The organism is Micromonospora sp. NPDC048905, assembly GCF_040649655.1.
Taxonomy (GTDB): domain Bacteria; phylum Actinomycetota; class Actinomycetes; order Mycobacteriales; family Micromonosporaceae; genus Micromonospora.
The window spans coordinates 151012-208682 of the sequence record NZ_JBEZFV010000009.1 but is presented as its reverse complement, the minus strand read 5'-3'; the positions used below and the strand labels follow the sequence as shown (position 1 = coordinate 208682).

Genomic DNA, 57671 nt, shown 5'->3' with positions numbered 1-57671 from the left:
GACGACTGCGCGTACGCGCCCGTCAGCTCCAGGAAGACGCTCTCCAGATCCGGCCGAAGCGGCGTCAGCTCGCCCACCCACAGCCCCTGCTCGCCGAGCACCCGACTGATCACCGTTCCGTCACTCACACCGCTCACCACCAGCGCCTCGCCGTCGACGACCGCCGTCAGCTCGGCCGCGTGCAGCAACTCCACGGCGCGCTCGGGCTCGGCCACCCGCACCACGAACTCGTGTCGGTCGTGGCCGGCCAGCACCTCGTCCACCCGGCCGGCCGCCACCCGCTTCCCCCGCGAAATGATCGTCACGTGGTCGCAGATCAACTGGATCTCACCCAGGATGTGACTGGACACCAGCACGGTCACCCCGTTGGCCGCCAGCGACCGCATCAGGTCCCGCATCTCCCGGATGCCCGCCGGGTCCAGTCCGTTCGCCGGCTCGTCCAGGATCAGCAACCGCGGCTCCTTCAACAGCGCGGACGCCACCGCGAGGCGCTGCTTCATGCCCAGCGAGTAGCCCTTCACCCGCTCGTCGCCCCGGTCGCGCAGACCCACCGTCTCCAGCGCCTCGTCGACCCGCGAGACCGGCACCCCACCGGCGCGAGCCAACAGGCGCAGCGTGCGGTACGCGGTGAAGTTGCCGAAGAACTGGGGGCTCTCGACGATCGCGCCGACCTGTCCCGCCACCCGGGGCAGCAGCTCCGGCGACGGTTGGCCGAGCACGGTCATCCGTCCACCGTCGGCGCGTACCAAGCCGAGCAGGGCCCGCAGGGTGGTGGTCTTGCCGGAGCCGTTGGGCCCCAGGAAGCCGTGGACCTGGCCCGCCTCGACCAACAGGTCGAACCCGTCCACTGCCACCCGCCGGCCGTTGCGCAGGCTGCGGAAGGTCTTGCGCAGACCCTCGATCTCGATGACCGCGCTCATCCGCGCGGCTCCGAATCTTGACGGAACATCAGCCGTCCTCCGGGTTTGGTGATCAACGACACGGCGCTTCACCCTATGGCCGAGGTGCCGCCCGTGGGGGGCACCACGGCGCTGCGTGGTTGGATGGTGCGGTGACTGGTGACCTGATCCTTGGCGCTGCCGGCGCCCCGCCTGTGGACCCGGATCTGGTGGTCAGCCTGGCCGGCGTCGGTGTACGCCGGTCCGGCACCGCCCTCCTGCAGGACCTGACCTGGCGCGTCGAGTTGGACGAGCGGTGGGTGGTGCTCGGCTCCAACGGCGCTGGCAAGACCACCCTGCTCAACCTCGCCTCGGGCCGGCTGCACCCGACCACCGGTGTCGCGCACGTGCTCGGCGAACGGATCGGCCGCACCGACGTCAACGAGCTGCGTACCCGGATCGGGCTCACCACCGCCGCGCTCGCCGAGCGGCTGCCCGCCGACGAGCGGGTCACCGACGTGGTGGTGACCGCCGCCTGGTCGGTGGTCGGTCGCTGGCGGGAGAACTACGACCCGGCCGACGAGGCGCGGGCGCGGGCACTGCTGAGCCAGCTCGGCGTCGGTGGCCTCGCCGAACGCCGCTACGGCACGCTCTCCTCGGGTGAGCGCAAGCGGGTGCAGATCGCCCGGGCCCTGATGACCGACCCGGAGCTGCTGCTGCTCGACGAGCCGGCCGCCGGGCTCGACCTGGGTGGACGCGAGGACCTGGTCGCCCGACTGGCCGAGCTGGCGTACGACCCGGACGCCCCGGCGATGGTGCTCGTCACCCACCACGTGGAGGAGATCCCGCCGGGGTTCACCCACGCGCTGCTGCTGCGCGAGGGTGGGGTGGTCGCCCAGGGTCTGCTCGCCCAGACGTTGACCGGCGACAACCTCTCCAAGACCTTCGGCCTGCCGCTGGTCGTCGAACGGTCGGGCGACCGTTACACCGCGCGGGCCGCCTGAGCGTCAGGACAGGGCGGAGATGACAGTGCCACAGACCCGGGTCGCCGTGGTGGGCAGCGCCAACATGGACCTGGTCGCGATGGCACCCGCGCTGCCCCGGGTGGGTGAGACCACCCTCGGCACCGACTTCGTGATGGTGCCCGGCGGCAAGGGCGCCAACCAGGCCATCGCCGCCGTCCGGGCCGGCGCCTCCTGCGCGTTCCTCGGCGCGATCGGCTCGGACGCCTTCGGCGTCACCCTGAAGGCCCGCATCACTGCCGCCGGCGTGGACACCAGCCAGCTGCGCGTGGTCTACGGCACCTCCGGCGTCGCGCTGGTCATGGTCAACGCCCAGGGTGAGAACGCCATCATGGTGACCCCCGGCGCCAACGACGCCCTGGTCGACCTCACCGAGGAGGACCTGGCCACGGTGCGCGCGGCGGACGTGCTGGTCGCCCAACTGGAGATCCCGGTGCGGACCGTGACGGCCGCCGCGGTTGCCGCCCGCGCCGCCGGCACCCGGGTCATCCTCAACGCCGCCCCGGCCCGGGACCTACCGCCCGAGCTGCTCGCCGCCGTGGACGTGCTCGTCGTCAACGAGGGCGAGGCGCAGGCGCTCACCGGCCGTGGCCGGGAGGACCCCCGGGCGCTGCTCGACCTGACCCCCCGGGCCGTGCTCACACTCGGCGGCGAGGGTGCCCGGTACGTCGACCGCGACGGCACCGACGTGCACGTGCCGGCGGTACGGGTCGACGTGGTCGACTCCACCGCCGCCGGTGACGCGTTCACCGCCGCGCTGGCCGTCGGCTGGGGCGAGGGACGCGACCTGGTCGACGCGGTGCGCTGGGCGTCGGCGGCCGGCGCGGCCTGCGTCCGCAAGCTCGGCGCCTCGGTGGCGCTGCCGCAACGCGCCGAGATCGACGAGCTGTACGCGCCAGCCTGAGCGGGTCCGCGCTACGTCGGCCTGAGCGCGTCCGCGCTACGCCGGCTGGCCCGCGCCGGTTCGGAAGGCCCGGCGGTACGCCGACGGCGAGGTCAGCATGACCCGGCCGAAGTGGTGGCGGTAGGTGACCGGCGTGTCGAAGCCCACGGTCCGGGCGACCTGCTCGACCGGGGCGTCCGTCTCCTCCAGCAGGGTGAGGCTGGCGCGTACCCGCTGGTCGATCAGCCAACGGATCGGGCTGGTCCCGGTGGCCCGGGCGAAGTGCCGCAGGTAGGTGCGGGACGACATGTGCGCCCGCCCGGCGAGCTGGGCCACGCTCAGCGGTTCGGCGAGATGGGCGAGGGCCCAGTCGATGCTGCCCGCGATCCGGTCGTCGTCCGGGTCGGCGGGCACCGGTGCCTCGACGAACTGGGCCTGCCCGCCGTCGCGGTGCGGGGGGATCACCAGCCGTCGGGCGACCGCGTTGGCGATCGCCGCGCCGTGGTCACGCCGGATGACGTGCACGCAGAGGTCCAGCCCAGCGGCGCTGCCGGCGCTGGTGAGCAGGTCACCGTCGTCGAGGTAGAGCACGTCCGGGTCCACCTCGACCCGCGGGTAACGACGCGCCAGCAGCTCCGCGTACCGCCAGTGGGTGGTGGCCCGCCGACCGTCCAGCAGCCCCGCCCCGGCCAGCGCGAACGCGCCGGAGCAGATCGACATGATGCGGGTACCGCGTTGGTGCGCACGGCGCAGCGCGGTCACCAGCTCGGGCGACGGGTCACCGGTCACGTCCGGCACGCCGGGCACGATCACCGTCCGCGCCTCCGCAAGCTCGGCCAGGCCGTACGGGGTGTGCAGGCTCGCCCCACCGACCACCGGCACCGGCCCCGCCCGCTCGGCGCAGACCACCAGGTCGTACCAGTCGACGTCGAACTCGGGTCGGGGCAGCCCGAACACCTCGGTGACGATGCCGGTCTCGAACACCGACATCCCCGGGTACGCGAGCACGGCGACGCGGTGCCCGCCCGCCGGCCGTCGGGGCGTCGACAGCGGGCGCGAGCCGGTGGTGTTGGCCCGGGTCGGCATGGCGAGATGTTAGCGCAGGACGTCGTTCGCGCCGCTCGTCCCGAGGTGGCGTGCCGGCGAGGATCGGTGCATGACCTTCACGTTCGCCGTTCCGCCGGCCGATCCGGCCACCGCCGCCGCCCACTTCCACAATCGGCTCAGCGTCGAGACCGACGTCAGTGACGTGCACGCCGACCTGTCGGCCCGTGCCCCGGGCCTGGTGGTCGTCGACTCCCGGGGCGCGGCCGCCTGGGCGCAGGGGCACCTTCCCGGCGCGGTACACCTGCCCACCGCCGAGATCGCGAGCCGGGCAGCGGACCTGGTCCCGCCAGGCTCGGCGGTGGTGACCTACTGCTGGGGTCCGGGCTGCAACGGCGCGACCCGCGCGGCGCTGGAGTTCGCCCGGCTCGGCTACCCGGTGAAGGAGATGCTCGGCGGGTTCGAGTACTGGGTGCGGGAGGGGCTGCCGGTGGTGACGGAGACCGGGTTGACCCGGCGCCCCGTCGACGACCTGACCGCGCCAACCGCGACGATCACCTGCGCATGCTGATCCCCCACGCCCGCGGGGGAGGGTTCAGCCGACGGGTTCGTCGCTGAGCTTTTCGCCGCGTCGACGCAGCATGCCCAGCCCGGGGATGCCGGCCACGGCGAGCTTGAGGTCGCGGGTCACGTCCAGCAGGTCGTGCAGGTCCGGCCCGACCCGGTCCAGGGTGGCGAGGATCGGCAGGATGTCGGCCGTCAGGTGCTCCCTGAGCTTGGGCAACTCGTCGATCAGGTGGATCGCCGCGCTGATCTCCTCGTGGCTCAGTTCCTCGACGAACGTCCGCGCCATCGGCGCGGCCCGGCGCAACGCGGGCTCGTACGCCGCCAGCAACTCGGCGGCGGTGGCCGCGGCCTCCGTCGCGGTGCCCACGGTGGCGGCGGCCCGGCCGGCCACCCTGTCGGCCTCGGCGACCACCGAGCCGGCCGACCGGGACACCCGGTCGGCTTCGGCGACCACCACGGCGGCGGCCGTCGCCACCTCGGTGGCCGTGTCGATGGCGGTGGTCGCGGCGGCGCTGATGACGGCCACCTCGCGGACCGCCGCCTCGGCGTCGGTGAGCACCTGGTCGGTCCGGTCCAGGGTCGTCTCGATCCGGTCCACCACGCCGTTGATCCGGGCCAGCAACGCCTCCACCCCGTCCAGCACCGCGAACGCGCGGGCGGGCACGGCGGCCATCGAGGCGGCCGAGCCGAGCGCCTGGTCGAGAGCGAAGCGGGTCAGACCGACAACGGCGGTCGGGGTGGGGAGGGGAATCGCCATGGGACCAAGTGTGCGTCGGCCGCGCCGCAACCGCCTGACGGAGCCGGTCAGCGTGAAGGTCGGCCGGCGGTGTCGGCGCGGGCCACCCGCAGCGCCCACCAGACCAGCGGCGCCTGCAACGGCACGCGGCCGTACGCGATGGCCCGCTCCGTCGGGCGTCGGTGCCGCCAGTCCACGGCCATCTTCACGTTCGCCGGCAGGACGGCGACGAAGAGCGCGGCGGCGGCCCGACCGCCGGCCCGCCGGGTCCCCGGGTTCGCGACCGCCGCCGCCACCGCGAGTTCGGCCACCCCGCTGGCGTACGTCCAGAAGCGGGCCGGACCGGGCAACGCGCCCGGCACGATCGGGTCGTAGAAGCCGGGGCGTACCAGGTGGGTGACGCCGGCCGCGGCGAGCAGGCCGGCCAGGGCGACGGCCTCGCCGCGGCGGGTGGTCATCGATGGTCTCCCTGCTGTTCGACGGCGCGCTGCACGGCCCGGTAGATCTGCCCGAACCGTAGCGCGTCCGGGGTGCGCACCAGCAGGTCCTCCCGGCCGTGGTGCTGCACCCACAGCTCGTGCACGTGGCTGCCGCGCTCGTAGGAGCGGTCCAGCCAGCCGAGGGGGATCTCCAGGAACGGCAGGGCCACCACCGCCCCGACGGCGCAGGCGGCGAGGATGATCAGCGCCAGCTTCCAGTTGCCCCGGTCCTGCGCGGACCACGCGAGTGAGAGCACGCAGACCACGGCGACCAACGGCGGCAGCGAGAGCAGCAGCACCAGGACGCCACGCCCCAGCACGCGACCGCGGACGGCGAGAGTCTTCTGCCCCCGGGAGTGCCAGACGAACGTCACGTCGGACAGGGCGATCACGTGACCACCCGCCCGGATCGACTCGGAGGTCACCTGCACCGCGTCGTCCCGGTAATAGAGGGTCATCACTAAGCCTAACCACCGGCAGGCAACCCGCGCCTCGGCAAACGTGGACGGTTCTCCGTCAGCGGCTGACGGAGACTGTCCACGATTGGCAGACCGCTAGCGACGGGTGCCGGGGCGGGCCGGTTGGCTGTGCTCGACCGCGCGCTGCACCGCCCGGTAGATCTGCCCGAAACGCAACGCGTCGCCGGTGCGCAGCAGCCGCACCGGCTGGCCGCGCCAGCGGGCCCAGATCTCCAGTTGGCGGCTGCCCCGGGCGTACGAGCGGTCCAGGTGCTCGAAGAGGAAGTCGGCGACCGGCCCGACGGCAAGCCCGACCAGCACCGACGCGCCGACGATCGCGATCGTCACGGTGGGTGAGCGGTGCAGCCAGATGGCCACGCCGATGCCGAGGACCGCCGCGACCAGCGGACCGGCGAGGGCGGCGCCGATCGCGCCACGCCCCACCAGGACGCGCCAGGAACGGCTGCCGCGGCGGTGCCAGATCATGGTGATGTCGGTGAGCGCGTAGCTGCGGCCGTCGGCTCGGAAGGTGGTGGAGGTGACCTGCACCGACCTGTCGTCGTAATACGTGACCATGTCTGGACTCCCGCCCACGGGGCTGACACCACACTACTTACCCAAACGAGCCGGGTCGTAAGGTTGGCACGCGACTTCGACGAGGAAGTGAGGGCAGTGTGGGCGAGTTCGTTCGGCTGGAGACCACTGACGGCATCGGCACGATCCGGCTGGAGCGGCCGCCGATGAACGCGCTCAACACCCAGGTGCAGGAGGAGTTGCGCGCCGCCGCCGCGGCGGCCACCGCCGACCCCGAGGTCCGCGCCGTCATCGTGTACGGCGGGGAGAAGGTCTTCGCCGCCGGTGCGGACATCAAGCAGATGGCCGAGATGTCCTATGTCGACATGGCCGATCGGGCCGTGAACCTGTCCAGCGCTCTGGGTGCGATCGCCCGGATCCCGAAGCCGGTGGTCGCCGCGATCACCGGGTACGCCCTCGGTGGCGGCTGCGAACTGGCGTTGGCCTGCGACTGGCGGGTGGTCGCCGAGGACGCCAAGCTCGGCCAACCGGAGATCAAGCTGGGCATCATCCCCGGCGCGGGCGGCACCCAGCGGCTGGCCCGCCTGATCGGCCCGGCCCGCGCCAAGGACCTGATCATGTCGGGGCGGATGGTGGACGCGCAGGAGGCGCTGCGGATCGGCCTCGCCGATCGGGTCGCCCCGGCCGCCGAGGTGTACGACACGGCTGTCGCGCTGGTCACCCCGTACCTGAACGGGCCGGCGCAGGCGCTGCGCGCGGCGAAGCTGGCGGTCGACGGCGGCCTGGACATGGACCTGAACTCCGGCCTGGCCTGGGAGAGTCAGCTCTTCGCGGCGCTGTTCGCCACCGACGACCGGCGCGAGGGCATGGCGGCCTTCGTCGAGAAGCGCAAGCCGGACTTCACCGGCCGCTGACCCGTCGGTCCACCCTCCAACCGCCCCCTGACCTCGGTAGCGTCCACCGGCCGGGACCACTGTCGGACGGCCAAGTGACTGGCCGGTAACCTGTGATCCCGGCCACGGACGATGGGAGCGACATGACGGAGCGGATCGAGGGTCACGGCGGCGAGCTGGCGCTCGCGGCCCTACGCGCGCACGGCGTACGGGAGATGTTCACACTCTCCGGCGGGCACGTCTTCCCGCTCTACGATGCCGCGTACAAGACCGACTTCCCGATCTACGACGTCCGGCACGAGCAGTCCGCCGTGTTCGCCGCCGAGGCGGTCGCCAAGTTGCAGCGCCGGCCCGGCCTCGCGGTGCTCACCGCCGGACCCGGTGTCACCAACGGCATCTCCGGCATGACCAGCGCGTTCTTCAACGCCTCCCCGGTGCTGGTGCTCGGCGGCCGCGCGCCCGCGTTCCGCTGGGGCTCCGGCAGCCTCCAGGAGATGGACCACCTGCCGCTGGTCACCCCGGTCACCAAGCACGCCGAGACGGTGTTCAGCACCGACGACATCCCGCGTGCGGTGGGTGCCGCGCTCACCGCCGCGCTCACCCCGCACCGTGGTCCGGCCTTCCTCGACTTCCCGCTGGAGACGATCTTCTCGGTCGCCGAGGTCGACCAGCCCACCGCCTCCGGCGTCGACCCGGTCGTGCCGGACCCGGAGGAGGTCGGCCGCGCCGCGATGCTCATCGCCGGGGCACAGCGACCGGTCATCATCGCCGGCTCCGACGTGTACGCGGGCGACGCGATCGCCGCACTACGCGAGGCGGCCGAGGCGTTGCAGGTGCCGGTCTTCACCAACGGCATGGGCCGCGGCTCACTCCCGCCCACGCACCCGCTCGCGTTCGCCAAGGCCCGTCGGGCAGCGCTCTCCGGCGCCGACGTGGTGGTGGTGGTCGGCACCCCCCTGGACTTCCGGCTCAGCTTCGGGGACTTCGGCGACGCCAAGGTGGTGCACATCGTCGACGCGCCCAGCCAGCGGGCCTCGCACGTGCAGCCGGCCGCCGCCCCCGCCGGCGACCTGCGCCTGATCCTCTCCGCGCTGGCCGACCACTCCGGGGACCGGGCCGACCACACCGACTGGATCGCCGACCTGCGCGTGGCCGAGGACGCGGCCAAGGCCCGGGACGCCGCCGAGATGGCCGCCGAGACCGACCCGATCCGCCCCGCCCGGATCTACGGCGAGCTGCGTCGGGTGCTGGACCCGGACGCCATCACCATCGGCGACGGCGGCGACTTCGTGTCGTACGCCGGGCGGTACCTCGAGCCGGCCCAGCCCGGCACCTGGCTGGACCCGGGCCCGTACGGCTGCCTGGGCACCGGCATGGGCTACGCGATGGGCGCCCGGGTCAGTCACCCGGACCGGCAGATCTGCGTGCTGATGGGAGACGGCGCCGCCGGCTTCTCGCTGATGGACGTCGAGTCGCTGGTCCGCCAGAAGTTGCCGGTGGTGATCGTCGTCGGCAACAACGGCATCTGGGGGCTGGAGAAGCACCCGATGCGGGCCATGTACGGCTACGACGTGGCCGCCGACCTCCAACCGGAGTTGCGCTACGACACGGTGGTCAGCGCGCTCGGTGGGGCGGGGGAGACGGTCGCCAAGGCGGCCGACCTGGGTCCGGCCCTCCAGCGGGCGTTCGACGCCGGAGTGCCGTACCTGGTCAACGTGCTCACCGACCCGACCGACGCGTACCCCCGGTCGTCGAACCTGGCCTGAGGCGCACCCGCCGCCGCCGTCGTCCCTCGCGGGCGGCGGCGGCGCGGCGTCTTCCCGCAGCTAAATACACGGAAAGTTAGCTCCGGTCGTCGTAACGTCAGCGCGGGAACGGCGGGACGTCAACCTGTCGCCCGACGACAGGAGTTGCGATGGACCACGCGATCCGCGCCGAGGGCCTGGTGCGGCGTTTCGGCGCCACCACCGCCCTCGCCGGAGTTGATCTGGAGGTTCCGACCGGGACCGTCTTCGGTCTGCTCGGGCCGAACGGCGCCGGCAAGACCACCGCCGTGCGGGTGCTCGCCACCCTGCTGCGGGCCGACGAGGGGCACGCCATGGTGGGTGGCTTCGACGTCGTGCGCGACGCGCACCAGGTGCGTCAGCTGATCGGTCTGACCGGCCAGTACGCCTCGGTCGACGAGACCCTGACCGGCGTGGAGAACCTGCTGCTGATCGGTCGGCTGCTCGGCCTGAGCAGGTCCGACGCCCGACAGCGCGCCCGCCGACTCCTCGCCGACTTCGACCTCAGCGACGCCGCCGACCGGGCCGCCAAGACCTTCTCCGGTGGGATGCGACGCCGGTTGGACCTCGCCGCCAGTCTGGTCGGCCGGCCGCAGGTGCTCTTCCTGGACGAGCCGACCACCGGCCTGGACCCGCGCAGCCGCAACGACCTGTGGGACATCGTCCGCACTCTGGTCTCCGACGGCGTGACGGTGCTGCTCACCACCCAGTATCTGGAGGAGGCCGACCAGCTCGCCGGCGAGATCGCCGTCGTCGACCACGGCCGGGTGATCGCCCAGGGCACGCCGGAGGAGCTGAAGTCCAAGACCGGTGGTCAGACCCTCACCGTGCGGCCGGCGGACGGCAGCGACCTGGGCATCGTGACCGCCATCGTCGGCGAGGTGTCCGGTGCGATCCCCGAGGTGGCCCAGAGCGCCGTCACCGTCGCCGTGAACGATCCCGGCGTCCTGCCCGCAGTGGTCAGACGCCTCGACGCCGCCGAGATCGCGGTCGCCGAGCTGGCACTGCGCGGCGCCAGCCTGGACGAGGTCTTCCTCTCGCTCACCGGCCACCGGGCCGAGGACTCGCCGGCCGCCACCGATCTGGAAAGGACCCCGGCATGACCGCCGCCACCATCCCCGCTCCGCTGGCGCCGACTCGCCGGGTCAGCCCGGTCGCGGGCGTCCGGCACACCGTCACGCTGGCCTGGCGCAGCCTGGTACAGATCAAGCACAACCCGATGGAACTGCTCGACCTGAGCATCCAACCGGTCATGTTCGTGCTGCTGTTCACCTATGTGTTCGGCACCGCCATCGCCGGGTCGTCGGGTGAGTATCTCACCTTCATGCTGCCCGGCATCATGGTGCAGAACGCGCTGTTCGCCACGATGACGACCGGGTTCGGGTTGAACAACGACCTGACGAAGGGCGTGTTCGACCGTCTGCGGGCGCTGCCCATCGCCCGGTGGGCGCCGTTGGCCGGCCGGATCCTCGCCGACACCGTCAAGCAGGCCTGGTCGATCGCGCTGCTGCTGGGTGTGGGGTCGATTCTCGGTTTCCGGGTCGGCAACGGGCTGCTCGGGGTGGTCGGGGCGTTCGCGCTGCTGCTGGCGTTCACGTTGGCCGCGTCGTGGATCTCGGTGCTGGTCGGCGTGCTGGTCAGCGAACCGGACAAGGTGCAGATCTTCGGCTTCACGGTGATCTTCCCGCTGACGTTCACCAGCAACATCTTCGTACCCACCGACCAGATGCCGAGCTGGTTGCAGAGGTGGGTGGAGCTCAACCCGGTGACCGTGGTGGCCGACGCGCTGCGCGGGCTCCTGGTCAGTGGGCCGGTGGCCGGTCCGGTCCTCCAGACGCTGCTCTGGGGCTTCGGCATCGCGGTGATCTTCGCGCCGTTGGCGGTGCGCGCGCTCAGGCGTCGAGTCTGAGCCTCACACCTCCGGCCGGTCCCCCTCGCGGGGCGGCTCACCGTCGTGCCGCCGCAGGTCGTCCTCGCGTCGGCGCAGGTCCTCCTCCCAGCGGCGGAACAGCTCCTGGTCCTGCTGCTGGGCGCGATCCTGCACGGAGCGGAGGAACTCCGGATCGTCGTCGGGGGCGACCGGCCGGGGGCGCTGCCGCTGGGGCGAACCGGCACCGCCGGGCCAGCTCTTGCGGGCGCCGGGGCTGGGCTCCCGGCCCGCGACGAACCAGGCGATCGAGCCGACCAGCGGGAAGAACAGGATGATCAGCACCCAGGCGATCCGGGGGAGGGCGCGGATCTGACCCTCCTCGGCGGAGAGGCAACTGATCAGCGCGCAGACGGCGAGGACAATCTGCGCCAGGAAGAGGAGAACGTACAGCCGGGCCATCCACCCATCATGGCGCACCGAGGCTCGTCACCACAGTCCGCGAAGCACCAGCAGCACTCCCAGTAGCGCGAGCCCCACGGTGCCCACCGCGACCAGCGGCAGTGTCCGACCGCCGGTGCGGGCCGGGCCGGTGCCGGTGCCGCGCGGCCAGCAGAGCACCAGCAGGGTGCCCCAGACCAGCACGGCGACGCCGGCGATCAGCGCCCCGGCCGGGCCGCCCGCCGACGCCAACCGGACGGCGAGCGCGGTCACCACAGTCAGCGTGAGCAGGGTGCGTCGCCAGGCCAGACGGGTGCGCTCGGGTTGCAGCCCGGCGTCGCGTCCGGTGCTCACCGCCCGCCGACAGCCCGGACCAGGACGGCGATCACCAGCAGCACCGCCCCGGCGCCCACGGCCAGGGCCAGGATGGCGGGAAACCGGGACGCGGGCAGCTCCTGACCGAGCCGGATGGCCCGCTCGGTACGCGCCCAGTGGTCCACGGCGCGGATCGCGACCGCCCCGCCGAGCAGCAGCAGCGCCACCGCGATCACCTCCCGCAGGTGGCTCATCGGCAGCGGCGGCAGGAACTGCGCGGCGGCCAACCCGCCGCCGACCAGCGCCAACCCGGTGCGCAGCCAGGCGAGGAAGGTCCGTTCGTTGGCCAGCGAGAAGCGGTAGTCCGGCGGTTCACCGACCGTGCCCAGCTCTGCCGGGTCGAACCATCGCCTGATCGCCGCCCACACGGGGGGAGAATATCCGCTTCCCATCCCGCTTAGCCTGACTCGGTGACTGATCTCGACGTGTCGACCCTGCGTGCCGCCTACGACAACCAGCTCCGCCCGGAGATCCCCGACCCGGTTCCGGCCGGGGTGACGGTGGAGCGGGACGGTCCGTTGGTCCGCATCGTCGGGCTCGACGCCGGCGGCTTCCTCACCTACCGCGACCTGGGCGGACTCACCGGGGGCGCGCTGGACGAGCTGATCGCCCGGCAGGTCGCCCTGTTCCGCGAGCGCGGCCAGTCGGTCGAGTGGAAGCTCAACGAGCACGACGAACCGGCGGACCTGGCGGACCGGCTGCGCGCGGCCGGCTTCGTGCCGGAGGACCGGGAGACCGTCGTGGTCGGGCCGGTCGCCCCGCTGGCCGCCGCGCTGCCGGTCACCCCCGAGGGGGTACGCCTGCGTGAGGTGTCCTCCCGCGCCGACCTGGAGCGGATCGCCGCCATGGAGGAGGAGGTCTGGCAGGAGGACCGTTCGCACCTCGTCACGGGTCTGGGCAAGGAGATCGACGCCGACCCGAACTCGATCACCGTCGTGGTGGCCGAGGCGGACGACACGGTGGTGAGCGCCGGTTGGGTGCGCTTCCCGGCGAACACCGGCTTCGCCACCCTGTGGGGCGGCTCGACCCTGCCGCAGTGGCGGCGCAGGGGCATCTACCGGGCGTTGGTCAACTACCGGGCGCGACTGGCCGAGCAGCGAGGTCGGACGCTCATGCAGGTCGACTGCTCCGAGGACAGTCGGCCGATCCTCCAGCGGCTCGGCCTCGTCGCGGTCACCACCACCACCCCGTACGTCTACACTCCGTGATCATGGAGCAGCGGTTGACGGACGAGGAGCGTTCGATCCTCAAGACCGGCGCCTTCGGTGCCGTCTTCCTGGTGTCCAACGCCGACCCGGGGGTGCTGGGGGTGATCCGGGAGAGCGTCGCCGCGTCCAGCGCACTCGCCAACGCCAGCGGGACGGTCAAGGAGGCGCTCACCACCGGTCCGCTGCCGCGGATTCCCCGGGACTCGCAGTTGGAGATCGAGTCGGTGGTGCTGCCGGCGCTGCGGCACGCGGTGCGGATCCTGCGGGACAAGTCACCGCAGGACGTGGAGGCGTACCGCTCGGTGGTGTTGGGTGCGGCGGACCGGGTGGCCCGGGCGCACGCCGGGGTGGCGCCCGCCGAGGCGGCGGCCATCGACCAGATCCGGGGCGCGTTGGCCGACCCGGCCTGACCGTCCGCCCCGCGGTGAGCTGTGTCACTCCGAGTGCCCCGGGGAGCGCAAGCTACCGACAGGTAACATTGCGTCGTGGGCAACTGCACAGCAGCCCGCGGTTGACCTGGCGTCGACCGACGCGCGACGCTGCGCCCCAGACCGGGCGAGCGAATCGCATCACCACACAGGAGGGTCGTCGAAGCGCGATGAATATCGTCGTACTCGTCAAGCAGGTGCCTGATTCGGGCGCGGACCGCAACCTGCGCAATGACGACAACACCGTCGACCGCGGTTCGGCGAACAACGTGATCAACGAGATGGACGAGTACGCCATCGAGGAGGCGCTGAAGATCAAGGAGGCGCACGGCGGCGAGGTCACCATCCTGACCATGGGTCCGGACCGGGCGACCGAGTCGATCCGCAAGGCGCTCTCCATGGGTCCGGACAAGGCCGTGCACGTGCTGGACGACGCCCTGCACGGTTCCTGCGCCGTCGCCACCTCGAAGGTGCTCGCCGCCGCTCTCGGTCAATTGAACGCCGACCTGGTGATCTGCGGCGCCGAGTCCACCGACGGTCGGGTCCAGGTCATGCCGCACATGATCGCCGAGCGGCTGGGCGTCGCGGCGCTCACCGGCGCCCGCAAGCTCACCGTCGACGGCGGCACGTTGACCGTGGAGCGGCAGACCGAGGAGGGCTACGAGGTGGTCACCGCCGCCACTCCGGCCGTGGTCTCCGTCTGGGACACGATCAACGAGCCGCGCTACCCCTCCTTCAAGGGCATCATGGCCGCCAAGAAGAAGCCGGTGCAGACGTTCTCCCTGGCCGACCTGGGTGTCGCGCCCACCGAGGTGGGCTTCGACGGGGCCACCAGCGCCGTCGTCGAGCACACCAAGCGCCCCCCGCGCTCCGGTGGCGCCAAGATCACCGATGAGGGCGAGGGCGGCGTCAAGCTGGTCGAGTTCCTCGCCACCGAGAAGTTCGTGTGAGAGGGGGTTCCGACATGTCTGAGGTTCTCGTCGTCGTCGAAGCCACGAAGGAATTCGGCGTCAAGAAGGTCACCCTGGAAATGCTCACCATCGCCCGTGAGCTGGGCACCCCGAGCGCGGTGGTGCTCGGCGGCGCCGGCGCCGCCGAGGCGCTGAGCGGCAAACTGGGCGAGTACGGCGCGGAGAAGATCTACGCCGCCGAGGGTGACGAGATCGACGGCTACCTGGTGGCCCCCAAGGCCAGCGTGCTGGCCGAGCTGGTCCAGCGGGTGCAGCCGGTCGCCGTGCTGTTGGCCTCCGCCCAGGAGGGCAAGGAGATCGCCGCCCGGCTCGCCGTCAAGCTGGACAACGGCATCCTGACCGACGTGGTCGGCCTCGACGCCGACGGCACCGCGACCCAGATCGCATTCGCCGGCTCCACCATCGTCAAGTCCAAGGTCACCAAGGGCCTGCCGCTGGTCACCGTCCGGCCCAACTCGGTCACCCCCGCCCCGGCGGCGGCCACCCCGACGATCGAGCAGCTCACCGTGTCGGTCACCGACACCGACAAGCTGGCCAGGGTCGTCGAGCGGGTCGCCGAGCAGAAGGGCTCCCGGCCCGAGCTGACCGAGGCCGGCGTGGTGGTCTCCGGTGGTCGCGGTGTCGGCAACGCCGACAACTTCAAGCTGGTCGAGGAGTTGGCCGACCTGCTCGGCGGCGCCGTCGGCGCGTCCCGCGCGGCCGTCGACTCCGGCTTCTACCCGCACCAGTTCCAGGTGGGTCAGACCGGCAAGACGGTCTCCCCGCAGCTCTACGTCGCGCTCGGCATCTCCGGTGCCATCCAGCACCGGGCCGGCATGCAGACCTCGAAGACCATCGTCGCGGTCAACAAGGACGGCGAGGCGCCGATCTTCGAGCTGGCCGACTTCGGCGTGGTGGGCGACCTGTTCAAGATCGTCCCGCAGGCCGCCGAGGAGATCCGCAAGCGCAAGTGACCCCGCGCTGAGACCGGTGGCCGCCCCCGACGGGGGCGGCCACTGTCTCTCGATGGGAGCTGATCGGCGGGCCGGGGAGCTGAACCGGCCCGCCGATCAGCCCGTCAGGGTGCCCCTCAGCAGGCTGTCGCCGGAATGGGCGGTGTTGTTGTCGTACTGCTCGGCGGAGACGTCGACCACCGAATAGCTCTTGAGGTCGACATTCGGGGGCAGGGGTAGCAGAGCATCCGCGCCTCCACCCAGGGTGCCGACCGAAAACATCTTCATCGTCGTCGGGTTGATGAGCCAGACCTCGTAGTACCCCGGGACGCGCGGGAGATTCGCCACATGCAGATGTAGTTGGCCGTCCCGCAGAACCCGGGCGTCACCCTTGGCCGCCGGGGGCGTCGATCCGTACGCCGCCAGCGGCGCGCTCGCCACCACCACAGGCGTCGGAGTGGGCGCCGGGTCGTCCGGCCGCAGCACCGAGACCGTGCCCAGCACACCCACCGCCGCAGCGGCTGCCGCGGTGACGGCGGTGGCCGCCCAGCGCGACCAGCCGGCCCCCCGGCGAGATCGCCGCGCCGGATCCAGCCGGATGACTGTCGGCTCGCCGGTCGTGCCGGTGGACGGTGCGGCCGTGCCGGTGGGGCGCTCACCCGTCGTGTCGGTGGACGGTGCGGCCGTTTCGGTGGCCTGCCCGATCGGCGTGTGGTTGATCGGCTCGGCCCGGGTGCCGACGGCTTGCCCGGGGAGCTGCCGCGGACGTGCCTCGATCGGTGACGGCTCGGCCTCCGCCGCCCTGACCTGGGCGGCGATGCCCTGCCAGACGTGCTCCGGCGGGTCGGGCAGGTCGGCCAGACCCTGCGTCTCGGTGCCGAGGCCGGCCACCTGCTGGAGGGTCGACACCTCCGCCCGGCAGAGCGCGCAGGTGCCGAGGTGGGTGCTCTCCCCGTTGTCCGCCTCGCTCTCACCGAGCGCCAGAAAGACCAGCCGCTCGTGGCCCAGGTGCTGCACCGTCCACCTCCCATCTGCGTTTCAAGCTCGCCATGCCGCGCCGGATGTGGCTCTTCACGGTGCCCAACGGCACTCCGGTCACCGTGGCTATCTGCTGGTGTGTCAGATCGTCGTAGAAGGCCAACTCCAGCATCCGCCGCTGGTCGTCCGGGAGACGAGCCATCTCGTCGGCGATCACCAACCGGTCCACCACGCGGTCCGGGTCCGGGTCGGCCGCTGTCGGCTCCGGCAGTTGCCGGACCGTCTCCACCACCCGGGTCTCCCGGGCGGAGGCGCGCATCCGGTCGATCACCTTGCGCCGGCCGATGCCGAGCAGCCAGCCGATCAGCGATCCCTTGGCCGGATCGAAGGTGTCCCGACCCAGCCACGCGGCGACGAACGTCGCCTGGGTGACGTCCTCGGCGTCGGCGCGGTTGGCCAGCATCGAGGTGGCCAGGTGGAACACGGCCCGACCGTACCGGTCGTACGCCTCGCGCAGCGCCACGTCGTCGCCCGCGCGGAAGCGGAGGTCGAGGTCGTCCACCGGGGGGTCCGGTTCCTCGTGCGGGGCCGTCATCGGGCGGCTCGCCTTCGATGGGGCATGCCCGACTGTAGCTGCCACAGTCTCCGCCCCACTCTCCCGGTCGATGTCATCTCAGCAGCTATTCGTCTCGCGACCCCGGTTCGGATGCAGTCGGGGCGGAAGAAGAAAAGTCCCTCCGATCCGCATCCGCCCGTCCGGACGGCGGCGTAACCAGTTCTGCAAGCCAGGCCTGACGAATCAGCACCAATCACCAGGAGGCAGACATGCAGCTCTCGTACTTCCGTCGGGTCGCGGCGGGCGGCGCGGTCGCCGCGTTGGCCTTCGCCGGAGTCGGCGCACTCAGCGCCACCCCCGCGTACGCCGCAACGTCGAAGGTCTCCGTCGTGCACGGCATCCCGGACACCCCGGTCGACGTCTACGTCAACGGTAAGAAGACGCTCGACAACTTCAAGCCCGGTGACGTGGCCGGCCCGCTGAACCTGGAGGAGGGCGACTACGACATCGCGCTCACCAAGCCGGGCGAGCCGATCGGCAGCGCGATCCTCAAGGTCGACAACGCGGCCGTCCCGGGCGGCGCGAACATCAGCATCGCGGCCCACCTCGACGCCGCCGGCCAGCCGAAGATCACCCCGTTCGTGAACGACGTCTCGAAGGTCGCCGCCGGCAAGGCCCGGCTCATCGTCCGGCACACCGCCGCCGCCCCCGAGGTGGACGTACGCGCCGGTGGCACCCCGGTCTTCGAGGGCCTCACCAACCCGAACGAGGCCAAGGGCGACGTCGCCGCGGGCAGCGTCAAGGCGGACGTGGTGCTCGCCGGCACCGACACCGTGGCCATCGGCCCGGCGGACCTCAACCTCAAGGAGGGCACCGCGACGATCGTCTACGCGATCGGCTCCGCCGAGGGCAAGACGCTCGGCGTGGTGGCGCAGACCATCACCGGCCTGCACTCCGCCCCGGGCGGCGTGCCCAGCGGTGACGGCGGTCAGGCCGGCACCGGCGTGGACACCTGGTGGTACGTGCTCACCGGTGCCGGCGTACTCCTGCTGTTGGTCGGTGGTGTGCGGATGGCGACCGCACGGACCGGTCGCAGGTGACGGTGCGCAACCGCGGCGCGCTGGCGGCCCTGGCCGCCGGCGTTGCCGCGCTCACCGTCGCCGCCGTGGTGGCGTGCGGTGCCCAACCGGCGGGGAACGTGGGTGCCGAGGAGGCGAGCACGCTGGCCAGCACCCCAGCGGCCACCGCCAGCGCCCCCTCGGTGCCGGTCACCGCCGGTGAGCTTCCGGCCGACGCGGCGATCATCCCGCCGGTACGGCTGGTGATCCCGGGGATCGACGTCACCGCCACCGTCAACGCGGTCGGCATCAACGAGCGGACGAACGAGTTCGAGGTGCCGCCGAGCGTCGACCAGATCGGGTGGTACCGCTACGGACCCGGCCTGGAGGCAACCGCTGGCTCGGTGGTCGTCGCCGGTCACGTGGACAGCGCCAAGCAGGGCAGGGGCGCGTTCTTCCGACTCCGTGAACTCGACCAGAACGACACCCTGACCGTGACCGGCAGCGACGGCACGGCCCGGCGGTACCGGGTGGTCGCCCGGGAGGAGTACGCGAAGACCAAGATTCCGTTGGACCGGTACTTCGCCCGGGACGGCAAGCCCCGGCTGACTCTGATCACCTGTGGCGGACCGTTCGACGCCAAGGCGCGCAAGTACCGCGACAACATCGTCGTCACCGCGGTGCCCGCCTGAGCGGGGCCGCAGCCGGGGCCGGGGTGGAATTTCCCACCCCGGCTCCGGCACTGGGTCCCTCCGCCATCCGGGCGCCGCGGTGTCGGCCGTAGGCTGGTCGGTGATGGCTTACCTGGATCACGCGGCGACGACTCCGATGCTCGATGAGGCACTGGAGGCGTACGTCGCTACCGCCCGCGAGGTCGGCAACGCGTCCTCCCTGCATGCGGCGGGTCGTCGTGCCCGCCGCCGGGTCGAAGAGTCCCGCGAGAAGGTGGCCGCGGTGCTGGGCGCCCGGCCGTCCGAGGTGATCTTCACGGGTGGGGGCACGGAGAGCGACAACCTCGCGGTCAAGGGCATCTTCTGGGCCCGCCGGGGAGCCGCCCCGGGCCGCCGTCGGGTGGTCTCCAGCTCCGTCGAGCACCACGCGGTGCTGGACGCGGTCGACTGGCTCGTCGAGCACGAGGGGGCCGAGGTCGGTTGGCTGCCGGTGGACGCCGCCGGTCGGCTCGACCCGGAGGACCTGCGCGCCGAGCTGGCCGCGCACACCGACCGGGTGGCCGTCGTTACCGCGATGTGGGCCAACAACGAGGTGGGCACCATCCAGCCGGTCGCCGAGCTGGCCGCTGTCGCCGCCGAGCACGGGGTGCCGTTCCACACCGACGCCATCCAGGCGGTCGGTCAGGTGCCCGTCGACTTCGGCGCCAGCGGCGTCGCCGCGCTGACCGTGACCGGGCACAAGCTGGGTGGCCCGACCGGAGTGGGCGCGTTGCTGCTCGCCCGGCACGTGCCGGCCACGCCCCTGCTGCACGGCGGTGGCCAGGAACGTGACATCCGTTCCGGCACCCTGGACACGGCCGGCATCGTGGCCTTCGCGGTCGCCGTCGAGACGGCGGTGAAGGGCCAACAGGAGTACGCGGCCCGGGTGGCCGCACTCCGCGACGACCTGGTCGAGCGGGTTCGTCGGGCGGTGCCCGAGGTGATCTACAACGGTGAGCCGACCGACCGTTTGCCGGGCAACGCGCACTTCTCCTTCCCGGGCTGCGAGGGCGACGCCCTGCTGCTGTTGCTCGACGCCCAGGGCATCGCCTGCTCGACGGGGTCGGCCTGCTCCGCAGGGGTGGCCCAGCCCTCCCACGTCCTGCTGGCGATGGGCGCCGACGACGACCGCGCCCGCTCCTCGCTGCGCTTCACCCTCGGTCACACGAGCACTCAGGCCGACGTCGACGCCCTCATCGCGGCCCTCCCGGCAGCGGTGGACCGAGCCCGCCGGGCCGCCGCCCTCCGCACCCCCCGCTAACCGCCCCCGCCCCCGCCCGCGCCCCCGCCCCCGCCCGCGCCCCCGCCCGCGCCCCCGCCCCCCGCCCTTGTCGATCAAGGAGTTGTGGTGGGTGACAAAGGCCGCCGTCCACCTCATTCCAGGCACCACAACTCCTTGATCGACGGTGGGGGTGACGGGCGTTGGTGTGTGGGCGTGGGGTGGGGTTGGGGTGGTGGATAGGGTTGTGGCGGGGACGGGGAAGGGAGTTCGCTGGTGAAGGTTCTGGCGGCTATGTCGGGCGGGGTCGACTCGGCCGTGGCGGCGGCGCGGGCGGTGGCGGCCGGGCACGACGTGACAGGCGTACACCTGGCGCTGGCCCGTAACCCACAGACCTATCGGACCGGGGCGCGCGGCTGCTGCACCCTGGAGGATTCCCGGGACGCGCGGCGGGCCGCCGACGTGATCGGCATCCCGTTCTACGTGTGGGACATGGCCGACCGTTTCCACGAGGACGTGGTGGACGACTTCGTCGCCGAGTACGCCGCCGGGCGCACGCCGAACCCCTGCCTGCGCTGCAACGAGAAGATCAAGTTCGCGGCGGTGCTGGACCGGGCCGTGGCCCTGGGCTTCGACGCGGTGGTCACCGGGCACCACGCCCGACTCGGCCCGGACGGGCTGCTGCGACGCAGCGTCGACATCGCCAAGGACCAGTCGTACGTGCTGGCCGTGCTCACCCGCGAGCAACTGGACCGGTCGATCTTCCCGTTGGGCGACTCGACAAAGGCGCAGGTGCGCGCGGAGGCCGCCGAGCGTGGTCTGGCGGTGGCCGACAAGCCGGACTCACACGACATCTGCTTCATCGCCGACGGTGACACCCGTGGCTTCCTCGCCGGCCGGCTCGGCGAGGCGCCCGGCGACGTCGTGGACGCCAGCACCGGCGCGGTGGTCGGCAGTCACAGCGGCGCGTACGCGTACACCGTGGGGCAGCGGCGCGGCCTGCACCTGGACCGGCCGGCCGCCGACGGACGGCCGCGTTATGTGCTCTCCATCACGCCGAAGACCAACACCGTGACCGTCGGCCCCGCCGAGGCGCTCGAGGTGTCCGAGGTCCGGGCCGTTCGTCCGGTCTGGACCGGCGGTGCGCGCCCGGACGCGCCGGTGGAGTGCGAGGTGCAACTGCGTGCCCACGGCGACGTGGTGCCGGCGACCGTCGCGCTCGACGGTGACCTGCTGCACGCCGAGCTGCGCCGGCCGGTGCGCGGCGTCGCCGCCGGTCAGGCCGTGGTCGCGTACCGGTCGGACCCGGCCGGCGACGTGGTCCTCGGCTCCGCGACCATCACCGGCTGACCGCACGGCCCCGGTGTTCGCGGGATAGCCTTCGCCCGTGACAGATCAGGCGTGGCCCTGGCCGACCGGCGCGGCAACCGGAATTGGTTCGCTGCCCGGCACCGACATCGGCGAGGCACAGCGGGTGGTCCTCGGTGAGCTTCCCGAGCTGCCCCACCTGCCCGAGCTGCCGGCCCGTGGTCCCGGCGCGGACCTGATCGGCCGGTCCGCCGGGCTGCTGGTCGAGCTGCCCGTCGAGGTGTACGCCGGACGCTGGCGGGTCGCCCCACGCCCCGGCCGCGACCTGCGCCGGGCCGCTGACCTGATGGAACGTGACCTGGACCAGCTCGCCGAACAGGCCGAGGAGTACACCGGGCCGATCAAGGTGCAGGCCGCCGGCCCACTCACGCTGGCCGCGTCCCTGGAGTTGCCGATCGGCGGCCGAATGCTGCGCGACCCCGGCGCGGTCCGCGATCTGACCGGCTCCCTCGCCGAGGGGCTGCGCGCGCACGTCGCGGCGGTGACCCGGCGACTGCCCCGGGCGTCGGTGCTGCTCCAACTGGACGAGCCGTCGTTGCCGACCGTGTTGGCCGGGCGGGTGCCGACCGAGAGCGGGCTGGGCGCGTACCGGCCGGTCGACGGGGCGGACGCCGCCGCGCTGCTGCGCACGGTCGTCGACGCGGTCGGCGTACCGACGCTCGTGCACTGCTGCGCCCCGGACGTGCCGCTGGAGCTGATCCGCTCCACCGGCGCCGTCGCGGTCGCCCTCGACCTGGATCTGGTCACCAAGCTGGACCCGCTCGGCGAGGCGCTCGACGCCGGCCTCGGACTGCTGGCCGGGGCCGCGCCCACCCGACCGCCGTCGGCCGGTGGCGCGCCGACGTCCGCGCAGATCGCCGACCGGGTACGCCAGGTCTGGGACCGCCTCGGCTTTCCCCGTCGGCAACTCGCCGAGCAGGTGGTGGTCACCCCGGCCTGCGGTCTCGCCGGTGCCACCCCGGAGTACGCGCGGGCGGTGCTCGCCGCGTGCCGGGACGCCGGCCGGCGGCTCGCCGAGGTGTGAGGTTTCCTGTCGTATCCGGTGGGCAGGATGACGCTCATGATTGGACAGCTGCGTTCAGTGGTGATCGACTGCCCGGACCCGCGGGCGCTGGCGATGTTCTACGCCGAGCTGCTCGGCGTGCCTCTCGCCGAGGGTGAGATGGAGGACGACTGGGTGGTGTTGGGCGGCCCGCCCGGTCACCAGCCGCGGCTCGCCTTCCAGCAGGCGCTCAACCTCCGGGCACCGGCCTGGCCGGATCCGGAGCGCCCTCAGCAGTTCCACCTGGATGTGACGGTGGACGACATCGAGAGCGCGGAGAAGGCGGCACTCGCGCTCGGGGCTCGGCGACTGCCGGGCGAGGGCGAGGGTTTCCGGGTCTACGCCGACCCGGCCGGCCACCCGTTCTGCCTCTGCTGGGACTGAGCCCGACGGGGTTGCGGCGGCCGGGCATCATGGCCGCCGTGACTCCCACCTCTTCGCTGCGCGCCTCCGGTTCACTCTTCGGCCTCGCCTACGGTGACGCGCTCGGCAAGCCGACCGAGTTCCTGACCGTCGCCGAGATCGAGCACCGGTACGGCCCGACCGGCCCACGTGAGCTGTCCGGCGAGCCGGCACTGGTCACCGACGACACCCAGATGGCGCTCGCGGTGGGCTGGGCGCTGTACGAGGCACCGACGCTCACCCCGGAGGCGGTGGAGCCGCTGCTGCGGCAGCGCTTTCTGGCCTGGGCGGTCAGCCCGGACAACAACCGCGCCCCGGGGATGACCTGCCTACGTGCCTGCGCGGAGTTGAGCCGTGGGCTGCGCTGGCAGGAGGCGACCGTGGCCGGGTCGAAGGGGTGCGGGGCCAACATGCGCGTCACCCCGGTTGGCTTGCTGAAGGTGGACCTGGACACGATGGCCGGGTTGGCCCAGTTGCAGGCCGGGTTGACCCATGGGCACCCGACCGGGCTGGCCGCCAGCGAGCTGACCGCGTACGCCGTCTTCGCGCTGCGCGCGGGCGCCACGTTGCCCGAGCTACCCGCGATCCTCGCCGAGCGGGCGCGGTCCCAGCGCCTGGTCTACCGGGAGCAGTGGCTGGGTGATCTCTGGCAGCGCCCGGGGGTCGGGACGCCGGAGGAGTTCATCGCCCGGGGCTGGGACGAGTGCCTGGCGGTGCTGGACCGACTGACGGACGCTCTGCGCGAGCCGGACGACGGCGGCGACCCGTGCCGGGCCACCGGGGAGGGCTGGGTTGCCGAGGAGGCGCTGGCCACCGCGCTGCTCTGCGCCGTACGGCACGTCGACGACCCCGTCGCGGCACTGACCCGAGGCGCGACCACCGCCGGCGATTCCGACTCGATCGCCGCCCTGGCCGGCGCGTTCGTGGGCGCGGCCGCCGGCATGGCCGCCTGGCCGACCGGCTGGGTCGACCGCATCGAGTACGCGAACCAACTCGCCACCCTGGGCGCCGCCTGGGACTGACCGACCCGCCTGGCCCACGCGGCCTGGCCCTGCTCGCCCTGGCCCGCCCTGGTCTGCCCAGCTCTGGTCTGCCCGGCGCTGGCCCGCGGGCGTGATCCACTCGGGTTCCTGGAAGTCGGGGTGTCCCGTGGTGTCGGATGCCGCGGTGTGCAGGAAACCGAGTCGATCACGCCGTCTTTGGTCGGGCGGCGGTGCGGCGGTGCGGCGGTGCGGCGGTGCCGCGGTGCCGCGGTGCCGCGGTGCGGTGGTCAGGGAGTGGGCAGGTGGCGCAGGTTGCGGACCTTCTTCCACAGGTCGGCGTCGCAGCGCCCGGCGTGGTCGGCGAAGGCGGCCGAGCTGAGTCGGACCGGCTCGGTCAGGCTGAGGTAGCTGTCGTGCTCCGCGCCGGGGTCCCAGTCCCGGGTGGGGATTCGCACGTGGTCGTCGCGGTCGCTCTTGTCCTGGCTGGTGATCTTGAGGACGTCGGCGCCCCGGGAGTCGGCGCGCAGCACCAGACAGGGGCGGACCTTCGAGCCAGTGCCGTCGGCGTACGGCACGTCGGCCCACCAGATCTCGCCCGGCGCCGGGGCATCCCGCCGCTCGGTGTCGCGTGAGCGGGGCTTTGCGCCCGGCCGGTCGGTGCCGCGCGGTCGAGGTGGGGTGGGCCGACGACCGCCGGTGCCGGCCGTGGCACGGCGATCCGGTCGGGCGCCCGACGGTCGGGTGGAAACCCGGTGCCGCCAGCTGTTCCAGGCCCAACCCGCACCCACGGCCAGCAGGATCGCCACCGCCCAGAGCAGTGCCTCGCGCATCGCACAACCTCCTGCCCACCGACGGACGAATCCCCGCCGCTCTGCCCACCGGCGGGTACCCCGCCTCGTGCGTACCGGCGGATGTGCCTCCGCCTCGTGCGTGACGGCGGATGTGTCGCCGCCTCGTGCCTGACGGCGGGCGTACCCCCGCCTCGTGGCGGCTCGCGGGCCGCACCGTCCGGCGATCCTCGCACGCCGTCGCCCGTGCCGCCCGCCAACCACACCGCGGCTGCCCCGACGCCCCGCGGCACCCTGGGGACACCCCCTTGATCACTTGAGGGTGAGCAGCCGGATCGGGCGTCGACGACTACCGAGCATCGAGTGACCACGGAACGCGGCGGAGAGGAACGTCGCTGCGAGTGCGGGCGGGCAACGGATTGTCTCACCGGCCCGATACCGTGCCGGAGTAGCGTGATCAGGGAGGTCGCAGGCGTGTCCGAAGGTGGCGGTGTGTCCGAGGAGCAGATCGGTCAGCAGGTCAGCCCGGCGCAGGAGGCGGCCGCCGGGGCCGAGCCGACGCCGCAGGCCCGGGAGCGGCATGCCACGCTCAGTCAGGAGCTGACCGAGCATCAGTACCGCTACTACGTGCTGGACTCGCCGACCATTCCCGACGCCGAGTTCGACAAGCAGCTGCGTGAGCTGGAGGCGTTGGAGGCGGAGTTCCCCGCCCTGCGGACACCCGACTCGCCGACCCAACGCGTCGGCGGCACGTTCTCCACCGACTTCACCCCGGTTACCCACGCCGAACGGATGATGTCGCTCGACAACGCCTTCGCCGACGAGGAGTTGGCGGCCTGGGCCGAGCGGGTCGAGCGCGACGCGGGCGGCCCGGCGCCCTACCTGTGCGAGCTGAAGGTCGACGGGCTGGCCATCAACCTGACCTACGAGAAGGGCAGGCTGGTCCGGGCCGCCACCCGGGGCGACGGCCGCACCGGTGAGGACGTCACCGCCAACGTGCGCAGCATCCGGGACGTGCCCGGTCAGCTGACCCCGTCCGCCGAATTCCCGGACATTCCCGAGCTGGTGGAGGTTCGGGGCGAGATCTACTTCCCGGTCGCCGCGTTCGCCGATCTCAACGCCGGGCTGGTGGAGCAGGGCCGGGCGCCCTTCGCCAACCCCCGTAACGCCGCGGCGGGCAGCCTTCGGCAGAAGGATCCGCGGGTCACCGCCTCCCGGCCGCTGCGCCTGGTGGTGCACGGCATCGGCGCGCGTCGCGGGTTCCAGCCCACCGCGCAGTCCGAGTCGTACGCGGCGCTCAAGTCGTGGGGGTTGCCGACAAGCGACCGTTGGCGGGTCGTCCCCGACCTGGCCGGCGTCGCCGAATACATCGCCTACTACGCCGAGCACCGGCACGACGTCGAGCACGAGATCGACGGGGTGGTGGTCAAGGTCGACCCGGTCTCCATCCAGGGCCGGCTGGGCTCGACCAGCCGCGCGCCCCGGTGGGCGATCGCCTTCAAGTACCCGCCGGAGGAGGTCACCACCAAGCTGCTCGACATCGACGTCAACGTGGGGCGCACCGGCCGGGTCACCCCGTTCGCCGTGTTGGAGCCGGTGCGGGTCGCCGGCTCGACCGTCGCGCTCGCGACCCTGCACAACGCCCGTGAGGTCGAGCGCAAGGGCGTGCTCATCGGTGACACGGTGGTGCTGCGCAAGGCCGGCGACGTGATTCCCGAGGTCCTCGGCCCGGTGGTCGACCTGCGTCCCGCCGACGCCCGGCCGTTCGTCATGCCGACCACCTGCCCGGCCTGCGGCACCCCGCTCGCGCCGTCGAAGGAGGGCGACGTCGACATCCGTTGCCCCAACACCCGCAGCTGCCCGGCCCAGTTGCGCGAGCGGGTGTTCCACCTTGCCGGTCGCGGTGCCTTCGACATCGAGGCGCTCGGCTACAAGGGCGCGGCGGCCCTGCTGGACGCGGAGGTCATCGCGGACGAGGGCGACCTCTTCCAGCTCGACGCCGAGCAGCTGTCCCGATCCCCGTTCTTCGTCAACAAGGACGGCAGCCTGGGCAGCAACGCCAGCAAGTTGCTGGACAATCTGGCCGTCGCCCGGGAACGGGACCTGTGGCGGGTGCTGGTGGCGCTCTCCATCCGGCACGTCGGCCCGACCGCCGCCCAGGCGCTCGCCCGGCACTTCCGCTCGATGGACGCCATCGACGCGGCCACCGAGGAGGAGCTGTCCTCGGTCGACGGGGTCGGGCCGACGATCGCGGCGAGCCTCCGCGAGTGGTTCGCGGTGGACTGGCATCGCGAGGTCGTCCGCAAGTGGGCCGAGGCCGGCGTACGGATGGTGGAGGAGGCGGGTGACGAGGGGCCGCGCCCGCTGGAGGGGTTGACCGTCGTGGTGACCGGCACGCTCGCCGGTTTCTCCCGGGATCAGGCCGCCGAGGCCATCCAGAGCCGGGGCGGCAAGGTCAGCGGGTCGGTCTCCAAGAAGACGAGCTTCGTCGTGGTGGGGGACAACCCGGGGTCCAAGGCCGACAAGGCGGCCAGCCTGAAGGTGCCGGTGCTCGACGAGGCCGGGTTCCAGCTCCTGCTGGATGCCGGCCCGGACGCCGCACGGGAGGTCGCTCAACCGGGCGGCTGACCGCGCGGGCGGCGATGCGCGGCGACTGGTCGCGTATACCAACTTAATTACGACTACGACCGATTCGTGACTGTCATACCGGGAAACCGGGGGCCGAGGGCGTTTCATTGGGTCACGGCGTGCGCACCCGCACGCCGACCGTCGGTCGGGAGGTGTCGTGGAGGTCGCCGACCCACGCAACTCGCTGCCCCCGGGACGGGTGGCGCCGTTCGCCACCTTCGTCGTCGGCATCCTGGTGGTGGCCGCGGTGACCGCCGCCGTTCCACTCGCGACCCTTCCCGACGAGGTGTCCCGGCTGCCGGTGGCGTTCTGGACGATGGCCGCGCTCGCCGTGGTCTGCGACGCCCGCCCGTTCGTCCCGCCGGGGCGCCGGCAGACCTCGGCGGTGTTCCCCTCCACCTGCTTCACCTTCGCGATCCTGCTCGGCTGGGGCCTCGGTCCGGCGGTGCTGGTGCAGGCGGTGGGGGTGGTCGTGTCGGGCTGGCGGATGCGGCACGCGGCGTGGCGGACGGCGTTCAACGTCGGGCAGTACGCGTGTGCCCTCGCCGCCGCGTACGGCGTGATCCTGCTCGGGCCGGGTGCCATCTTCTCCGGCGGGCGGTTGCACTGGACCGACGTGGCAGCCGTCGGCGGGGCGACGCTGGCGTGGTTCGTCGTCAACTACGGGCTGGTCAGCTGGGCGGTACGGCTGCGCTTCGGAGACCGGTGGTGGCCCACCCTGCGGCAGGGGCTCGGCTTCGAGTTGCTCTCCACCGGCTCCCTGCTGCTGCTCGCCCCGGTACTCGTCGCGGCGGCGCGGGTCAGCGCGGCGCTGATCCCGCTGGTGCTGGTGCCGCTGTTCGCCGTCTACCGGATGGCGCGGCTGACCGTCGAACAGCAGCACCTCGCCGCCGCTGACCCGCTCACCGGTCTGCCCAACCGCAAGGCGCTGTTGACCGAGGTGGCCGAGCAGGTGCACGTGCATGCCGAGCGGACGGCCCGCGGCGAACCCGACGGTCAGTTGGCACTGCTGTTGATCGACCTGGACCGCTTCAAGAACGTGAACGACGCCCTCGGGCATGCCGTGGGCGACCGACTGCTGGTCGAGGTGAGCGCGCGGCTCACCGACGTGCGGCCTCGACCCCAGATGATCGCCCGGCTCGGCGGCGACGAGTTCGCCATCGTGATGACCGGGCTGACCGACGTCGGTCAGGCGCGGGAGTTGGCCGACGAGGTGGTCGAGGCGCTGGCCGAGCCCGTACCACTCGACGGGCTTCCGTTGGACGTGGGCGGGTCGATCGGGATCGCCCTCTTCCCCGAGCATGGCGAGGACTTCGCCACTCTGATGCGCCACGCCGACGTGGCGATGTACGACGCCAAGCACCGCAACGACACGGTGGCCGTCTACGCCCCCGAGTCCGACCACAACTCCGCCGAGCGTCTCGGCCTCCTCGCCGACCTGCGCCGCGTACTGGAGTCCGGGCCGCCGGTCGACGGGCCGTTCGACGCCGATCCGGCCGGCCACAGTCGCCTCGGAGGAGCGCCGGATCAGGCCGGGCGCGGCCGGAACGGCGTGCCGGGTGAGGTGGTCGGCGTACCCCTCGATGTGACGGCCGAGGTGCGCGGCGGCGACGGGGCGGCGCTGCCCACCGGGACGCCGGCCGAGGCCGCGCCGCACACGGACCCGGCGCCGGCGACCGCGACGGCACCCCCGTCCGGTGGCCGGTGGTGGGGACGCCGGCGGCGCGACGACGCCGACCTGGTGCACGCCGACGAGCTGATCAACCAGATCGCGACAGGTGCCGACCCGATCCGGGGCCGCAACACCCGCGGCGCGGTCGGCGGCAACCGGCCGGGTCGAGGTCGGGAGCGGCGCGCCGGGCTCGGACACGGCAGGCGGTCGCCGAACGGGAGCGCGGTCGCCGCGCTGGGCGCCGGCGGGCTCGGGCCACGGCGGGACGTCGGACCGGACGCACCGGGGCGACCGCTCGAACCGACGGGGTGGGCGCACGCGGACGACGGACCGGCCGACGACGCCGGGGAGATCACGATGTACTACCAGCCGCAGATCGCCATCGCGACGGGCGAGGTGGTCGGTGTCGAGGCCCTGCTGCGGTGGCGACACCCACGGCGGGGCATGGTCGACCCGGAGGAGCTCATCCGGGTCGCCGAGCAGAGCGCCGTGATGCGGCTGCTCACCCGGCGGGTGGTCGACGACGTGGTGGAGCAACTCGCCACGTGGTCGGCGGCCGGTATCGGCCTGCGCGCGGCGCTGAACGTCAGCGTGCGCGACCTGCACACCGGCGAGATCGCCGACCAGATCGCCGACCGGCTGGCCCGCTACGGGGTGCCCGCCGAGCGGCTTCAGGTGGAGATCACCGAGGGTGCGTTGATGGCCGACCCGCGCCGGGTGCTGGCGACCATCTCCCAGTTGCACCGGATCGGGGTGGGCATCGCGCTCGACGACTTCGGCACCGGCTACTCGTCATTGCAGCACCTGCGTCGGCTGCCGCTGTCCGAGGTGAAGGTGGACCGGTCGTTCGTCCTCGGCATGGCCGACGACGCCGACGACGCGGCGATCGTCCGGTCGATGATCGAGTTGGCCGGCGCGCTGGGGTTGCGGGTGGTGGCCGAGGGCGTCGAGGACGAGCGGACCTGGCGGATGCTGCACGCCGCCGGTTGCGACGCGGCGCAGGGCTGGTTCTACGCCCGACCCATGCCCGCCGCGGAGCTGGTCACCTGGCTGGCCCGGTATCGGCCGGTGCGCCCCACGGGCGGGCACCCGCAGGCCGACGTCACGCGCCGCCCCACCCGCTGACCCGGCACGGGGGCCGTCGGAGGGGGAGTCCGGGGACGCGGCACCGGAGCGGAACAATAGACTCGCTCCGGTCACCGCGCGTCACGCTTCCGTCGTCGTGCGGCCGGCACACCGCCCGACCAGCAGGACATCAGAAGGGGGCACGGATGGCCGCCATCTCCCGCGAGGAGGTCGCGCACCTGGCGCGCCTGTCGCGGCTCGCCGTCACCGAGGAGGAGCTGGACACGTTCGCCGGCCAGCTCGACGTGATCCTCCAGGCGGTCGCCCAGGTCGGCGAGGTCGCCGCCGCGGACATTCCGCCGACCTCGCACTCGGTGCCGTTGACCAACATCTTCCGCGAGGACGTCGTCACGCCGTGCCTGACCCCGCAGGAGGCGCTGTCGGGCGCGCCCGACGCCGAGGACCAGCGGTTCCGCGTGCCGCGGATCCTGACCGAGGATGTGGCTTCATGACCGATCTGACGCGAATGACCGCGACGGAGATCGCGAGCCTGGTCGCCGGCGGCGAGACCTCCGCCGTCGAGGTGACCCAGGCGCACCTGGACCGGATCGCCGCGGTCGACGACCGGGTGCACGCCTTCCTGCACGTCGACAGCGACGGCGCGCTCGCCGCGGCTCGCGCGGTGGACGAGCGCCGGGCCGCCGGTGAGGAGTTGGGTCCCCTCGCGGGTGTGCCGGTCGCGGTGAAGGACGTGCTCGCCACGCGGGGCGTGCCGACCACCGTGGGATCGAAGATCCTGGAGGGTTGGCGTCCGCCGTACGACGCGACGATCGTGCAGCGCCTGCGGGACGCCGGCACGGTGATGCTCGGCAAGACCAACATGGACGAGTTCGCGATGGGCTCCTCCACCGAATACTCGGCGTACGGGCCGACGCACAACCCGTGGGACCTGACCCGGATCCCGGGTGGCTCGGGTGGCGGCAGCGCCGCCGCGCTGGCCGCGTACGAGGCGCCGTTGGCGATCGGCTCGGACACCGGCGGCTCGATCCGCCAGCCCGGCGCGGTCACCGGCACCGTGGGTGCGAAGCCCACCTACGGCGGCACCTCCCGGTACGGGCTGGTCGCCTTCTCCTCGTCGCTGGACACCCCCGGCCCGTGTGCCCGTACGGTGCTCGACGCGGCCCTGCTGCACCAGGTGATCGGTGGGCACGACCCGCGGGACTCCACCTCGATCCCGCAGCCGGTGCCGGACGTGGTGGCGGCGGCGAAGCTCGGCGCGACAGGTGACCTGACCGGCGTACGGCTCGGCATCGTGAGCGAGTTCGTCGGCGAGGGTGCCGAGCCGGGTGTGATGGCCGCGTTCCGTGAGTCGGTGGACGCGCTGACCAAGATGGGCGCCGAGGTCGTGGAGATCTCCTGCCCGACGTTCGCGTACGCGCTCCCGGCGTACTACCTGATCGCCCCGAGTGAGTGCTCCTCCAACCTGGCCCGGTTCGACGGCGTCCGGTTCGGCCTGCGGGTCGGCGACGACGGCAACCGGTCGCTGGAGGAGGTCATGTCGCTGACCCGCGAGACCGGCTTCGGCCCGGAGGTCAAGCGCCGCATCATGATCGGCACGTACGCGCTGTCGTCGGGTTACTACGACGCGTACTACGGGCAGGCGCAGAAGGTCCGGACGCTGATCACCCGGGACTTCACCGCCGCGTTCGAGCGGGTCGACGCGTTGATCTCGCCGACCACCCCGTCGGTGGCGTTCCCGATTGGCGCGCGCACCGCCGACCCGTACCAGATGTACCTCGCCGACCTGTACACGATCCCGACCAACCTGTACGGCGGGCCGGGCATCTCGGTGCCGTGCGGGCTCTCCGAGGGGCTGCCGGTCGGCCTGCAGGTGATGGCCCCGACGATGGCCGACGACCGGATGTACCGGGTCGCCGCCGCGTTGGAGTCCGCGGTCGGCACGTTCACCCCGCCGACGCTGTAGCGCCGCCGCGACCGGCCCCGATGGATCCGTCCGTCGGGGCCGGTGGTCTGTCCGGGGGCGCTCAGGTGGTGCGGTGGTTGGCGAGGTAGCGGTCGGCTTCCCGCAGGTCACGCCAGCGCAGCCAGCCCTGGGCCGCCCAGAAGACGCCGAGCACCACCGCGATCACCCGGGTGGAGGGGCGGGACGCGCCGACGACCAGCAGCGCCTCGGCCAGCACGGCGACGCCGAGGATCCACAGCACCCAGCGTCTGCCCCGGCGGCGTTCGGCCTCCTGACGGGCGAGGGCGTCGACGCGCGGGTCGTCGGTGTGCCCGGCGCGCAGGGCCTGGCGGGCCGCCGGGCTGGTGGTCCGGGGTGCGGGTAGCCGGTGGCTGGCCAGGAGGGCCACTGCCGCGCCGAGCACCCCGAAGACGAGCGCGATCAGGAAAATCTTGAGGAGGCCGCCCGGCGAGGTGTCCCGCCCGTCGAGGGCGATCACCGCCACCGCCACCGCCGGGAGCCCCACCGCCAGACCCGCGGCGACCAGCACGGCGCGGCGGCCGATCGGCTGTCGCCGCGGGGGAGGCGGCGAGGTCACGACCCGGTCCGGTCACGCTGGCGCCAGGCCGTCAACCTGCCCGTCCCCCAGGCGACGGCCAGCCCGATCAGGCCCGGGATGATGAGCAGCACCACCAGGATCCGGAGGTCGTCCGGCTGCCGCTCGCCGCCGGCGACAGTCCAGCCGATCAGGGCGACCACCGCCCCCACCGCCCATGCGGCCAGCACCACCAGCAGGACCCGCCTGTTGTCGTGGCGCCGCCCCGGTCCGGCCCGGCGAATAGATCGATCATTCCCCGTATTCGTCATGGTCGACAGATACCCACGTGTCGGCGTGGACACACCCGGTTACAACCATTGCCAGGTGTCTCGGGAAACCCGGGCGACGGGCGGCCCGACAACCCCACTAGGCTGGACCGGTTCTGTCCGGATCGCGCCTGGAGCGTCTCATGACCACGACACTGCCCGCGTACGACGAGGTCGTCGCGCGCTTCGAACCGGTGATCGGCCTGGAGACCCACGTCGAGCTGGGCACGAACACCAAGATGTTCTGCGGTTGCCCGACCGACTTCGGTGGCGAGCCGAACACCCGGGTCTGCCCGGTGTGCCTGGGCCTGCCCGGTTCGCTGCCGGTGGCCAACAAGGCGGCCATCGAGGCGATCATCCGGATCGGCCTGGCGCTGAACTGCTCGATCGCCGAGTGGTGCCGCTTCGCCCGGAAGAACTACTTCTACCCGGACATGCCGAAGAACTTCCAGATCAGCCAGTACGACGAGCCGATCTGCGTCGACGGTTACCTGGACGTCGAGGTGGGCGGCGAGACGGTGCGGATCGAGATCGAGCGGGTGCACCTGGAGGAGGACACCGGCAAGACGCTGCACGTCGGTGGCGCCACCGGCCGCATCCACGGCGCGACGGAGTCGCTCGTCGACTACAACCGGGCCGGCATTCCGCTCGTCGAGATCGTCACCAAGCCGATCACCGGCACCGGTGCGCTCGCCCCCGACGTGGCCAAGGCGTACGTCGCCGAGCTGCGCGACGTGATCCGTACCCTCGGCGTCTCGGACGTGCGGATGGAGGAGGGTTCGCTGCGTTGCGACGTGAACACCTCGCTCAACCTGCCGGGCGCGGAGTGGGGCACCCGTACCGAGACGAAGAACGTCAACTCGCTGCGGTCGGTGGAACGGGCGGTCCGCTCGGAGATGCTGCGCCAGGCGTCGGTGCTCGACGCGGGCGGCCGGATCACCCAGGAGACGCGCCACTTCCACGAGGACACCGGTGACACCACCCCGGGGCGCTCGAAGGAGACGGCCACCGACTACCGGTACTTCCCCGAGCCGGATCTGGTGCCGATCGCTCCGGACCCGGCCTGGGTCGCCGAGCTGAAGGCCGCCCTGCCGGAGCTGCCCCGGGTGCACCGGCGTCGGCTCCAGGAGCAGTGGGGCCTGTCGGACCTGGACATGCAGTCGGTGCTGAACGCCGGCGCGGTCGAGCTGATCGAGGCCACCGTGGCGGCGGGCACCACCCCGGCCGCGGCGCGCAAGTGGTGGCTGGGTGAGCTGTCCCGCCGGGCCAACGAGAGCGGCGTGGAGCTGGCCGAGATCGGCGCGACCCCCGCCCAGGTCGCCGAGCTGCAGGGGCTTGTCGACGCCGGCAAGCTCAACGACAAGATGGCCCGCACGGTGCTGGAGGGCGTGGTCGACGGTGAGGGCTCGCCCACCGAGATCATGACCAGCAGGGGCCTGGAGGTCGTGTCGGACACCGGCGCGCTCACCGCCGCCGTGGACGAGGCCATCGCCGCGAACCCCGGCATCGCCGACAAGATCCGCAGTGGCAAGGTCGCGGCGGTCGGCGCGCTGGTCGGCGCGGTCATGAAGACCACCCGGGGTCAGGCCGACGCCAAGACCCTGCGTGAGCTGATCCTGGAGCGCCTCGGCGTCCAGGGCTGAGAGACCCACCCGGAGCAGGCCGTCGCCGTGACCCGGCGGCGGCCTTCCGTAACCCTGTCGGCTATGCGGCCACCCCGCACACCCCTCGCGAGGGCGTCAACGGCGACGCCCGGATGGAGCCACCGTGACCGAGCACGACCTCGATGTCCTCGACGAGATCCAGCGGCGGGTGCTCTGGCTCGCGACCCGGATCGTGGACGCCGCCAACCACGACCGGGCCACCGGCGACGGGGTGAAGGTCGGCGGCCACCAGGCGTCGAGCGCCTCGCTGGTCACGGCGATGACCGCGCTGTGGTTCGCGCACCTGGACGCCGAGGACCGGGTCGCCGTGAAGCCGCACGCCTCCCCGGTGTTCCACGCCATCCAGTACCTGCTCGGCAACCTCGACCGCTCCTACCTGCCCCGGCTGCGCGCCCGTGGCGGCCTCCAGTCGTATCCGTCGCGCACCAAGGACCCGGACGAGGTGGACTTCTCCACCGGCTCCGTCGGCCTGGGCGCGGCCGCGCCGCTCTTCGCCGCGGCCACCCGGCGGTACGTCGACGCGCACTTCGGTGCCCGCCCGCACTCCCGGTTCGTGGCGCTGATCGGTGACGCCGAGCTGGACGAGGGCAACATCTGGGAGGCGGTGGCCGACCCGGCGACCACCGGGCTGGGCAACGTCATGTGGCTCGTCGACTTCAACCGGCAGTCGCTGGACCGGGTGGTGCCGGGCATCCGGATCAACCAGTGGCGGGGCCAGTTCGAGGCGGCCGGCTGGCACGTCGTGGAGGTCAAGTACGGCCGCCGGCTCGCCGAGGCGTACGCCCGGCCGGGTGGCGAGGCGCTGCGCGACTGGATCGACGCGATGCCCAACGAGCAGTACCAGTCGCTGTTCGGGTTGACCGGTCCGCTGCTGCGCAAGCAGTTCCTGGACGGGGCGCCGACCGGCGTCGACGAGCTGATCGCCCACGTCGACGACGAGGAGCTGGGTCCGCTCGTCACCGACCTGGGCGGGCACGACCTTCAGGCGATGCTCGACGCGTACGCCCAGTGCGACGCGGTCACCGACCGGCCCAGCGTCGTCTTCGCGTACACCGTGAAGGGTTGGGGGTTGCCCATCGCCGGCAACCCGCGCAACCATTCCGCGCTGCTCAGCCCGGAGCAGGTCGACACGTTGCGCGCCGCGCAGGGGTTGACCGCCGAGACCGAGTGGGACCGCCTCGACCCGGCGTCACCCGCCGGCATCCGGGCCGGCGCCCGCCGGGAGGCGCTGTCCCGCGCGCCGCGCGAGCGCGCGCTGGGGGTCACCGTCCCGGAGAGCACGGGAGTACGCGCCAACAAGCCGATCTCCACCCAGGAGGTCTTCGGTCGGGTGCTGGTGGACCTGGCGCGGGACCGGGAGGTGGGCCGCTACCTGGTCACCACCGCCCCGGACGTGGCCACCTCCACCAACCTCGCCGGGTTCATCAACAAGACCGGGGTGTTCGCCCCCACCGAGCAGCGCTCCTGGACCGAGGACCGGATGCTGCGCTGGACGGAGAGCCCCGCTGGGCAGCACATCGAGCTGGGCATCTCGGAGATGAACCTGTTCCTGCTGCTCGGCCAGCTCGGGTTGTCCTGGGACCTGTCCGGGCAGCCGCTGCTGCCGGTGGGCACGGTCTACGACCCGTTCGTGCTGCGCGGCCTCGACGCGTTCCTGTACGGCACCTACTCCGGCTCCCGGTTCGTGGTGGCCGGCACCCCGTCCGGCATCACCCTCGCCCCGGAGGGTGGCGCCCACCAGTCCACCATCACCGCGTCGGTCGGCCTGGAGCTGCCCGGGGTGACCTTCGTCGAGCCGGCGTACGCCACCACCCTGGACTGGCTGCTCTGCGACGCGCTCGGGCAGATCGCCGGCGGGTCGACCCCGGCCGCGACCGCCGCGCCTGCCGAGGACGGCGCGTACTACTTCCGGTTGAGCACCCGACCGCTGGACCAGGCGCCGTTCGAGGCGGCCCGGGCGCGCCTCGGTGACGCGGTCCTGCGTCGCCAGGTGGTCGCCGGGGCGTACCGGCTGGTCGACGCGCACCAGGCGTACCCGCACCTGGTCGACGCCCCGGTGGTGCAGCTGGCCGCCTCCGGCGCGGTGCTGCCCGAGGTGCTGGCCGCCGCGGCGGAGTTGGCCGACGAGGGCATCGCCGCGCACGTGGTGGACGTGACGAGCCTCGACCGGCTCTACCGGGCCTGGCAGCGCACCCTGCGCCAGGGCGTACGGACGGCCACCGTGCCCAGCGTGCCGGGCGCGCTGCGGTCCGCGTTCGCCGATCGGGTGCCGGTGGTCACCGTGCACGACGCCGCGTCGCACGCGATGGCCTGGCTCGGGTCGGCGGTCGGCGCTCCGGCGGTGCCGCTCGGCGTGGACGAGTTCGGCCAGTCCGGCACCGTCGCCGAGCTGTACGACCTGCACGACCTGCTGCCCGGCAGCATCGTCAACGCCGCCTTGGCCGCCATCGCCCTACGCTGACCCGGCCGGGGCTGGGTTGGTGGTCGCATCGACCTGGTGGGCGGCCACAGCAACTCGGCCCGCCAACGGAAAGGCGACCATGACACGGGCATTCCTCCAGCCGGACGATGTACGCGACCTGGTGGCGCAACAGTTCGGCGCTGACCGCAAGCTCGCCGCCCTGGACCGACTGACCGGCGGTAGCAAGAAAGGTGTCTACCGGCTTCAGCTGGATGACCAGACCACGGTGATCCTCTACGTGTGGGCGGCCGGCGAGAACTACTGGCCGCCGTCACCCACTGTTCCGGACGACCCGTTCACTGACGCGTCGGGCGCGGAACTGTTCGCCGTCAACCACGCGGCACTCGCCGCCGCAGGCGTGCGGACCCCCCGGCTGCTGATGCTCGACCGCGACGGCGGTTATCTGGACTCCGACATCGCGCTGGTGGAGGACGTCGGCACGAGGACGCTTGAAGCCTTGCTCGAAGGTGACCCGGCCGCTGCCGCCACCCCGCTGTCCACCCTGGGTGAAGCCTTGCGCCGCATGCACACCACGCTGAGCCCGCAATACGGCAAGCTCGCCGCTGTCGCGCGCGGCGAGGCGCCCCAGACTCGACGTACCGAGGACATCATCGCCGACCGGGCCCTCGGCCACCTCGCCGCAGCGGCGGCTCGCGACACCCGGCTCTCCGCCGCGCACGACCAGATCGCTGATCATGTGCGGCACCTGCACGGCGCGGTTACCGCCCGCCACGCATACGGCTTGGTCCACGGCGAACTCGGACCAGATCACGTGCTTGTCACACCCACCGGCGAACCCGCCATGATCGACATTGAAGGGCTCGCCTACTTCGACGTCGAGTGGGAACACGCCTGGCTCCAGATGCGCTTCGGCGACGCCTATCCGGCCCTGCGCCCAGTAGACCTCGATCCCCACAGACTTGACCTCTACCGGTATGCGCAGGTGTTGTCCCTGATCGACGGCCCCCTTCGCATCGCCGACACCGACTTCCCCAACAGGCAGTGGATGCTCGATCTGGCCGAGTGGAACATCACCAAAGCACTCCGGATCAGCCGGTCGGGGTAGGGGTCGGGCTTTCCAGGGGTTGGGGTGACTCCGGCGCGCCCCCGGTCGGCGTCGGGGTGACCGACGCGGGGGCGCCCTGCGCCGGATCGGCCACCACGTGCCGCTCCAGGTTGACCTGGGACTGACCGGTGCCGCCCACGGTGATGTCGTCGTACGCCTGGAGCATCTTCTGCTGGTCGAAGTAGAGGACCGTCATCGTCAGCGGGGTGGGCTTCTCGCCCTCCAGGCCGCGCAGGCCCGCGCCGCCGGTGGAGCCCTCGACCATCAGCGCGGTGGGCTGCTGGCCGGGCGCCTGGGGCAACCGGGACACCTGCCGCGCGTGGGTGTGCCCGGCCAGCACCAGCGGGCAGGTGCCGGCGAGTGGCCCGGCCGACGCCGGGTCGTGCACCAGCGCGATGTTCACCGGCTGGGGTGAACGGCGCACCGTGGTCGCGAGCTGCTCGCCCGCGTCGATCACCTGGTCGGCGACCTGCTGGGTCAGGCCACTGCCGGCGGGTGAGGTGTTCTTGTCCGGGGTGAAGCGGGGGTCGCCGATGCCGGCGATGGTCAGGCCGGCGACCGTCGTCGTCGAGTTGTTCAACACGATCGCGTTCGGCTGACGGGCGACGGCGGCGGCGGTCTTGCCGGAGTCGTGGTTGCCGCGGATGAAGACGTACGGCTTCTTGAGCAGGCTGATCGAGCCGACGAAGGACGCCTCCGGCTCGCTGCCCCAGTCGGTGATGTCGCCGGTATCGATCACCACGTCGATGCCGAACTGCTCCACCACCGTCCGGATGAGTTGCCAGCCGGTCGGGTTGAGGTGCATGTCGGAGACGTGCAGCACCCGCGTGGTGCCCGGGGTCGGCTCCAACAGCGGCAGCGCCGACACGGTGGTGTAGAGCTGGCTGACGTTGCCGACCAGGCGTTGCAACTGCTCGGCGTACTTGGTGTAGTCGTTGGCGATCCGGCGGGCGTCACCGACGATGGCTGGCGCGTTGACCAGCAACCCTTCGTAACGTGGCTCCTCGATCGCCTGGGGACGGACGGTGGCCGCCGCCGTGCCGAGGCTCCCGGCGGTGACCAGCAGCGCGAGCCCACCCGCCCAGGCGGTCCGTCGGACGTTGCGGAAGATCAGCCCGGCCAGGATCAGGGTGACCAGCACCGACGCGCCGAGAGCCCGTAGGCCGAGCCGCATCACACCGGAGCGGACGTCCTCCACGGCGCTCTGGCTGGCCCGGCTGATGCTGGCCGGGTCGTCGATCAGCGCCTCGGTGCGTCCCTGGTCGAGTGCGCCCAGCCGCACGGTGAGGTGGGTCGGCCCGTCGTGGCTGTCGAGCAGCAACGCGCCGAGCGGCGGAATGTCGACGGTGGTGCCACCGTCGCGGGCGGGGGAGATGCTGAGGTTGGCCCGGAACGGTCCGATGTCGGTGTCGACCTGACCACCGGCCAGCACCCCGAGCACCGCCCCGGACAGGGCCACGGCGAGGACGGCGACGATCAGCCCGATGCGGCGCAGCGGCCCGCCGGGGCCGGCCAGCGAGCGCGTCGAACGTGGCGAATCGCCGTCGGTCACCGGGACGTCCCGATCACTGGCGTCGTCGTGCTGCTCGTCGCGCTGCCCGTCCATGCTGAAATTCTGACCTGCCCGTCGGAAGATCTTGGTAAACCTGAACGGATGGTGACGAAGGTCAGCTGCGGCCGCCGTCGCCGCCCGCGAAGACCACCCGCAGGAGCCGGTCGTCGTCGCCCCCGGGGTTGCCCCGCCCGTCGTGGTTGGAGGTGCTCACCCAGAGCGAACCGTCCGGCGCGGCGGCCACCGCGCGCAGTCGGCCGTAGCGGTTGGTGAGCAGCTCACTGGGCTGGCCAAGCAGCGTGCCGGTGTCGGTCAGCTCCATCACCCAGAGGCGTTTGCCGCGCAGGCAGCCGGTGACCAGCAGCCGGTCCGTGGCGGCCAGACCCGAGCAGGACGCGTCCTCGGTCGCCCACTGCGTGATCGGGTCGGTGAACCGCTTGTCGCCGGCCCGCCCCTCGACCTCCGGCCAGCCGTAGTTGCCGCCCTTGGTGATCTGGTTGATCTCGTCCCAGGTGTTCTGGCCGAACTCGACGGCGAACATCCGCTTGGCGGCGTCCCAGGCGAAACCCTGGACGTTGCGATGGCCCTGGGACCAGACCGGCGAACCGGGGTACGGGTTGCCCGGGGCGGGCTTGCCCTCCCGGGTGATCCGGAGGATCTTGCCGCCGAGGCTCTTCACATCCTGCGAGAGGGGACGTTGACCGGCGTCACCGGTGCTGACGTAGAGCTGCCCGTCCGGGCCGAACCCCAACCCGCCGCCGTTGTGCACGTTGGCCTTGGGGATGCCGGTGAGGATCGGGGTGGGCTGCCCACCGAGTTGCAGCCGGGCGACCCGGTTGTCCCGCTCGGCCGTGTAGTAGACGAAGACCGTCCGGTCCTTGGCGTAGTCGGGGGAGACGGCGATGCCGAGCAGGCCGCCCTCGCCGGCCGCGGCCACGTCGGTGATCGTCTGCACCGGGCGGACCCGCAGCCCGTCCGGCCCGGACTCGGGGCCGACCTGCAGGATCCGACCGCTGTCCCGTTCGGTGACGAGCGCGGCCCCGTCCGGCAGGAAGGCGATGGCCCAGGGCACCCGCAGACCCTTCGCGAGGACCGTCGCCACCGCCTGCTGGCCGGCGCCGCCGGGGCTCGCCGACACGGACGGGGTCGGGAGGTTGGGCGGCTCGCCGGCCGGGTCGGGATCCGGTTCGCCGAAGCTGCAACCCGCGCTGAGCAGCAGCGCCGCGCAGGACGCCGCGAGGGCCAGCCGGAGGTTACGAACGCGAGGGTACGGGGGACGGGCTCTCACCCGGCCCAGGGTAGCCCGCCGGACGGCTCGGTCGAGCCCGATGGGTGTCGGCCAACCCGGGCGGTGCATCGTTCACCGTGCCCGCACGGCCAGCAGCGCGGTGTCGTCCTCGCGGTGGCGGATCGAGGCGAGCAGCAGGTCGCACAGCTTGTCGAGGGGCAGCGTGTCGGTGCCGTTCAGGCGGACCACCAGCTCGGCCAGTCCCTCGTCGATGGACCGGTCCCGCCGCTCGATCAGCCCGTCGGTGTAGAGCAGCAGGGTGTCGCCGGTGGTCAGGCTCGTCGACTGGCTGGTCCGCGACGACGGCCGGGCCAGACCGAGCAGTGGTTCCGGTGTCGCCACGAGAATCTCGACAGTCCCACCGACACGGACCACCAGGGCCGGCGGATGCCCGGCGTTGGACCAGGTCACCTCGTGGCCGCCGGCATCCTGCGGACAGATCCGGACCAGCGTCGCGGTGGCGGCGATCGGCAGCCGCAGGCCGCGGATCGCGCCGTCCAGGTTGCTCAGCAGCGCCCCGACCGTGTCCGGCCGGCCGTAGGCGTTGCCCCGCACCAGGTTGCGCAGCTGGCCCATGGTCGCCGCCGCCTCGATGTCGTGCCCGGCCACGTCTCCGATCGCCGCGATCAGATCGCCGTTGGGCTGGACGAACGCGTCGTACCAGTCGCCGCCCACCTCCACCCGGTCGGCCGCCGGCTGGTAGCGGGCCGCCAACTCCAGCTCCGGCACGACCGGGAGCCGCGGCAGCATGCTGTGTTGCAGGACCTCGGCGACGTGTCGCTGCTCGCCGTACATCGAACTGTTGCCGACGGCCTGGCCGGCCCGGCGCCCGATCTCGACCGCGGTGAGCAGGTCGCGGTCGTCGAACTGCTGCCGCCCGGTGCCGTTGACCAGGGTGATCGCGCCTAGCACGGTGCCGCCGACACCTGGCACCGGCACACTCAGGTAGGACGCGATGCCCAGGCGGGCGGCGATCGGCGCCATCTCCGGGTGGGTGGTGCCCCTCGTCACGTCGGCCAGCGACGCGATGCTGCCGAGCCGGGGCTGGCCGGTCCGCAGCACCGCCCGGATGGACGAGTCCGGGCTCAGCCCGGTGCGCAGCAACTCACCGAAGCGGTCGATGTCCGCTGCTCGGGCCGGGTCACGGTGCACCGAGACCACCTCGCGCGGCAGGCCGGTCGGGCCGATCAGGGTGAGCAGGCACCAGTCGGCGAGCAGCGGCACCATGGCGGCGGCGAGCCGGCGCAGCGCGGTGCCCACGTCCAGGGTGCCGGCCAGTGTCTCGCTCACCCCGGCCAGCAACTCCAGCCGCTCGTGCGCCTGCACGACTCGCCGCCGTGCCTCCTGCGCGCCGTCCAGGGCGATGCGCAGCCGCAGCTCCGACGAGCAGGCGGCAGCCAGGTCGGCCAGGGTCCGCAGCTGCGCGGCCGTCCAGGCGCGGGGCTTGTTGTCGATGGCGCAGAGCGAGCCGAGCACCCGGCCGGAGAGGTCGGTCAGCGGCATCCCGGCGTACGCGACCACGCCGAGGTCGTCGATGGCCAGGTTGTCCCGAACGCGGGGGTAGAGCCGGGCGTCCGGCAGCACCATCGGCACCTCGATGTCCACGACGTGCTGGCAGAACGAGTGGCTCAGCGGGGTCTGCCGGTGCTCCGACCAGGGCTCCGGCAACCCGACCGCGCCCGGGAAGAACTGCCGGTCGGCGGAGACCAGGGAGACCAGCGCGACCGGCACGTCCAGCAGGTCGCTGACCAGCCGCGCGAACCTGTCGAACGCCTCGTCCGGGACGGCGTCGAGCCCGGTGTCGGCGAGCGCGCGCAGCCGCCCCGGGTCGCCGAGCGCCGCAGGTGAGGCGATTGGACGCCGGGCGGTGCCGGGGGAGCCGTCGGTCATCGAGCACCTGTCTGCTGGGGCGGAGGCCGACCGGCCCTCCGACCCTTCGTTATACCTCGTCCAGGCCCGGGTCGAACATCGGTGTGCTGAGTCTCGCCCGCCCCGGCCCGGCGCGCCATCCCCCGGGACGCCGGTTCGTGCCCGCGCCCACTCCGGCCGCGGCGGAGGGGACTATCGTCGGCTGACGTGAAGGTATGGATTCCGAACCAGGCCGGCCTGAAGCTGATGGGTGAGCTGCCCCCGGATGTGACGGTCGAGGTTCTGGAGCACGCCGACCGGCTGCCCTCGGAGGTGGCCGACGTCCGCGTCTGGGTGCCACCGTTCCTCACCGGCACCGACGCGACGGCGCTGCTGCGTGAGCTGCCCGACCTGGCGGTGGTGCAGTTGCTCTCCGCCGGGGCGGACGCCTGGGCCGGCCGGACACCTCCGGGCGTCACCCTCTGTGATGCCCGGGGCGTGCACGACCCGTCCACCGCCGAGTGGGTCGTCACCGCGATCCTCGCCCAACTGCGGGCGTTCCCGGCGTTCGTCCGGGCCCAGGCCGACCGGCGCTGGGCGAACCAGGGGAACACCCCGACCGACGAGCTGACCGGCAAGCGGGTGCTCATCGTCGGCGCCGGTTCGATCGGCACCGCGGTGCGCGACCGGCTCGCCCCCTTCGAGGTGACCTTCACCCTGGTCGCCAGGACGGCCCGCCCGGAACAGGGGGTGCACGCGGTCGAGGAGTTGCCCCGGCTGCTGCCCGAGGCGGACGTGGTGGTGGTGCTGGTGCCGCTCACCGACCAGACGCGTGGCCTGATCGACAAGGACTTCCTGGCCGCGATGCCGGACGGGGCGCTGCTGGTCAACGCCGCCCGTGGGCCGGTGGCACACACCGAGGCGCTCGTCGCCGAGTTGGGCACCGGCCGGATCTCGGCCGCGCTGGACGTCACCGACCCGGAGCCGCTACCCGCCGACTCTCCGCTCTGGCTGATGCCGAACGTGCTGCTCACGCCGCACGTGGCGGGCTCGGTGCGCGGCCTGCTGCCGCGGGCCTACCGCCTGGTCGGTGACCAGGTTCGCCGGTTCGCCGCCGGACAGCCGCTGATCAACGCGGTCGTGGACGGCTACTGACCGGACACCTCAGTCGGCGTGGGGCAGCGTCTGACCGGTGGCCGAGATCAGCCGGGGCAGGTCCGCGCCACGGACGGCCGGCAGGGTGATTTGCTGGCCGTCGTCGAGCCGTGCGACGGCCCGTCCGCGCTGGTCGGCGGTCAGCTCGACGACCCGGTCCCAGGTGAGGCGGCGTTGCCCGACCAACGCGCGTATGCGTAGTTCCCGCGCGTCGGCGTCGGTGCCGGCCCGCCAGGCCCACACCCCGACGGCGAGCGGGACGAGCAGCACCGGCAGCAGGTAGGTCCGGGCGTTCGCCAGGGGCAGGGTGCCGATGAAGGCGATGACCGAGGCGACCAGGATGGCTTGGTTGTAGCGGAAGCGGACCGTGTCGGGCTTACTCACCCTCCGATGATCCCACCCCGGACCGGTCCGGCTCGCGGCGGGCGGTGCCGAGGGGGTGGTACGTCGTACAGTGACACAGGTCATTGCCTCCTCTGGGTGACCGGCACGTAACCGATGTGGCCGCCGATCGTTCACAATTGTTGGACAGCGGACCAGGAATGGTCGATGTCCCGCACCGTCGTACCGCCCCGTGCCCCCTCACGAAGGCGACCGCCGTGCTCCTCGCGTACCCGTTCCGCGTCCTCGCCCCCCGCCGGGCACTGGAGACCGCCACGTCCGCGGCGGTGGCGCTGCTTCTCGTCGCCGGTGCCCTCGACCTGGTGCCGACTCCGGTGGTGATCGCGCTGGCGGCTGGCGCCGGTGCCACGCTCGCCGGGGTGCGGCTCTCCCGGCTGGCCGTCTCGCGTCGCGTCCACAGCCCACTGCGGCGAGCGGGCGTGCTGCTCGACGCGGCGGCGGTGACGGCCGGTCTGACCGCTGTCGCACTGCCGCTGGTCGCTGGCGGGCACACCGTCACCGTGCTGGTCGGGTCTCTGGTCGTGGCAGCCCTCGCCGGGGCGGGGCTGTGCCGGCTTCCCGGCCGGACGCGCCCGTCCGCCAGGGTCCGGCTGCGCGGGCTGGTCGAGTCGAGCGGCCCGGCCGTCGGGTTGGCTCTCGCCGGTTGGCTGCTGCTACCCCGTGCCGGCCCGCCGGTTCCGCTCCGGCTGGTGGCCGCGTTGGCGCTCGGTGGGCTGGGCATGGCCGCGCTCACCGCGTTCGCCGGGCCGCGGCGACGTACGGGCACGGCGGTCTGCCGGGGCGGTGTCCTGCTCACCCTGGGTGGGCTGGTGCTGCTGGCCACGCTGCCGTCCACGCCGAGCGGGCGGGTGACCCTGCTGGCCGTACCCCCGCTGGTGCTCGGAATGTTGCTGGTCGCGGTCGGTGCGGTCGACGCGGCGGACGCGGGCGACGGCGAGCCGGTGGAGCCGATCGCTTCGGCGTGGCCGCGGTCGGTGCTCCCCGCCGCGGTGCTCCTGCTGGCGACGGCTGTGCACCTGGCCGCCGGCCGCGCGCCGGATCGGACGAGCGTGTTGCTGGCGCTGGCGGCGGTGCCGCCCCTGGTGCTGCGCGAGCTGCTGCGAGCGGGTGACGCCCCCACCTCCGCGCGTCCCGCCGCCCATCGCCGACCCGCCGGCAGCGCGGTGCGGCACCGCCACGCGGTCCCACCACGCTGGCTGGGTCATCTCCCGCTGGCCGACCCCGCACACGACAGGCGCGACCCGGCTGACCCGGTGACCGCGCACGGCACCGGCTCGGCCTGGCCGGCGGAGGAGGACGCCGGCTGGTCGGCGCTGAACCGGCGGCCCGCTCCGGCGGGAGGTGGCGCGCCCGGTGACCGGGCAGCCCTGCTGGACGCCCTCGCCGCGATCGGCGACGTGCCGGCACCGTCAGGTGCGCTGCTGCTGGTGGACCTGCACGTCACCGACGGGATCAGCCCGACCGTCCGGGAGGACGTGCTGGCCGAGGCGGTGCACCGGGTCCGCGCCGTCATCGCTGCCGACGATCTGGTCACCGGCTGCACGGGTGCCGGCTTCGCCGTGGTCACCGCAGCCGGCCCGGTACTGGCGTACGCGCTGGGCACCCGGCTGCTGGCCGCGCTCGCCCCGCCCTACCCGATGGCCGGTGCGGAAATGCGGGTGCAGACCAGCATCGGGCTGGCCGAGGTGAGCGGTGACCGGCCGGCGGACGTGCTCCGGCAGGCCGAGCTGGCCCGACGGCGGGCCGTGCAGCTGGGCCGGGACCGGGTCGAATGGTATGACGCGTTCCTGGAGGAACAGCTGGTACGTCGGCTCGACCTGGAACGCGAGTTGCCGGGTGCGGTGGCCCGTGGCGAGTTGGATCTCGTCTACCAGCCGGTGGTCGACCTGGCCGACGGGCAACCGGTGGGTGCGGAGGCGCTGCTGCGCTGGCGCAGCCCGGTGCTCGGCACGGTGCTCCCGGCGGAGCTGTTGCCGGTCGCCGAGGACCTGGACCTGGTCGGCGAGTTGGAGTGGTGGGTACTGGACCGGGCCTGCCGGCAGTTGTCCGACTGGTCGGTGGGCGTCCGGGAGTTGTGGATGGCGGTGAACGTCACGACCCGGGAGCTGACGACACCCGACTTCGTGCAGCGGACGGCGGCCGTGCTGGCCGCGTACGGGGTGCCACCGGAGCGGCTGGTGGTGGAGGTGAGCGAGCCGAGGGTGGCGGGTGACCTGCCGACAGTGGTGGCCCGGCTGGCCGGGCTGCGGTCGTTGGGCGTCCGCACCGCGTTGGACGACTTCCGGGCCGAGCACGCCTCGTTGGCCCAGCTCCGCCGGCTGCCGATCGACCTGCTCAAGGTGGGCCCGGAGGTGGTGGGCGCCCGGCCGGACGGGCAGCCACCGCTGATCGACGTGGTGGTCAACGTCGGTGAGCGGCTGGGCGTCGAGATCGTCGCCGAGGAGTTGGAGTCGTCGACGCAGGTCGAGGTGGCCCGCCGGGGCGGCTGCCGGTACGGGCAGGGGTTCGCGCTGGCCCGCCCGGCGACGGCCGAGCGGGTGGAGGCGTACTTCGAGGAGTTTCCCTCCGCCTCCCGCTGAACCGGTTCATCTCCCTCGGGGCGGTGGTGCGGTGCTGCCCCGCGGGGTCAGGCGCGGTGTCTCGTCCTGCACCCGGCTCACCGGCTCCCCGCCAATGACGGCGAGCAGCTGCCGGGCGGCGTGCGCGCCGTACGCCGAAATGTCCCGGCCCAGCGCGGTCAGCGGTGGGTGCACCAGCCGGCACAGTGGCGAGTCGTCCCAGGCCACGATGGACAGATCACCGGGCACGGTGAGCCCCATCTCCTGGGCCACGGAGAGCCCCGCGATGGCCATCACGTCGTTGTCGTAGATGACCGCCGTGGGCCGCTGGGCGGCGCTGAGCAGCCGGCGGGTGGCCCGCCCGCCCTCCTCGCCGCTGTAGTCGGACCAGACGGTGACCGCGTCGACCAGGCCGAGCCGTCGACACACCGCCGCGAACGCGTCGGTACGGATCTCGGTGTGCCGCAGGTCGGGCAGGCCGGCGACCCGGGCGATCCGCCGGTGCCCGAGCGCGACCAGGTATTCCACCGTCTCGGTCAGCGCTGCCGCGTCGTCGGACCACACGCTGGCCAGCGCACCTGTGCCACCGGGGCCGCCGATCACCACCGCGGGCAGTTGAAGCTGCTCCAGGGCGGGGATGCGGCGGTCGTCGGTGCGCAGGTCGCAGATCAGCACCCCGTCCACCCGACGTTCGCCCCACCAGCGCCGGTAGACCGCGATCTCGGCGTCCGGGTCGGCCACCACCTGGAGGGTCAGCGCGTACGAGCGGGCGGACAGTTCGGCCTCGACGCCACTGATCAGCGCCATGAAGAACGGCTCGATGCCGAGGATCCGGGCCGGCCGGCACAGGGCCAGGCCGACCGCCCCGGCGGTGGCGGCGGAGAGGGCGCGGGCGGCGCTGCTGCGGCTGAAACCGATCTCCGTGGCGATGGCCAGGATGCGCTGCCGGGTGGCCTCGGAGACTCCGGGCTGCCCGTTCAGCGCGTACGACACGGCGCCCTTGGACACCCCGGCGTGCCGGGCGACGTCGGCGATGGTCGGCCGCTTCACCGGCGTACTCCTTCGCTCTCGGGCCGTTGACAGTCCGAATTACCGAACCGTACGGTGGCTCAGCTTATCCGGTTCAGTAGGCATCTTTCGATGCAGAAGGTGCGGTGCGGAGTTGAGCCGACAGGCACTCTACGACGGTTGGACCCTGCGGGCGGCTTCCGGAGCGCAGGTGCCCGCCGACATCGCCGGGCGGGCCGTGCCGGCGACCGTACCCGGTTGCGTGCACACCGACCTGCTCGACGCGGGGTTGATTCCCGATCCCTACCTCGACGACAACGAGCTGGCCGTGGCCTGGATCGGGCGCACCGACTGGCACTACCGGACGAGCTTCCGACGCCCGACCGGCGACCACGACCGCGTGGACCTGGTCTGCGCCGGCCTGGACACCGTCGCCACGCTCACCGTCAACGGCGTCGAGGTCGGCCGCACCGCGAACATGCACCGCGGCTACCGGTTCGACGTCCGCGCGCTGCTGCGCGACGGCGACAACGACCTGTCCGTGGCGTTCGACTCCGCGTACCGCTACGCCGAGGCGCAGCGCGAGCGGCTCGGCGACCGGCCCAACGCGTACCCGGAGCCGTTCCACTTCATCCGCAAGATGGCCTGCAACTTCGGCTGGGACTGGGGGCCGACCCTGGTCACCGCCGGCATCTGGCAGGACATCAGCCTGCACGCCTGGTCCACCGCCCGGCTGGCCACCGTCCGTCCACTTGTCACCATGGACGGCCGCGACGGCCGGGTCGAGCTGCACGTCGACATCGAGCGGGTCGCGGACGTGCCACTCACCGTCCGGGCCGTCGTCGCCGGCGCCCACGCCGAGACGGTCGTCCCGGCCGGGCAGCGCACGGCCGTGCTGATCCTCGCCGTCCGCGAGCCCGCGCTCTGGTGGCCCCGGGGGTACGGCGAGCAGGCGCTCCACCCGATCGAGGTGACGCTGCACGCGCCGGACGGCGACACCCTGGACACCTGGTCGCACCGGATCGGCTTCCGCTCGGTACGACTGGACACCACTCCCGACGACCACGGCACCCCGTTCACGCTCTCGGTGAACGACGTCCCGGTCTTCGTCCGCGGGGTCAACTGGATCCCCGACGACGCGTTCCCCACCCGGATCACCCGGGACCGGCTCGCCGAACGGTTCGACCAGGCCGCCGAAGCCAACGTCAACCTGCTGCGCGTCTGGGGCGGCGGCCGGTACGAGTCGGCGGACTTCTACGACCTCGCCGACGAGCGTGGACTCCTCATCCAGCAGGACTTCCTCTTCGCCTGCGCCGCGTACCCGGAGGAGGAGCCCTTCGCCAGTGAGGTGGCCGCCGAGGCCGCCGAACAGGTCACCCGGTTGACGCCCCACCCGTCGCTGGTGCTGTGGACCGGCAACAACGAGAACATCTGGGCCTGGCACGACTGGGACTGGCAGTCGGCCCTCGCCGGCCGCACCTGGGGGCGCGGCTACTACCTCGACGTGCTGCCCCGGATCGTTGGCAACCTGGACCCCACCCGCCCGTACTGGCCGGGCAGCCCCTGGTCGGGCACCGAGGCGATCCACCCCAACGACCCGGCACACGGCACCACCCACATCTGGGACGTGTGGAACACCGACGACTACACCAAATACCGGGAGTACGTGCCGCGCTTCGTCGCCGAGTTCGGCTACCAGGCCCCACCGGCGTACGCGACCCTGCGCCGGGCACTGAGCGACGAACCCCTGGCGCACGACTCACCCGGCATGGCCCACCACCAGAAGGCAGCAAACGGCGACGCCAAGCTCCAGCGGGGCCTGGACGCCCACCTGCCCGCCCCGGCGGACTTCGACGACTGGCACTACCTGACGCAACTCAACCAGGCCCGCGCGATCCAACTCGGCGTCGAGCACTTCCGCTCCCACCGGGGCATCTGCGCGGGCACCATCGTCTGGCAGCTCAACGACTGCTGGCCGGTGACCTCCTGGTCGGCCGTCGACGGCGACGGCCGCCGCAAACCCCTGTGGTACGCGCTGCGCCACGCGTACGCCGACCGGCTGTTGACCGTCCAACCCCGCGACGGCGGGCTGGCCCTCGTCGCGGTCAACGACGGCGGCACGACCTGGCGGGCGTCGGCCTCGGTGACCCGGCTGACCCTCGACGGGGAGCCCCGGGCGAAGATCTCCGTCGACCTCGACGTCCCGGCGTACTCCTCGGTGGTGCTGGCGCTGCCGACGGACCTGGTCCGGTCGGACGACGCCCGGCGGGAGCTGCTGCTCGCCGAGGCGGGGGAGACCGCCGAGCGGGCGCTGTGGTTCTTCGCCGAGGACCGGGAGGTGGAGTGGCCTGTGGCGGCCTGGGAGGCGGCGGTCGAGCCGTTCGATGGCGGTCAGCGGGTCCGGGTCACGGCCGGGACGGTGCTGCGTGACCTGACGCTCTTCCCGGACCGGCTGGACGCTTCGGCCACTGTGGATAGTGGGCTGATCACGCTGCTGCCCGGCGAGTCTGTCACCTTCACCGTGCGGGCCGATCTGGTGTTGGCCGACGCGGCCCTCACCACCCGCCCGGTGCTGCGCTGCGTCAACGACATCGGCTGATGCCCGCGTCGCAGCGCTGCGTTCGCACTTGATCGCGCTCGATCCATGTTGTAGTGGCCTCGTTCGACAGGGAGGCCACTACAACTATGTTCGAGCACGATCAACGTGCGGTACCGCCGTGCTCGAACAACTACCGCGAGGCGTTCCCATGCGGCCCGACGACCTGCCGTACCTGCCGAGCGTGGCCGCCGCCCTGGCCTGGCGTCGGGAATACCTGGCCGCCGCCGTCGCGGGAGCCGGCAAAGGGTCCACATCCACCAAGGATGACGGACCGTAAGGCGTCCTGTCCGCTCCGCCAACCTTTGCCGGAGTATCGACACTGGTCGTCCTGATGTTTTCCTTACTCGTGGTCACCTAGCCTTCGGTGTTCCTCACCTGACCGTGATCGATCCTGGAGGTTGCAACGTGCGGATCAACGGACGGTTGCTCGCGCCGGTCGCGTTGTCATTGGTGCTGGCGACCGCCGCTTGTGATCTGGCGTCGACGCCGGCTTCCGGGGGCGCCGACACCCCGCGCCCAGGTCCGAGTGAGCCGCGCCCCAGCGATCCGCCGACCTCCAGCCCGAGTCCGGAGATCCCGACCGACGCGGAGATTCCTACCAGGGCCGCCGGCACCTTCACCACCGCCACCGGCAACGGTCGCGTGATCGGTACGGGTAAGAAGCGGGTGCGCTACAGCGTCTCGGTGGAGAAGGGGATCGCCTGGGGTGACATCCGGGCCTGGAGGCCGGACCGGTTCGCCGAGAGCATCGAGCAGGTGTTGGCGGCGCCGAACGGGTGGGCCGATTCGGCGCAGCACCCGGTCACCAACGACGCGGTGAATCTGACCCGGGCGTCGTGGTCCTTCCAGCGGGTCGGCGGTGGACGTGTCGACGTCGATGTCCGGCTCGCGACGCCGAGGACTGTGGACCGGCTGTGCGGTGCGAGCGGCGTCGACACCGAGGGGGTCTACTCCTGCAAGTACGGCAAGACCATCATGATCAATCTACGGCGGTGGCTCCAGGGCTCACCGGGATACCCGGTCAGCATCGAGGATTATCACGCCGGGGTCATCAACCACGAGTTCGGCCACTTCCTCGGCTTCGCGCACATGAAGTGCGGCGGGCCGGGCAAGCCGGGGCCGGTCATGATGACCCAGACGATCGACCTGGGCGGATGCCTGCCAAACGTCAATCCGTTCACCGGAAACGGCACGTTCGTCAGCGGCCCCTGGGCGCCGTCCTGAGCCGGCGACCACAGAACAGAGACGGCGTTGCCCGGCCGGTGAGTCTCCTCGCCGACCGGGCAGCAATCCGGTGCTGGTCAGGTGCCGGTGGTGGTCATGCCCTTCAGCATCTCGGCCAGGTCGGCGGTCTCCGCTGCCGGCGGCGCCTCGATGGTCACCGCCTTGCCGTAGTCGGTGTAGTCGATGACCATGTCGCCCATCTTGCCCATGCCCAGGCCCGCCCGACGCGGCCGGTACTGCTCGTCGACCCACAGGTCGACCTTGATGTCCTTGACGCCCTGCTGGGCAAACATCTCTTCGGTGCTCTCCCGCCGCTTGGAGTCGATCTGCGCGAGGTACGTCGCCACCGGCGTGGTGACGGTGTAGTGGACGGTCGGCGCCCCGTTCACCGTCTCCTGCCCCACCACCGTCGTGCCCTCGATGGCGAGCAGCGTCTTGACCTGCTTGATCGGGTCCATCTCTTCGAACTGCTTGCTGAAGTCCGCGCCCGCCTTGCTGCCGGCCACCGCGGTCAGATCCATCTTCACCCAGCGCTTGCCGCCCGTGCTCGCGCGGTCCTCCGCGGGAATCTCGACGAAGAACACCGTGCCGATCATCCGGACGGCGACCGTGGTGCCCTCCGGGTCGGTCACCGTCATCTCGGCCTTGGGAGCGCCACCCAGGTCCAGGACACCCTGCATCGAGATCTGCTGACCGCTCATGGTGCCCGTCATCTTCACGGTCACCGAGTCGGTCTTGGTCGTGGTGTCGACCGTCTTCTGCAGCGACCCCTTGAGATCACTGGCAAGCAACTCCAGGACGCCGGGCTGCTTGTCCGGCGTCTCGGTCGACCCACCCTGCGGGCCGCAGGCGACGCCAGTCAGCGCCGTGAGCGCCGCGACCGCCACCCCGGCGGTCTTCTTCCACAATGCCACGTGCACGCTGTTTCCCCCCGTAGGAATCTGGGTCCTCCCAGATAGATCGACGCCACGCTAACCCATGCGGTCGATCCGGAGGTACCGCCTTTCGCCGGCCCGTCCGCTCCACCCGGGCACTCATCGGGGTGCTGATCGACACGAGATTGCTGATATCGGGGTGTCCGCCTACAGGGGACACCCCGATATCGCTGAGCTCGTGTCGATCGCGCAGACGCGGCCGCGCGGCGTCCCTACTCCGGGACGCGGCGGTAGGCACCGTCGCTGGCCGAGGTGGCCATCGAGGCGTACGCGCGCAGGGCCGCCGATACCGGCCGCTGCCGATCGGTCGGGGTGTACGGCTTGTCGCGCTTCTCCTCGGCCACCCGTCGCGCCTCCAGCTCGTCGGCCGGCACGTTCAGCTCGATGGACCGGGCCGGGATGTCGACGACGATCTCGTCGCCCTCGCGGACCAGGGCGATCAGCCCGCCGGAGGCCGCCTCGGGGGAGGCGTGGCCGATGGAGAGCCCGGAGGTGCCGCCGGAGAAGCGGCCGTCGGTGAGTAGCGCGCAGGACCGGCCCAGCCCGCGGCCCTTCAGGAACGAGGTGGGGTAGAGCATCTCCTGCATGCCCGGCCCGCCCCGGGGGCCTTCGTACCGGATCACCACCACGTCGCCCGCGACGATCTCCTTGGAGAGGATCGCGGTCACCGCGTCGTCCTGCGACTCGTAGACCTTCGCCGGGCCACGGAATGTCAGGCAGTCGTCCGGCACGCCGGCGGTCTTCACCACGCAGCCCTCCGGTGCCAGGTTGCCGTGCAGGATGGCCAGGCCGCCGTCGGCGGAGTAGGCGTGCTCGCGGTCCCGAATGCAGCCACCGGCCGCGTCGGTGTCCAGCGACGACCACCTGTTGGTGGTGGAGAACGGCTCGACGGTACGCACACCACCGGGCGCCGCGTGGAACAGCTCGACCGCCGTCGGGGTCGGGGAGCCGCCGCGCACGTCCCAGTCGGTCAGCCACTGGGCCAACGAGGGGGAGTGCACGGCGTGCACGTCCCGGTTGAGCTGCCCGGCCCGGTCCAGCTCGCCGAGGAGCGCGGGGATGCCACCGGCCCGGTGCACGTCCTCCATGTGGTAATTCGGCGAGTTGGGCGCGACCTTCGCCAGGCAGGGCACCCGCCGGGAGATGGCGTCGATGTCGGTGACGCCGAAGTCGAGCTCGGCTTCGCGGGCCGCGGCGAGCAGGTGCAGCACCGTGTTGGTGGAGCCGCCCATCGCCACGTCCAGGGCGACCGCGTTCTCGAAGGCGGCCTTGGAGGCGACCGTGCGGGGCAGCACCGAGTCGTCGTCGCCGTCGTACCACCGCTTGGAGATCTCCACGACGGTGCGGCCGGCCTCGACGAAGAGGGACCGGCGCGCGGCGTGGGTGGCCAGCGTCGAGCCGTTGCCGGGCAGCGCCAACCCGATCGCCTCGGTGAGGCAGTTCATCGAGTTGGCCGTGAACATGCCGGAGCACGAGCCGCAGGTCGGGCAGGCGGAGCGTTCGATCTCGCCGAGCTGCTCGTCGGTGACCGAATCGTTCGAGGAGGCGATCATCGCGTCGATCAGGTCGATCTTGCTGTGCACGACGCCCTCGATCGCCATCGTCTTGCCGGCCTCCATCGGGCCACCGGAGACGAAGACGGTCGGGATGTTGAGCCGCAGCGCGGCCAGCAGCATCCCGGGGGTGATCTTGTCGCAGTTGGAGATGCAGACCAGGGCGTCCGCGCAGTGCGCGTTGACCATGTACTCCACCGCGTCGGCGATCAACTCACGGCTGGGCAGCGAGTAGAGCATGCCGCCGTGACCCATCGCGATGCCGTCGTCGACCGCGATGGTGTTGAACTCCCGGCCCACCCCGCCGGCCTCGGCGATCGCGTCGGCGACCAGGCCACCCATGTCCTTGAGATGGACGTGACCAGGCACGAACTGGGTGAAACTGTTGGCGATGGCGACGATCGGCTTGCCGAAATCGTCGTCGGTCATCCCGGTGGCCCGCCAGAGGGCCCGGGCGCCGGCCATCGTCCGACCGTGTGTGGAGGTCCTCGACCGCAGCTCAGGCATACGTACCAGCATGCCACCGTCGCCGCGCCTACCCTCCCGCGTATGCGCCGTGTCCCAACAGTTGCACACCCAGCCCCCCACGGCGTGCGTCGATCCGGCACTCTTTAAGGCGTGCAACTCCCCCCGGGCATGGTCGCTGTCGCGGGGCTCAGCGGGCTCGTCGCCGCTGCGGCCGCCGTGTTGCTGACCCTGGTCGCCCGGCGGCGCACCGGGCCGCGTCGACCGGCACACGTGCTGCTCGCGGTGGCCGCCGGGGTCGCCCTGCTCAGCCTGCTGGCCGGGGTGGTCGCCGCGCTCAACGCCAACCCCCACTGGACCCACGAGCAGGGGCAGCGCACGGGCTGGGCGACCGTGGTGGCGATCGGCACGGCGGTGAGTGGGCTGGCCTTCGCCGCCGGGCTGCTCCGGCTGCCGGGGGTGGCGGCCACCGCGGCGGGCACGGCCCGGCTCGCCCTGGACGGGCTGGTGATGGCGGCGGCGCTGTGGTTCGTCGGCTGGGTGCTGTTCTCCGAGCCCACCCGGTTGCTCGGCGCCGCCACCCCGACTGCCTGCCCGGCGATCCTGGTGGTCACGGTGAGTGCCGCGCTCGGTGCCGGCCTCGCCGTGATCGTCATCTTCCGGGCTGCCGCCCCACGTCGACGGCTCGCCGCGCTGGGCGTCGGCGTCAGTGCGGTCAGCTGCGGCGGGATGGGTCTCAGTGCCGGGCTCTGCCAGACCGGGCCGACCATGGCGTTCACCGGCGCGGCAGTGCTCGCCGCCGGGCTGCTGACCGTCGCGCTCGCCGTGCACCGGGCCGACCGGCCGGGGCAGGTCGAGGTGGATCTGATCGGTCGCGACGGCGAGTACGCGATCGCCCCGATGGTCGCGATGGCCGCCTCGGCGATGTATCACCTCGCCCAGAACGGCCGCTTCACCGCGGCGGGCATCGTGGCCGGCAGCGTGGAGGGTTTCGCCCTGGTGGCGCGGCAGTACCTCACCCTGCGCGACGTCCGGGGGTACGCGAGCCGCCTGGCCGAGCGGGAGGCCCACTTCCGCGAGCTGGCGCACACCGACCCGCTGACGTCGTTGGCCAACCGGCGCGGGCTGCTGCGCGCACTTCACGACAGCGCCGCGGCGGGCACTCCGTGCGTGCTGCTCGGTCTCGACCTGGACGGCTTCAAGAACGTCAACGACATGCGCGGCCACGACGTGGGTGACGCCGTGCTGGCCGAGGTCGGGCGGCGGCTGCGGAGCAACCTGCGCCCCGGCGACGTGGCCGCCCGGTTGGGTGGCGACGAGTTCGCCGTCCTCATGCAGGGCCGCCCGGCCGAGGCGGACCGTGTCGCCGAGCGGTTGCTCGGGGTGGTCAACCGGCCGTACGACGAGCCGGAGGGGCCAGTCTTCCTCTCGGTGAGCATCGGGGTGGCCGGTTGGGTCGGCGAGCCGGACGTGGACCTGCTGCTGCGCCACGCCGACCTGGCGTTGCGCTACGCCAAGCAGCGCGGCAAGAACCGGATCGAACGCTACGACGCCACGTACGACAAGCTGCTGCGCCGGCGGACGACGGTGGAGCACGAGCTGCGCGGCGCCATCGATCGCGACGAGCTGCGGTTGGCCTTCCAGCCGGTGGCGTCGCTGCCGTCGGTGCGGCCGGTGGGCGCCGAGGCGCTGTTGCGGTGGCACCACCCCGAGCTGGGCAACGTCGGCCCGGACGAGTTCATCCCGCTCGCCGAGGAGTGCGGCATGATCGCCCCGCTGGGTGCGTGGGTGCTGCACCAGGCCTGCTACCAACTGTCCCGTTGGCTGGCGGACGGCCACGACGTCTGGGTGTCGGTGAACGTCTCTCCGCGCGAGCTGCACGCCCCGGAGTACGTGGTCCAGGTCGCCGAGGCGCTGCGCGCCCACCACGTGCCGCCGCAGCGGTTGGTGCTGGAGGTCACCGAGCACGCGGTCGCCACCGACCTGGACGAGCTGATCCGGCGGCTGACCGCCCTGCGGTTGACAGGTGTCCGGATCGCGCTCGACGACTTCGGGGCCGGCTACTCGTCGCTGGGGCAGCTGCGCCGGCTGCCGATCGACATTCTGAAGATCGACCACAGTCTGGTGGCCGAGCACGAGCCGGTCCGGCCGGTCGGTCGGGACGGTCCGGCGTTCGCCCCGATGGTCGACATCGTCATGCGACTGGGCCACCAGTTGGGCCTGGAGGTGATCGCCGAGGGGGTGACCACGCCTACCGAGCTGGCCGCGGTGGTGGCCGCCGGCTGCCGCTTCGGCCAGGGCGCGCTCTTCGGCTGGGGGGTGCCGGCCGAGCACCTGGAGGCGATGCTGGAGGCGGCCACCTCACCGGGTGCACGGCCCACGCCGGTGCCCCCGCCACGCCGGGTTCCGGGCGGTTACGCGCAGGTCAACCCGGCTGCCGATGGCGAGTCGCCGGGCGACTCGCCGACGTCCGTTGACCAACATGTGGGAGCAGTTGACTCATCGCGTGAGATGCGTCAGGCTTAGCCGCATGTCGTCGTACCGGTCGCTGCGAGTACTTACCTGAGCGCACTCTCCCCATTGAGAGTGCGCTGGCCCCGTGCATCTGCACGAGGGCCGTTTTTATTGCCATCGGAACCTGGCGAGGCGGGCTCCGCCCGCGTCGCATCGCTTGACTAGCCACCAGCCACTCCAGCCGAAGGCCAGAACCGTCATGACGAGACCCACGCCCGAGACCCTCGCCCACTCCGCCCGCCGGGCCCGTGCGGCCGTCGACCCGACCGTCGACGTCGACCCGGCCGCCGCGCGTTCCGCGGCCACCCCGGCCACCCCGGCCGTTCCGGCGGTACGGCCCTCCGCGCCGACCCAGGTCACCGGGGCCGGTTCGCTCGTGCGGTCCCTCGAGGCGCTCGAGGTCGACGTCGTCTTCGGCATCCCGGGCGGCGCGATCCTGCCGGCGTACGACCCGCTCTACGACTCCAGCGTCCGGCACATCCTGGTGCGCCACGAGCAGGGCGCGGGGCACGCGGCGACCGGGTACGCGCAGGCCACCGGCAAGGTCGGCGTGTGCATCGCCACCTCCGGCCCGGGTGCGACG

53 protein-coding genes (2 of these 53 only partly in view) are annotated in these 57671 nt (G+C 72.4%); 32 read left to right on the top strand and 21 right to left on the bottom strand.

The window, feature by feature from the left end:
* Positions 1-920: the 5' portion of an ATP-binding cassette domain-containing protein gene (locus AB0C01_RS24250; protein WP_357250785.1), read on the bottom strand. Its footprint begins 88 nt before the window's first position; the window shows 920 of its 1008 coding nt (coding positions 1-920); its start codon is at positions 918-920; its stop codon lies off the left edge, out of view.
* A gap of 131 nt (positions 921-1051) precedes the next feature.
* Between AB0C01_RS24250 and AB0C01_RS24245 the strand changes: the two genes are divergently transcribed.
* A complete protein-coding gene (locus AB0C01_RS24245) occupies positions 1052-1882 on the top strand; it encodes an ABC transporter ATP-binding protein (RefSeq protein WP_357250782.1) in 831 nt (276 codons plus the stop codon).
* 25 nt (positions 1883-1907) lie between these two features.
* A complete protein-coding gene (locus AB0C01_RS24240) occupies positions 1908-2804 on the top strand; it encodes a ribokinase (RefSeq protein WP_357250918.1) in 897 nt (298 codons plus the stop codon).
* Between the two features lie 36 nt (positions 2805-2840).
* Here the strand turns inward: AB0C01_RS24240 and ftrA are convergent, their stop codons facing one another.
* Positions 2841-3869 carry a transcriptional regulator FtrA gene (gene ftrA, locus AB0C01_RS24235; RefSeq protein ID WP_357250779.1) on the bottom strand — a complete coding sequence of 343 codons (1029 nt, stop codon included), beginning with the start codon at positions 3867-3869 and terminating at the stop codon, positions 2841-2843.
* 70 nt (positions 3870-3939) lie between these two features.
* Here ftrA and AB0C01_RS24230 point away from each other — a divergent pair, with 70 nt between their 5' ends.
* Positions 3940-4398 (top strand): rhodanese-like domain-containing protein, encoded by a 459-nt coding sequence (locus AB0C01_RS24230; RefSeq protein ID WP_357250776.1) that lies wholly within the window; start codon positions 3940-3942, stop codon positions 4396-4398.
* A 24-nt stretch (positions 4399-4422) separates the two neighbouring features.
* Here AB0C01_RS24230 and AB0C01_RS24225 read toward each other — a convergent pair whose 3' ends face one another.
* The 4 genes from AB0C01_RS24225 to AB0C01_RS24210 all read right to left on the bottom strand — a co-directional run bounded on the left by AB0C01_RS24225 (position 4423) and on the right by AB0C01_RS24210 (position 6643).
* Positions 4423-5151, bottom strand: a complete 729-nt coding sequence (locus tag AB0C01_RS24225) for a hypothetical protein (protein ID WP_357250773.1) — start codon at positions 5149-5151, stop codon at positions 4423-4425.
* Between the two features lie 47 nt (positions 5152-5198).
* On the bottom strand, positions 5199-5588 hold the full coding sequence (locus tag AB0C01_RS24220) for a hypothetical protein (protein ID WP_357572181.1): 390 nt from the start codon (positions 5586-5588) through the stop codon (positions 5199-5201).
* The gene (locus AB0C01_RS24215) at positions 5585-6067 is read right to left on the bottom strand and encodes a DUF6232 family protein (protein WP_357250768.1); all 483 of its coding nucleotides are present in this window, start codon (positions 6065-6067) and stop codon (positions 5585-5587) included. The genes AB0C01_RS24220 and AB0C01_RS24215 overlap by 4 nt, the downstream gene beginning before the upstream one ends.
* 96 nt (positions 6068-6163) lie before the next feature.
* Positions 6164-6643, bottom strand: a complete 480-nt coding sequence (locus AB0C01_RS24210) for a DUF6232 family protein (protein WP_357250765.1) — start codon at positions 6641-6643, stop codon at positions 6164-6166.
* A gap of 98 nt (positions 6644-6741) precedes the next feature.
* Here AB0C01_RS24210 and AB0C01_RS24205 point away from each other — a divergent pair, with 98 nt between their 5' ends.
* From AB0C01_RS24205 to AB0C01_RS24190, 4 genes are all read left to right on the top strand, one after another.
* Entirely contained in the window at positions 6742-7515 is a 774-nt protein-coding gene (locus AB0C01_RS24205; RefSeq protein ID WP_357572180.1) for an enoyl-CoA hydratase-related protein, read from the top strand.
* Positions 7516-7637: 122 nt separating this feature from the next.
* The gene (locus AB0C01_RS24200) at positions 7638-9260 is read left to right on the top strand and encodes an acetolactate synthase (RefSeq protein ID WP_357250759.1); all 1623 of its coding nucleotides are present in this window, start codon (positions 7638-7640) and stop codon (positions 9258-9260) included.
* Positions 9261-9409: 149 nt separating this feature from the next.
* The gene (locus tag AB0C01_RS24195) at positions 9410-10381 is read left to right on the top strand and encodes an ATP-binding cassette domain-containing protein (RefSeq protein ID WP_357572179.1); all 972 of its coding nucleotides are present in this window, start codon (positions 9410-9412) and stop codon (positions 10379-10381) included.
* The gene (locus tag AB0C01_RS24190) at positions 10378-11187 is read left to right on the top strand and encodes an ABC transporter permease (RefSeq protein WP_357250753.1); all 810 of its coding nucleotides are present in this window, start codon (positions 10378-10380) and stop codon (positions 11185-11187) included. The genes AB0C01_RS24195 and AB0C01_RS24190 overlap by 4 nt, the downstream gene beginning before the upstream one ends.
* 3 nt (positions 11188-11190) lie before the next feature.
* Here AB0C01_RS24190 and AB0C01_RS24185 read toward each other — a convergent pair whose 3' ends face one another.
* From AB0C01_RS24185 to AB0C01_RS24175, 3 genes are read right to left on the bottom strand one after another with little or no spacing between them, the layout of a single operon-like run.
* Positions 11191-11607 (bottom strand): PLD nuclease N-terminal domain-containing protein, encoded by a 417-nt coding sequence (locus tag AB0C01_RS24185; protein ID WP_357572178.1) that lies wholly within the window; start codon positions 11605-11607, stop codon positions 11191-11193.
* Positions 11608-11634: 27 nt separating this feature from the next.
* The gene (locus AB0C01_RS24180; protein WP_357572177.1) at positions 11635-11940 is read right to left on the bottom strand and encodes a DUF202 domain-containing protein; all 306 of its coding nucleotides are present in this window, start codon (positions 11938-11940) and stop codon (positions 11635-11637) included.
* Positions 11937-12329 carry a DUF202 domain-containing protein gene (locus AB0C01_RS24175; RefSeq protein WP_357250744.1) on the bottom strand — a complete coding sequence of 131 codons (393 nt, stop codon included), beginning with the start codon at positions 12327-12329 and terminating at the stop codon, positions 11937-11939. Before AB0C01_RS24175 ends, AB0C01_RS24180 begins: the two co-directional genes overlap by 4 nt.
* A 42-nt stretch (positions 12330-12371) precedes the next feature.
* Between AB0C01_RS24175 and AB0C01_RS24170 the strand changes: the two genes are divergently transcribed.
* The 4 genes from AB0C01_RS24170 to AB0C01_RS24155 all read left to right on the top strand — a co-directional run bounded on the left by AB0C01_RS24170 (position 12372) and on the right by AB0C01_RS24155 (position 15521).
* A complete protein-coding gene (locus AB0C01_RS24170) occupies positions 12372-13169 on the top strand; it encodes a GNAT family N-acetyltransferase (RefSeq protein ID WP_357250741.1) in 798 nt (265 codons plus the stop codon).
* Positions 13166-13579: a hypothetical protein gene (locus tag AB0C01_RS24165; protein ID WP_357250739.1), complete on the top strand. Its 414-nt coding sequence runs from the start codon at positions 13166-13168 to the stop codon at positions 13577-13579. Before AB0C01_RS24170 ends, AB0C01_RS24165 begins: the two co-directional genes overlap by 4 nt.
* Before the next feature lie 188 nt (positions 13580-13767).
* Positions 13768-14547, top strand: coding sequence for an electron transfer flavoprotein subunit beta/FixA family protein (locus AB0C01_RS24160; RefSeq protein WP_357250736.1), 780 nt, complete (start codon positions 13768-13770; stop codon positions 14545-14547).
* Between the two features lie 14 nt (positions 14548-14561).
* A complete protein-coding gene (locus AB0C01_RS24155) occupies positions 14562-15521 on the top strand; it encodes an electron transfer flavoprotein subunit alpha/FixB family protein (protein ID WP_357250733.1) in 960 nt (319 codons plus the stop codon).
* A 96-nt stretch (positions 15522-15617) separates the two neighbouring features.
* On the opposite strand, the gene AB0C01_RS24150 is transcribed toward AB0C01_RS24155, so the two are convergent.
* Positions 15618-16517 carry an anti-sigma factor gene (locus AB0C01_RS24150; RefSeq protein ID WP_357572176.1) on the bottom strand — a complete coding sequence of 300 codons (900 nt, stop codon included), beginning with the start codon at positions 16515-16517 and terminating at the stop codon, positions 15618-15620.
* Positions 16471-17073 (bottom strand): sigma-70 family RNA polymerase sigma factor, encoded by a 603-nt coding sequence (locus tag AB0C01_RS24145; RefSeq protein WP_357572175.1) that lies wholly within the window; start codon positions 17071-17073, stop codon positions 16471-16473. Before AB0C01_RS24145 ends, AB0C01_RS24150 begins: the two co-directional genes overlap by 47 nt.
* Positions 17074-17303: 230 nt before the next feature.
* On the opposite strand from AB0C01_RS24145, the gene AB0C01_RS24140 reads away from it, so the two are divergent.
* The 7 genes from AB0C01_RS24140 (at position 17304) to AB0C01_RS24110 (ending at position 23855) form a co-directional block, all read left to right on the top strand.
* Positions 17304-18134, top strand: a complete 831-nt coding sequence (locus AB0C01_RS24140) for a DUF4397 domain-containing protein (RefSeq protein ID WP_357250724.1) — start codon at positions 17304-17306, stop codon at positions 18132-18134.
* Positions 18131-18784 carry a class F sortase gene (locus AB0C01_RS24135; RefSeq protein WP_357572174.1) on the top strand — a complete coding sequence of 218 codons (654 nt, stop codon included), beginning with the start codon at positions 18131-18133 and terminating at the stop codon, positions 18782-18784. The genes AB0C01_RS24140 and AB0C01_RS24135 overlap by 4 nt, the downstream gene beginning before the upstream one ends.
* Positions 18785-18887: 103 nt before the next feature.
* A complete protein-coding gene (locus tag AB0C01_RS24130) occupies positions 18888-20063 on the top strand; it encodes a cysteine desulfurase family protein (protein ID WP_357572173.1) in 1176 nt (391 codons plus the stop codon).
* 234 nt (positions 20064-20297) lie between these two features.
* A complete protein-coding gene (gene mnmA / locus AB0C01_RS24125) occupies positions 20298-21371 on the top strand; it encodes a tRNA 2-thiouridine(34) synthase MnmA (protein ID WP_357250715.1) in 1074 nt (357 codons plus the stop codon).
* A gap of 37 nt (positions 21372-21408) precedes the next feature.
* Complete coding sequence (locus tag AB0C01_RS24120) at positions 21409-22413, top strand: methionine synthase (protein ID WP_357572172.1); 1005 nt, start codon at positions 21409-21411, stop codon at positions 22411-22413.
* Positions 22414-22449: 36 nt separating this feature from the next.
* A complete protein-coding gene (locus tag AB0C01_RS24115; RefSeq protein WP_357572171.1) occupies positions 22450-22815 on the top strand; it encodes a VOC family protein in 366 nt (121 codons plus the stop codon).
* 29 nt (positions 22816-22844) lie between these two features.
* Positions 22845-23855 (top strand): ADP-ribosylglycohydrolase family protein, encoded by a 1011-nt coding sequence (locus AB0C01_RS24110; RefSeq protein WP_357250706.1) that lies wholly within the window; start codon positions 22845-22847, stop codon positions 23853-23855.
* Between the two features lie 248 nt (positions 23856-24103).
* Here AB0C01_RS24110 and AB0C01_RS24105 read toward each other — a convergent pair whose 3' ends face one another.
* Positions 24104-24646, bottom strand: a complete 543-nt coding sequence (locus AB0C01_RS24105; RefSeq protein ID WP_357250700.1) for a type II toxin-antitoxin system PemK/MazF family toxin — start codon at positions 24644-24646, stop codon at positions 24104-24106.
* Positions 24647-25096: 450 nt separating this feature from the next.
* Here AB0C01_RS24105 and ligA point away from each other — a divergent pair, with 450 nt between their 5' ends.
* From ligA to gatA, 4 genes are all read left to right on the top strand, one after another.
* Positions 25097-27232: an NAD-dependent DNA ligase LigA gene (gene ligA / locus AB0C01_RS24100; RefSeq protein WP_357572170.1), complete on the top strand. Its 2136-nt coding sequence runs from the start codon at positions 25097-25099 to the stop codon at positions 27230-27232.
* A gap of 157 nt (positions 27233-27389) precedes the next feature.
* Positions 27390-30029, top strand: a complete 2640-nt coding sequence (locus tag AB0C01_RS24095) for a bifunctional diguanylate cyclase/phosphodiesterase (protein ID WP_357572169.1) — start codon at positions 27390-27392, stop codon at positions 30027-30029.
* A gap of 146 nt (positions 30030-30175) precedes the next feature.
* Positions 30176-30481, top strand: coding sequence for an Asp-tRNA(Asn)/Glu-tRNA(Gln) amidotransferase subunit GatC (gene gatC / locus AB0C01_RS24090; RefSeq protein WP_007456314.1), 306 nt, complete (start codon positions 30176-30178; stop codon positions 30479-30481).
* On the top strand, positions 30478-31953 hold the full coding sequence (gene gatA / locus AB0C01_RS24085; protein WP_357250691.1) for an Asp-tRNA(Asn)/Glu-tRNA(Gln) amidotransferase subunit GatA: 1476 nt from the start codon (positions 30478-30480) through the stop codon (positions 31951-31953). The genes gatC and gatA overlap by 4 nt, the downstream gene beginning before the upstream one ends.
* A gap of 61 nt (positions 31954-32014) precedes the next feature.
* Here gatA and AB0C01_RS24080 read toward each other — a convergent pair whose 3' ends face one another.
* Positions 32015-32530, bottom strand: a complete 516-nt coding sequence (locus tag AB0C01_RS24080; protein WP_357572168.1) for a hypothetical protein — start codon at positions 32528-32530, stop codon at positions 32015-32017.
* A complete protein-coding gene (locus AB0C01_RS24075) occupies positions 32527-32799 on the bottom strand; it encodes a hypothetical protein (protein ID WP_357572167.1) in 273 nt (90 codons plus the stop codon). The genes AB0C01_RS24080 and AB0C01_RS24075 overlap by 4 nt, the downstream gene beginning before the upstream one ends.
* A 140-nt stretch (positions 32800-32939) precedes the next feature.
* Between AB0C01_RS24075 and gatB the strand changes: the two genes are divergently transcribed.
* The 3 genes from gatB to AB0C01_RS24060 all read left to right on the top strand — a co-directional run bounded on the left by gatB (position 32940) and on the right by AB0C01_RS24060 (position 37987).
* Complete coding sequence (gatB, locus tag AB0C01_RS24070) at positions 32940-34439, top strand: Asp-tRNA(Asn)/Glu-tRNA(Gln) amidotransferase subunit GatB (RefSeq protein WP_238670992.1); 1500 nt, start codon at positions 32940-32942, stop codon at positions 34437-34439.
* 124 nt (positions 34440-34563) lie between these two features.
* Complete coding sequence (locus AB0C01_RS24065; protein ID WP_357572166.1) at positions 34564-36921, top strand: pyruvate dehydrogenase; 2358 nt, start codon at positions 34564-34566, stop codon at positions 36919-36921.
* A gap of 79 nt (positions 36922-37000) precedes the next feature.
* Positions 37001-37987, top strand: coding sequence for an aminoglycoside phosphotransferase (locus AB0C01_RS24060; RefSeq protein WP_357572165.1), 987 nt, complete (start codon positions 37001-37003; stop codon positions 37985-37987).
* Here the strand turns inward: AB0C01_RS24060 and AB0C01_RS24055 are convergent.
* From AB0C01_RS24055 to AB0C01_RS24045, 3 genes are all read right to left on the bottom strand, one after another.
* Positions 37971-39593, bottom strand: a complete 1623-nt coding sequence (locus AB0C01_RS24055) for a metallophosphoesterase (RefSeq protein ID WP_357572164.1) — start codon at positions 39591-39593, stop codon at positions 37971-37973. The genes AB0C01_RS24060 and AB0C01_RS24055 overlap by 17 nt on opposite strands.
* Before the next feature lie 61 nt (positions 39594-39654).
* Positions 39655-40827 carry a PQQ-dependent sugar dehydrogenase gene (locus tag AB0C01_RS24050; protein ID WP_357572163.1) on the bottom strand — a complete coding sequence of 391 codons (1173 nt, stop codon included), beginning with the start codon at positions 40825-40827 and terminating at the stop codon, positions 39655-39657.
* Positions 40828-40899: 72 nt separating this feature from the next.
* Positions 40900-42717, bottom strand: a complete 1818-nt coding sequence (locus AB0C01_RS24045) for a GAF domain-containing SpoIIE family protein phosphatase (protein ID WP_357250670.1) — start codon at positions 42715-42717, stop codon at positions 40900-40902.
* A gap of 186 nt (positions 42718-42903) precedes the next feature.
* Between AB0C01_RS24045 and AB0C01_RS24040 the strand changes: the two genes are divergently transcribed.
* Positions 42904-43830, top strand: a complete 927-nt coding sequence (locus AB0C01_RS24040; RefSeq protein WP_357250667.1) for a 2-hydroxyacid dehydrogenase — start codon at positions 42904-42906, stop codon at positions 43828-43830.
* Between the two features lie 9 nt (positions 43831-43839).
* Here the strand turns inward: AB0C01_RS24040 and AB0C01_RS24035 are convergent, their stop codons facing one another.
* Positions 43840-44214 (bottom strand): PH domain-containing protein, encoded by a 375-nt coding sequence (locus AB0C01_RS24035; RefSeq protein WP_357572162.1) that lies wholly within the window; start codon positions 44212-44214, stop codon positions 43840-43842.
* A 215-nt stretch (positions 44215-44429) separates the two neighbouring features.
* On the opposite strand from AB0C01_RS24035, the gene AB0C01_RS24030 reads away from it, so the two are divergent.
* A complete protein-coding gene (locus tag AB0C01_RS24030) occupies positions 44430-46811 on the top strand; it encodes an EAL domain-containing protein (RefSeq protein WP_357572161.1) in 2382 nt (793 codons plus the stop codon).
* Between the two features lie 6 nt (positions 46812-46817).
* On the opposite strand, the gene AB0C01_RS24025 is transcribed toward AB0C01_RS24030, so the two are convergent.
* Positions 46818-47840 carry a LacI family DNA-binding transcriptional regulator gene (locus tag AB0C01_RS24025; protein WP_357250659.1) on the bottom strand — a complete coding sequence of 341 codons (1023 nt, stop codon included), beginning with the start codon at positions 47838-47840 and terminating at the stop codon, positions 46818-46820.
* A gap of 112 nt (positions 47841-47952) precedes the next feature.
* On the opposite strand from AB0C01_RS24025, the gene AB0C01_RS24020 reads away from it, so the two are divergent.
* The 3 genes from AB0C01_RS24020 (at position 47953) to AB0C01_RS24010 (ending at position 51621) form a co-directional block, all read left to right on the top strand.
* Entirely contained in the window at positions 47953-50397 is a 2445-nt protein-coding gene (locus AB0C01_RS24020; protein WP_357572160.1) for a glycoside hydrolase family 2 protein, read from the top strand.
* Positions 50398-50545: 148 nt separating this feature from the next.
* Positions 50546-50674: a hypothetical protein gene (locus tag AB0C01_RS24015; protein ID WP_357572159.1), complete on the top strand. Its 129-nt coding sequence runs from the start codon at positions 50546-50548 to the stop codon at positions 50672-50674.
* A gap of 128 nt (positions 50675-50802) precedes the next feature.
* Positions 50803-51621: a DUF3152 domain-containing protein gene (locus tag AB0C01_RS24010; RefSeq protein WP_357572158.1), complete on the top strand. Its 819-nt coding sequence runs from the start codon at positions 50803-50805 to the stop codon at positions 51619-51621.
* 77 nt (positions 51622-51698) lie between these two features.
* On the opposite strand, the gene AB0C01_RS24005 is transcribed toward AB0C01_RS24010, so the two are convergent.
* Both AB0C01_RS24005 and ilvD read right to left on the bottom strand, forming a co-directional pair.
* Positions 51699-52541, bottom strand: coding sequence for a hypothetical protein (locus AB0C01_RS24005; protein ID WP_357572157.1), 843 nt, complete (start codon positions 52539-52541; stop codon positions 51699-51701).
* A 227-nt stretch (positions 52542-52768) separates the two neighbouring features.
* Positions 52769-54616 carry a dihydroxy-acid dehydratase gene (gene ilvD / locus AB0C01_RS24000; RefSeq protein ID WP_357572156.1) on the bottom strand — a complete coding sequence of 616 codons (1848 nt, stop codon included), beginning with the start codon at positions 54614-54616 and terminating at the stop codon, positions 52769-52771.
* 111 nt (positions 54617-54727) lie between these two features.
* Here ilvD and AB0C01_RS23995 point away from each other — a divergent pair, with 111 nt between their 5' ends.
* Complete coding sequence (locus AB0C01_RS23995) at positions 54728-57100, top strand: bifunctional diguanylate cyclase/phosphodiesterase (protein ID WP_357250638.1); 2373 nt, start codon at positions 54728-54730, stop codon at positions 57098-57100.
* 187 nt (positions 57101-57287) lie between these two features.
* Positions 57288-57671: the 5' end (the start) of an acetolactate synthase large subunit gene (locus AB0C01_RS23990; RefSeq protein ID WP_357572155.1), read on the top strand. Its footprint extends 1509 nt past the window's final position; the window shows 384 of its 1893 coding nt (coding positions 1-384); the start codon lies at positions 57288-57290; its stop codon lies off the right edge, out of view.

Bases quoted from the DNA above. Each gene is read 5' to 3' on its own strand.
- AB0C01_RS24195 (WP_357572179.1), top strand. From the start codon at position 9,410: ATGGACCACGCGATCCGCGCCGAGGGCCTGGTGCGGCGTTTCGGCGCC.
- AB0C01_RS24160 (WP_357250736.1), top strand. From the start codon at position 13,768: ATGAATATCGTCGTACTCGTCAAGCAGGTGCCTGATTCGGGCGCGGAC.
- gatC (WP_007456314.1), top strand. From the start codon at position 30,176: ATGGCCGCCATCTCCCGCGAGGAGGTCGCGCACCTGGCGCGCCTGTCG.
- AB0C01_RS24225 (WP_357250773.1), bottom strand. From the start codon at position 5,151: ATGGCGATTCCCCTCCCCACCCCGACCGCCGTTGTCGGTCTGACCCGC.
- AB0C01_RS24140 (WP_357250724.1), top strand. From the start codon at position 17,304: ATGCAGCTCTCGTACTTCCGTCGGGTCGCGGCGGGCGGCGCGGTCGCC.
- AB0C01_RS24130 (WP_357572173.1), top strand. From the start codon at position 18,888: ATGGCTTACCTGGATCACGCGGCGACGACTCCGATGCTCGATGAGGCA.
- AB0C01_RS24045 (WP_357250670.1), bottom strand. From the start codon at position 42,717: ATGACCGACGGCTCCCCCGGCACCGCCCGGCGTCCAATCGCCTCACCT.
- AB0C01_RS24105 (WP_357250700.1), bottom strand. From the start codon at position 24,646: ATGCGCGAGGCACTGCTCTGGGCGGTGGCGATCCTGCTGGCCGTGGGT.
- AB0C01_RS24200 (WP_357250759.1), top strand. From the start codon at position 7,638: ATGACGGAGCGGATCGAGGGTCACGGCGGCGAGCTGGCGCTCGCGGCC.
- AB0C01_RS24060 (WP_357572165.1), top strand. From the start codon at position 37,001: ATGACACGGGCATTCCTCCAGCCGGACGATGTACGCGACCTGGTGGCG.
- AB0C01_RS24190 (WP_357250753.1), top strand. From the start codon at position 10,378: ATGACCGCCGCCACCATCCCCGCTCCGCTGGCGCCGACTCGCCGGGTC.
- ilvD (WP_357572156.1), bottom strand. From the start codon at position 54,616: ATGCCTGAGCTGCGGTCGAGGACCTCCACACACGGTCGGACGATGGCC.
- gatB (WP_238670992.1), top strand. From the start codon at position 32,940: ATGACCACGACACTGCCCGCGTACGACGAGGTCGTCGCGCGCTTCGAA.
- AB0C01_RS24210 (WP_357250765.1), bottom strand. From the start codon at position 6,643: ATGGTCACGTATTACGACGACAGGTCGGTGCAGGTCACCTCCACCACC.
- AB0C01_RS24055 (WP_357572164.1), bottom strand. From the start codon at position 39,593: ATGGACGGGCAGCGCGACGAGCAGCACGACGACGCCAGTGATCGGGAC.
- AB0C01_RS24015 (WP_357572159.1), top strand. From the start codon at position 50,546: ATGCGGCCCGACGACCTGCCGTACCTGCCGAGCGTGGCCGCCGCCCTG.
- gatA (WP_357250691.1), top strand. From the start codon at position 30,478: ATGACCGATCTGACGCGAATGACCGCGACGGAGATCGCGAGCCTGGTC.
- AB0C01_RS24145 (WP_357572175.1), bottom strand. From the start codon at position 17,073: ATGACGGCCCCGCACGAGGAACCGGACCCCCCGGTGGACGACCTCGAC.
- AB0C01_RS24215 (WP_357250768.1), bottom strand. From the start codon at position 6,067: ATGACCCTCTATTACCGGGACGACGCGGTGCAGGTGACCTCCGAGTCG.
- AB0C01_RS24185 (WP_357572178.1), bottom strand. From the start codon at position 11,607: ATGGCCCGGCTGTACGTTCTCCTCTTCCTGGCGCAGATTGTCCTCGCC.
- ftrA (WP_357250779.1), bottom strand. From the start codon at position 3,869: ATGCCGACCCGGGCCAACACCACCGGCTCGCGCCCGCTGTCGACGCCC.
- AB0C01_RS24075 (WP_357572167.1), bottom strand. From the start codon at position 32,799: ATGACGAATACGGGGAATGATCGATCTATTCGCCGGGCCGGACCGGGG.
- AB0C01_RS24230 (WP_357250776.1), top strand. From the start codon at position 3,940: ATGACCTTCACGTTCGCCGTTCCGCCGGCCGATCCGGCCACCGCCGCC.
- AB0C01_RS24110 (WP_357250706.1), top strand. From the start codon at position 22,845: ATGGCCGCCGTGACTCCCACCTCTTCGCTGCGCGCCTCCGGTTCACTC.
- AB0C01_RS24115 (WP_357572171.1), top strand. From the start codon at position 22,450: ATGATTGGACAGCTGCGTTCAGTGGTGATCGACTGCCCGGACCCGCGG.
- AB0C01_RS24220 (WP_357572181.1), bottom strand. From the start codon at position 5,588: ATGACCACCCGCCGCGGCGAGGCCGTCGCCCTGGCCGGCCTGCTCGCC.
- AB0C01_RS24155 (WP_357250733.1), top strand. From the start codon at position 14,562: ATGTCTGAGGTTCTCGTCGTCGTCGAAGCCACGAAGGAATTCGGCGTC.